The organism is Hydrogenophaga sp., assembly GCF_051858985.1.
Classification (GTDB): domain Bacteria; phylum Pseudomonadota; class Gammaproteobacteria; order Burkholderiales; family Burkholderiaceae_C; genus Hydrogenophaga.
The window spans coordinates 946826-1000919 of sequence record NZ_JBHYGM010000001.1; the positions used below are offsets into that span (position 1 = coordinate 946826).

Annotated in this window: 56 protein-coding genes and 1 pseudogene (2 of these 57 cut by a window edge); 19 read left to right on the top strand and 38 right to left on the bottom strand. The window is 68.2% G+C overall.

From position 1 onward, the window contains the following. The 3 genes in view from ACTIEY_RS04650 to ACTIEY_RS04660 are tightly spaced (at most 22 nt apart) and all read left to right on the top strand, a layout consistent with a single transcriptional unit that may run on beyond the window. Positions 1-41, top strand: partial view of a protein-glutamate methylesterase/protein-glutamine glutaminase gene (locus tag ACTIEY_RS04650; protein ID WP_439517917.1) — the final stretch only. Its footprint begins 1051 nt before the window's first position; the window shows 41 of its 1092 coding nt (coding positions 1052-1092); its start codon lies off the left edge, out of view; the stop codon is at positions 39-41. Positions 42-63: 22 nt separating this feature from the next. Continuing rightward, on the top strand, positions 64-576 hold the full coding sequence (locus ACTIEY_RS04655; protein WP_439517918.1) for a molybdopterin-dependent oxidoreductase: 513 nt from the start codon (positions 64-66) through the stop codon (positions 574-576). Continuing rightward, the gene (locus tag ACTIEY_RS04660) at positions 573-2816 is read left to right on the top strand and encodes an ATP-binding protein (protein ID WP_439517919.1); all 2244 of its coding nucleotides are present in this window, start codon (positions 573-575) and stop codon (positions 2814-2816) included. Before ACTIEY_RS04655 ends, ACTIEY_RS04660 begins: the two co-directional genes overlap by 4 nt. A 19-nt stretch (positions 2817-2835) precedes the next feature. Here ACTIEY_RS04660 and ACTIEY_RS04665 read toward each other — a convergent pair whose 3' ends face one another. Beyond that, the gene (locus ACTIEY_RS04665) at positions 2836-3297 is read right to left on the bottom strand and encodes an ankyrin repeat domain-containing protein (protein ID WP_439517920.1); all 462 of its coding nucleotides are present in this window, start codon (positions 3295-3297) and stop codon (positions 2836-2838) included. Between the two features lie 161 nt (positions 3298-3458). Further along, complete coding sequence (locus ACTIEY_RS04670; protein ID WP_439517921.1) at positions 3459-4112, bottom strand: hypothetical protein; 654 nt, start codon at positions 4110-4112, stop codon at positions 3459-3461. Between the two features lie 196 nt (positions 4113-4308). Here ACTIEY_RS04670 and ACTIEY_RS04675 point away from each other — a divergent pair, with 196 nt between their 5' ends. The 4 genes and pseudogenes from ACTIEY_RS04675 to ACTIEY_RS04690 all read left to right on the top strand — a co-directional run. Further along, on the top strand, positions 4309-5853 hold the full coding sequence (locus tag ACTIEY_RS04675; protein ID WP_439517922.1) for a methyl-accepting chemotaxis protein: 1545 nt from the start codon (positions 4309-4311) through the stop codon (positions 5851-5853). Between the two features lie 147 nt (positions 5854-6000). Next, complete coding sequence (locus ACTIEY_RS04680) at positions 6001-6513, top strand: Csu type fimbrial protein (protein WP_439517923.1); 513 nt, start codon at positions 6001-6003, stop codon at positions 6511-6513. A gap of 16 nt (positions 6514-6529) precedes the next feature. Continuing rightward, positions 6530-7237, top strand: coding sequence for a fimbrial biogenesis chaperone (locus tag ACTIEY_RS04685; protein ID WP_439517924.1), 708 nt, complete (start codon positions 6530-6532; stop codon positions 7235-7237). Between the two features lie 467 nt (positions 7238-7704). Continuing rightward, a pseudogene (locus ACTIEY_RS04690) lies at positions 7705-7887 on the top strand (spore coat protein U domain-containing protein); the annotation flags it as partial. A gap of 12 nt (positions 7888-7899) precedes the next feature. Here the strand turns inward: ACTIEY_RS04690 and ACTIEY_RS04695 are convergent. From ACTIEY_RS04695 to ACTIEY_RS04730, 8 genes are all read right to left on the bottom strand, one after another. After that, positions 7900-8301, bottom strand: a complete 402-nt coding sequence (locus tag ACTIEY_RS04695; protein ID WP_439517925.1) for a hypothetical protein — start codon at positions 8299-8301, stop codon at positions 7900-7902. A gap of 125 nt (positions 8302-8426) precedes the next feature. Next, complete coding sequence (locus ACTIEY_RS04700) at positions 8427-9068, bottom strand: response regulator (RefSeq protein ID WP_439517926.1); 642 nt, start codon at positions 9066-9068, stop codon at positions 8427-8429. A gap of 29 nt (positions 9069-9097) precedes the next feature. Next, positions 9098-11176, bottom strand: a complete 2079-nt coding sequence (locus ACTIEY_RS04705) for a PAS domain S-box protein (protein ID WP_439517927.1) — start codon at positions 11174-11176, stop codon at positions 9098-9100. 33 nt (positions 11177-11209) lie between these two features. Further along, positions 11210-12298 (bottom strand): hypothetical protein, encoded by a 1089-nt coding sequence (locus ACTIEY_RS04710; protein WP_439517928.1) that lies wholly within the window; start codon positions 12296-12298, stop codon positions 11210-11212. 7 nt (positions 12299-12305) lie between these two features. Further along, positions 12306-12755 carry a universal stress protein gene (locus ACTIEY_RS04715; protein WP_439517929.1) on the bottom strand — a complete coding sequence of 150 codons (450 nt, stop codon included), beginning with the start codon at positions 12753-12755 and terminating at the stop codon, positions 12306-12308. Positions 12756-12781: 26 nt separating this feature from the next. Then, positions 12782-13204 carry a response regulator gene (locus ACTIEY_RS04720; RefSeq protein WP_439517930.1) on the bottom strand — a complete coding sequence of 141 codons (423 nt, stop codon included), beginning with the start codon at positions 13202-13204 and terminating at the stop codon, positions 12782-12784. Continuing rightward, a complete protein-coding gene (locus ACTIEY_RS04725; protein ID WP_439517931.1) occupies positions 13201-15081 on the bottom strand; it encodes a sensor histidine kinase in 1881 nt (626 codons plus the stop codon). The genes ACTIEY_RS04720 and ACTIEY_RS04725 overlap by 4 nt, the downstream gene beginning before the upstream one ends. Beyond that, complete coding sequence (locus tag ACTIEY_RS04730; protein WP_439517932.1) at positions 15078-16064, bottom strand: ABC transporter substrate-binding protein; 987 nt, start codon at positions 16062-16064, stop codon at positions 15078-15080. Before ACTIEY_RS04730 ends, ACTIEY_RS04725 begins: the two co-directional genes overlap by 4 nt. Positions 16065-16206: 142 nt before the next feature. Between ACTIEY_RS04730 and ACTIEY_RS04735 the strand changes: the two genes are divergently transcribed. Both ACTIEY_RS04735 and ACTIEY_RS04740 read left to right on the top strand, forming a co-directional pair. Beyond that, entirely contained in the window at positions 16207-16896 is a 690-nt protein-coding gene (locus ACTIEY_RS04735) for an ABC transporter ATP-binding protein (protein WP_439517933.1), read from the top strand. Then, a complete protein-coding gene (locus tag ACTIEY_RS04740) occupies positions 16880-19390 on the top strand; it encodes an ABC transporter permease (RefSeq protein ID WP_439517934.1) in 2511 nt (836 codons plus the stop codon). The genes ACTIEY_RS04735 and ACTIEY_RS04740 overlap by 17 nt, the downstream gene beginning before the upstream one ends. A 17-nt stretch (positions 19391-19407) precedes the next feature. Here the strand turns inward: ACTIEY_RS04740 and ACTIEY_RS04745 are convergent, their stop codons facing one another. Beyond that, a complete protein-coding gene (locus tag ACTIEY_RS04745) occupies positions 19408-19815 on the bottom strand; it encodes a BON domain-containing protein (RefSeq protein WP_439517935.1) in 408 nt (135 codons plus the stop codon). Between the two features lie 249 nt (positions 19816-20064). Between ACTIEY_RS04745 and ACTIEY_RS04750 the strand changes: the two genes are divergently transcribed. From ACTIEY_RS04750 to ACTIEY_RS04760, 3 genes are read left to right on the top strand one after another with little or no spacing between them, the layout of a single operon-like run. Next, a complete protein-coding gene (locus ACTIEY_RS04750; protein ID WP_439517936.1) occupies positions 20065-21075 on the top strand; it encodes an extracellular catalytic domain type 1 short-chain-length polyhydroxyalkanoate depolymerase in 1011 nt (336 codons plus the stop codon). Positions 21076-21086: 11 nt separating this feature from the next. After that, the gene (locus ACTIEY_RS04755) at positions 21087-21905 is read left to right on the top strand and encodes a S1 family peptidase (RefSeq protein ID WP_439517937.1); all 819 of its coding nucleotides are present in this window, start codon (positions 21087-21089) and stop codon (positions 21903-21905) included. Positions 21906-21918: 13 nt separating this feature from the next. Beyond that, positions 21919-22977: a pyridoxal phosphate-dependent aminotransferase gene (locus tag ACTIEY_RS04760; RefSeq protein WP_439517938.1), complete on the top strand. Its 1059-nt coding sequence runs from the start codon at positions 21919-21921 to the stop codon at positions 22975-22977. Between the two features lie 4 nt (positions 22978-22981). On the opposite strand, the gene ACTIEY_RS04765 is transcribed toward ACTIEY_RS04760, so the two are convergent. After that, the gene (locus ACTIEY_RS04765; protein ID WP_439517939.1) at positions 22982-24025 is read right to left on the bottom strand and encodes a TRAP transporter substrate-binding protein; all 1044 of its coding nucleotides are present in this window, start codon (positions 24023-24025) and stop codon (positions 22982-22984) included. Positions 24026-24203: 178 nt separating this feature from the next. Here ACTIEY_RS04765 and cls point away from each other — a divergent pair, with 178 nt between their 5' ends. Then, entirely contained in the window at positions 24204-25607 is a 1404-nt protein-coding gene (gene cls / locus ACTIEY_RS04770) for a cardiolipin synthase (RefSeq protein ID WP_439517940.1), read from the top strand. 9 nt (positions 25608-25616) lie between these two features. On the opposite strand, the gene ACTIEY_RS04775 is transcribed toward cls, so the two are convergent. The 12 genes from ACTIEY_RS04775 to ACTIEY_RS04830 form a co-directional block, all read right to left on the bottom strand. Further along, positions 25617-27239, bottom strand: coding sequence for a type IV secretion system DNA-binding domain-containing protein (locus ACTIEY_RS04775; protein ID WP_439517941.1), 1623 nt, complete (start codon positions 27237-27239; stop codon positions 25617-25619). A gap of 8 nt (positions 27240-27247) precedes the next feature. Beyond that, positions 27248-28267 (bottom strand): P-type DNA transfer ATPase VirB11, encoded by a 1020-nt coding sequence (virB11, locus tag ACTIEY_RS04780; RefSeq protein ID WP_439517942.1) that lies wholly within the window; start codon positions 28265-28267, stop codon positions 27248-27250. Continuing rightward, complete coding sequence (locus ACTIEY_RS04785) at positions 28264-29502, bottom strand: TrbI/VirB10 family protein (RefSeq protein ID WP_439517943.1); 1239 nt, start codon at positions 29500-29502, stop codon at positions 28264-28266. The genes virB11 and ACTIEY_RS04785 overlap by 4 nt, the downstream gene beginning before the upstream one ends. 15 nt (positions 29503-29517) lie before the next feature. After that, positions 29518-30402 (bottom strand): TrbG/VirB9 family P-type conjugative transfer protein, encoded by an 885-nt coding sequence (locus ACTIEY_RS04790; protein ID WP_439517944.1) that lies wholly within the window; start codon positions 30400-30402, stop codon positions 29518-29520. A gap of 44 nt (positions 30403-30446) precedes the next feature. After that, entirely contained in the window at positions 30447-31145 is a 699-nt protein-coding gene (locus ACTIEY_RS04795) for a VirB8/TrbF family protein (RefSeq protein WP_439517945.1), read from the bottom strand. A 54-nt stretch (positions 31146-31199) separates the two neighbouring features. Continuing rightward, positions 31200-32270 (bottom strand): type IV secretion system protein, encoded by a 1071-nt coding sequence (locus tag ACTIEY_RS04800; protein ID WP_439517946.1) that lies wholly within the window; start codon positions 32268-32270, stop codon positions 31200-31202. Then, entirely contained in the window at positions 32267-34717 is a 2451-nt protein-coding gene (locus ACTIEY_RS04805) for a hypothetical protein (protein ID WP_439517947.1), read from the bottom strand. The genes ACTIEY_RS04800 and ACTIEY_RS04805 overlap by 4 nt, the downstream gene beginning before the upstream one ends. Before the next feature lie 11 nt (positions 34718-34728). Further along, positions 34729-35076, bottom strand: a complete 348-nt coding sequence (locus ACTIEY_RS04810) for a type IV secretion system protein VirB3 (protein WP_439517948.1) — start codon at positions 35074-35076, stop codon at positions 34729-34731. A gap of 206 nt (positions 35077-35282) precedes the next feature. Beyond that, a complete protein-coding gene (locus tag ACTIEY_RS04815; RefSeq protein WP_439517949.1) occupies positions 35283-35684 on the bottom strand; it encodes a TrbC/VirB2 family protein in 402 nt (133 codons plus the stop codon). 163 nt (positions 35685-35847) lie between these two features. Next, the gene (locus ACTIEY_RS04820) at positions 35848-36312 is read right to left on the bottom strand and encodes a hypothetical protein (protein ID WP_439517950.1); all 465 of its coding nucleotides are present in this window, start codon (positions 36310-36312) and stop codon (positions 35848-35850) included. A gap of 139 nt (positions 36313-36451) precedes the next feature. Then, on the bottom strand, positions 36452-36901 hold the full coding sequence (locus ACTIEY_RS04825; protein ID WP_439517951.1) for a lytic transglycosylase domain-containing protein: 450 nt from the start codon (positions 36899-36901) through the stop codon (positions 36452-36454). Between the two features lie 25 nt (positions 36902-36926). Beyond that, positions 36927-37076: a hypothetical protein gene (locus ACTIEY_RS04830; RefSeq protein WP_439517952.1), complete on the bottom strand. Its 150-nt coding sequence runs from the start codon at positions 37074-37076 to the stop codon at positions 36927-36929. Positions 37077-37326: 250 nt separating this feature from the next. Here ACTIEY_RS04830 and atpE point away from each other — a divergent pair, with 250 nt between their 5' ends. Next, entirely contained in the window at positions 37327-37566 is a 240-nt protein-coding gene (gene atpE, locus ACTIEY_RS04835) for a F0F1 ATP synthase subunit C (RefSeq protein WP_439517953.1), read from the top strand. Here atpE and ACTIEY_RS04840 read toward each other — a convergent pair. The 5 genes from ACTIEY_RS04840 to ACTIEY_RS04860 all read right to left on the bottom strand — a co-directional run bounded on the left by ACTIEY_RS04840 (position 37561) and on the right by ACTIEY_RS04860 (position 41654). Then, positions 37561-37944, bottom strand: coding sequence for an ankyrin repeat domain-containing protein (locus tag ACTIEY_RS04840; RefSeq protein ID WP_439517954.1), 384 nt, complete (start codon positions 37942-37944; stop codon positions 37561-37563). The genes atpE and ACTIEY_RS04840 overlap by 6 nt on opposite strands. Positions 37945-38077: 133 nt before the next feature. Further along, positions 38078-39373: a TRAP transporter large permease gene (locus ACTIEY_RS04845; protein WP_439517955.1), complete on the bottom strand. Its 1296-nt coding sequence runs from the start codon at positions 39371-39373 to the stop codon at positions 38078-38080. Further along, positions 39374-39847: a TRAP transporter small permease gene (locus ACTIEY_RS04850; RefSeq protein ID WP_439517956.1), complete on the bottom strand. Its 474-nt coding sequence runs from the start codon at positions 39845-39847 to the stop codon at positions 39374-39376. Further along, entirely contained in the window at positions 39844-40821 is a 978-nt protein-coding gene (locus tag ACTIEY_RS04855) for a TRAP transporter substrate-binding protein (protein ID WP_439517957.1), read from the bottom strand. The genes ACTIEY_RS04850 and ACTIEY_RS04855 overlap by 4 nt, the downstream gene beginning before the upstream one ends. Then, on the bottom strand, positions 40818-41654 hold the full coding sequence (locus ACTIEY_RS04860; protein WP_439517958.1) for an SDR family NAD(P)-dependent oxidoreductase: 837 nt from the start codon (positions 41652-41654) through the stop codon (positions 40818-40820). The genes ACTIEY_RS04855 and ACTIEY_RS04860 overlap by 4 nt, the downstream gene beginning before the upstream one ends. A 77-nt stretch (positions 41655-41731) precedes the next feature. On the opposite strand from ACTIEY_RS04860, the gene ACTIEY_RS04865 reads away from it, so the two are divergent. Further along, positions 41732-42553, top strand: coding sequence for a cupin domain-containing protein (locus ACTIEY_RS04865; protein WP_439517959.1), 822 nt, complete (start codon positions 41732-41734; stop codon positions 42551-42553). 1 nt (position 42554) lies between these two features. Here ACTIEY_RS04865 and ACTIEY_RS04870 read toward each other — a convergent pair whose 3' ends face one another. Further along, positions 42555-43082, bottom strand: a complete 528-nt coding sequence (locus ACTIEY_RS04870) for a MarR family winged helix-turn-helix transcriptional regulator (RefSeq protein WP_439517960.1) — start codon at positions 43080-43082, stop codon at positions 42555-42557. Positions 43083-43136: 54 nt separating this feature from the next. Then, the gene (locus tag ACTIEY_RS04875; RefSeq protein WP_439517961.1) at positions 43137-43685 is read right to left on the bottom strand and encodes a ferritin-like domain-containing protein; all 549 of its coding nucleotides are present in this window, start codon (positions 43683-43685) and stop codon (positions 43137-43139) included. Between the two features lie 157 nt (positions 43686-43842). On the opposite strand from ACTIEY_RS04875, the gene ACTIEY_RS04880 reads away from it, so the two are divergent. From ACTIEY_RS04880 to ACTIEY_RS04895, 4 genes are read left to right on the top strand one after another with little or no spacing between them, the layout of a single operon-like run. Next, the gene (locus ACTIEY_RS04880) at positions 43843-44523 is read left to right on the top strand and encodes a glycosyltransferase (RefSeq protein WP_439517962.1); all 681 of its coding nucleotides are present in this window, start codon (positions 43843-43845) and stop codon (positions 44521-44523) included. Next, positions 44520-45560: an acyl-CoA dehydrogenase gene (locus tag ACTIEY_RS04885; protein WP_439517963.1), complete on the top strand. Its 1041-nt coding sequence runs from the start codon at positions 44520-44522 to the stop codon at positions 45558-45560. The genes ACTIEY_RS04880 and ACTIEY_RS04885 overlap by 4 nt, the downstream gene beginning before the upstream one ends. After that, positions 45548-46309, top strand: a complete 762-nt coding sequence (locus ACTIEY_RS04890) for a PIG-L deacetylase family protein (RefSeq protein WP_439517964.1) — start codon at positions 45548-45550, stop codon at positions 46307-46309. Before ACTIEY_RS04885 ends, ACTIEY_RS04890 begins: the two co-directional genes overlap by 13 nt. Positions 46310-46312: 3 nt before the next feature. Further along, on the top strand, positions 46313-46930 hold the full coding sequence (locus tag ACTIEY_RS04895; protein WP_439517965.1) for an SAM-dependent methyltransferase: 618 nt from the start codon (positions 46313-46315) through the stop codon (positions 46928-46930). A gap of 12 nt (positions 46931-46942) precedes the next feature. Here ACTIEY_RS04895 and ACTIEY_RS04900 read toward each other — a convergent pair whose 3' ends face one another. The 7 genes in view from ACTIEY_RS04900 to ACTIEY_RS04930 are tightly spaced (at most 34 nt apart) and all read right to left on the bottom strand, a layout consistent with a single transcriptional unit that may run on beyond the window. Beyond that, positions 46943-47641: an EthD domain-containing protein gene (locus ACTIEY_RS04900; protein WP_439517966.1), complete on the bottom strand. Its 699-nt coding sequence runs from the start codon at positions 47639-47641 to the stop codon at positions 46943-46945. Continuing rightward, positions 47638-48828 carry an NADH:flavin oxidoreductase/NADH oxidase gene (locus ACTIEY_RS04905; protein WP_439517967.1) on the bottom strand — a complete coding sequence of 397 codons (1191 nt, stop codon included), beginning with the start codon at positions 48826-48828 and terminating at the stop codon, positions 47638-47640. Before ACTIEY_RS04905 ends, ACTIEY_RS04900 begins: the two co-directional genes overlap by 4 nt. 11 nt (positions 48829-48839) lie before the next feature. After that, positions 48840-49784, bottom strand: coding sequence for a DMT family transporter (locus tag ACTIEY_RS04910; protein ID WP_439517968.1), 945 nt, complete (start codon positions 49782-49784; stop codon positions 48840-48842). Next, entirely contained in the window at positions 49781-50740 is a 960-nt protein-coding gene (locus ACTIEY_RS04915) for an MBL fold metallo-hydrolase (protein WP_439517969.1), read from the bottom strand. The genes ACTIEY_RS04910 and ACTIEY_RS04915 overlap by 4 nt, the downstream gene beginning before the upstream one ends. Positions 50741-50774: 34 nt before the next feature. Beyond that, positions 50775-51485, bottom strand: coding sequence for an ABC transporter ATP-binding protein (locus ACTIEY_RS04920; RefSeq protein WP_439517970.1), 711 nt, complete (start codon positions 51483-51485; stop codon positions 50775-50777). Then, positions 51479-53272 (bottom strand): branched-chain amino acid ABC transporter ATP-binding protein/permease, encoded by a 1794-nt coding sequence (locus ACTIEY_RS04925; RefSeq protein WP_439517971.1) that lies wholly within the window; start codon positions 53270-53272, stop codon positions 51479-51481. The genes ACTIEY_RS04920 and ACTIEY_RS04925 overlap by 7 nt, the downstream gene beginning before the upstream one ends. Continuing rightward, positions 53269-54094, bottom strand: partial view of a branched-chain amino acid ABC transporter permease gene (locus tag ACTIEY_RS04930; RefSeq protein WP_439517972.1) — the 3' portion only. 98 nt of this gene lie beyond the right edge of the window; the window shows 826 of its 924 coding nt (coding positions 99-924); its start codon lies beyond the right edge, outside the window; the stop codon is at positions 53269-53271. The genes ACTIEY_RS04925 and ACTIEY_RS04930 overlap by 4 nt, the downstream gene beginning before the upstream one ends.

Genomic DNA, 54094 nt, shown 5'->3' on the forward strand with positions numbered 1-54094 from the left:
GTCTTGCGGCGACGCCTTCGGGTGTGCGGCACCGCATCTGAACCCACACCCGCATTCCTGGTCGTGATCATATTCCAACGCCGACTCCTCATCCTCCTGTGCCTGTTCGCGGGCAGCACCCTGGCCGCGCCCGGCGATGCGCTCGCACCGCCCAAGGGCAGAGCCATCCTCAACGTGTCCGGCAAGATCGGCGTGAAGAACCTCGGCGACCGGGCCGCGTTCGACATGGCCATGCTCGAAGCCCTGCCGCAGCACAGCTTCACCACCCGCACCCCCTGGTTCGACAAGCCTGTGAAATTCACCGGACCGCTGCTGGCCGATGTGCTGGCCGCCGTCAAGGCCAGTGGCTCCACGGTGGGTGCGGTGGCGATCAACGACTACCGCATCAGCATCCCGGTGGCCGACGCCCGCAAGTACGAGGTGATCGTGGCCCGCCTGATCGACGGCCAGCCCATGCCGGTGCGCGAGAAGGGTCCGCTGTTCGTGGTCTATCCCTTCGACAGCGCCGCCGAGTTGCGCACCTCCACCTTCTACGAACGCTCGATCTGGCAGCTCAAGGCACTGGACATCCAATGAACACCGCCCCCACCGGCATGGCGCGCTGGCAACCCCGCCAGTGGGCCATGGCCATCGCCGCCCTTCTCCTCGTCACGCTCTCGCCGCTGGGCTGGATCCAGTGGCAGCAGTACCGGTTGCTCGACGACCTCGCGGGCAACCAGGTCGACTCCATCATGTGGCAGGCCTACCAGCTCGAACACGAACTCGGCCGGCTCGAAAAATCGATGGACGGCGCCGTCTCGGGCGGCCCGGACGTGAATCCGGACGAGCTGGCCGAACGGTACGAAATCTTCCTCAGCCGCATCGACCTGCTCACGCAGATACCGCGGCGCGACCTGCTGGAGTCCTCGCCCAGCTACCTGGTGGCGCTCGAACAGATCAGGGCATTCACCCGCATGGCCGATCCGCTGTTTGCCCAGCCCCAGGCACTGACGCAGAACCTGACGGACCTGCGCACGCTGCACCAGGCGATCGAACAGATCCAGCCCAACCTGTCCGAGCTGACGCGCGAAGCCAACCGCTCCGTGGCCCGCTTCGTGGACGAACGCAACCGGCAGCTGCGTGAACAGGGCCTGCTGGTGATGACGCTCGCGGCCCTGCAGGTCGTGGTGATGCTGGTATTCGTGGTGCTGCTGGTGCGGCACATCCGACGCCAGCAGCAGCAATACGAACGGCTGCAGGGCCTGAGCCGCGACCTGGCCAGCGCGCGCGACCAGGCCGAGTCGGCCAACCGCGGCAAGAGCGTGTTCCTGGCCAACATGAGCCACGAGATCCGCACCCCGTTCCAGGGCGTGCTGGGCATGCTCAACCTGCTCGATGACACCCGCCTCACCGGGCAGCAGCGCGACTACGTGCGCACCGCGAGCGACTCGGCCCAGCACCTGCTCGGCCTGCTCAACGACGTGCTCGACGTCTCCACCCTGGAGTCCGGCACCATGCGGCTCTCGCTCGCGCCGGTGAAGCTGCAGGAGCTGGTGCACGACGTGGAGAGCGTCACGCGTGCCACGGCGCGCGACAAGAGTCTGAGCCTGGTGATGAAGATCGCCGACGACGTGCCGCCCTGGGTGCTGGCCGACGCCACGCGCCTGCGCCAGATCCTCTTCAACCTGCTGGGCAACGCGGTGAAGTTCACGCCCACCGGCGAGATCAAGGCTGTTCTCACCCGTTCGCGCGACATGGAGGGCGGCATCGTCATCACCGTGAGCGACACCGGCATCGGCATGGACGAGGAAACCCTGGGCCAGATCTTCACCCGCTTCTACCAGGCCGACAATTCCCTGCGCCGCCGCATCAGCGGCACCGGGCTGGGCCTGGAGATCACGCGCAGCCTCACCCAGATGATGGGCGGGCGCATCGAGGTGAAGAGCGTGCTCAACCAGGGCACCACCTTCACCGTGACGCTGCCGCTGCCCGCGGCCGAGGCCCCGGTCAGCACCTTCGCCGAGCTCACCGAAACCACGGCCCACCGACGCCTGAAGGTGCTGGTGGCCGAAGACCACCCCATCAACCTGAAGTACCTCAACATCCTGCTCGACAAGATGGGCCACGACGCGACCTTCTGCGAGAACGGGCTGCAGGCGCTGACGCTGCTCAAGGAACACACGTTCGACGTGGTGCTGCTGGACTACCACATGCCGGTGCTCGACGGGCTGGCCACCACCGAGGCCATCCGTGCGCTGGAGGGCCCCGCTGCCACGGTGAAGATCATCCTGGTGACGGCCGACGTGGTGAACGACACGCGCAAGCGCGCACAGGAAGTGGGCGTGAACGAGTTCGCCAGCAAGCCGCTGCAGGCGGCAGACCTGCAGCGCGCGCTGCAGCGCTGCGGGCTGCTGGAGCCGCTGACGGCAAGCCCCAGGGCCGCGGGGTCTGCAGCCCCATCAACGCCCGACCTTCGCTCGTCCGCCGCCGGGCTGATCGACAGCGAGGCCTATTCTGAAATCCTCGCCATGATGCCGGCGGACACCATGGACGAACTGCTCGGCACACTGTTCTCACCGCCCGAAGGCACGGTGCACCAGTTGCTCGACGCGCTCGACCGCGGTGAGCCCGCTGCCATGGCCTACAGCGCGCACAAGCTCAAGGGCACCGCCATGCTGCTGGGCTTTCGCGCCATCGTCGACACCGCCGCCGACATCGAGCGCCGTGCCCTGCGCGAAGACGCCGAGATTCCGCGCACGCTGCGCACGCAGTTGCTCGACGACATGCATCGCACGCAGCAGGCACTGGAACAGTTCGCCGCGCCGGCACTGGGTTGAGCGGCCAGGGGCCGGCGAGTCAGAGGTCGGGCCCGCCCCTCTCCCGGCTCCCGACACCCGGCGCGGCGGGCCTCGCGTCCTGCGCGGCCTCAAACACCGCCCGCCAGTCCGCCGCAGGAGCGGGCCGCCCAACCAGTACGTGGACCGCTTCGAGGTGACCACCGGCCTGCGCCAGTTGCAGGGGCGTGCGACCCGACTCGTCCAGGCCATCGGACACCAGGCCCATGGAGATCAAGGCTCGGCACACCGCTGCCTGGCCGTTTTCGGCGGCGACATGCAGCGGCCTCTGACGATACTCATTGGTGCCTGACAGCGCGTAGATCGGCATCGCCCTGATCACATCCACATGACCCAGTCGCGCAGCGACATGGGCCGGGGTATCGCCGTTGTCGTTCTTCATCAGCGGCTCGGAGCCGCTCTCGATCAGAACGCTCACCGTGTGCGCGTCGTTGTTGATGGCAGCGTTGAACAGCGGGTGCATGGTCCGGCCTCTTTCAGGTGTTTGGCGCGGACCGGGACGCCGCGCAGAGCGGCGCAGCATAGGAAAGCCTGCGCCCTTGCGCCGGCTGTTGCCACGAAACAGGCGGCTGCAGCACCGGGCGGGCGCCAGGCCGGAATGGAGCCAACACGGCGGCGCCGACCTCAGACGCGGTGGCTGAAGAGGCTGCCGGTCTCCAGCGGCATGGCGCTGCTGTGGCCCTGGGCGTCGTACGCCTGCACGTCGGGTGAGGTGCTGGCATCTCCGGACGCGGTGGCCGTGTCGCTCACCCAGGCCTGGCCCGCAGCGGCGGGGCGTGCCTGCACAGGCGCGGCCGGCGCCATGATCCGCCGCGAGACCAGCGAGGCAGCCACCTGGGAGAGATCGGGCGCGGTGTCGCTGCGCGACCCCGGTGCCGGCGTCTCGCGGCCCAGGGCGCGGTCCACCACCGCAGCACTTGCCTGCCAGACGTTGGTGAGCACGTCCTTGAGGTGCTCCATGGCCTGCTTTTCGCGCTCGCGCGCCGCGTGGGCTTCCAGATCGGCCTGGCGCTGGGCCGCCTGGGCCTGGTGATCGGTGGCGGCGGGCCGGACGGCCGCGCTGGCATCACCCGCTTCCCTGGCCTGACCCTGGGCCGGGCGCTGGCCTGGCAAGGCAAATGAATGCCCCCGCCCACCCTGGCCGGAACGGGAATCCGTCTGGCTCTCGCTGCCGCCGGCCTGCAGCGCAGGCACGCTGGGCACGGGCGAGACGGGCGCCACAGCGGCCGACGGCGGCGTCGGCCACGAAACGGCAGTCGAGCTGGTCAGGTTGATCACGGCATTCCCTTTCAAGCACGCAACGGGCACAAACAATCCCGGCGTTCTCCCAGGCGTTTCGACCGCCTTTCAGAAAACTTGAGGCCTTTTTCAATCTGGCCTGTTCCAGGTCAAGCATCCAGGTTTCCCTACACAAGTCGGGGGTATTCGCGCCGAAGAGACCAGGTGACACCACACCCACGAAACCGAGGTCCACATGCGCGTCAACACCCCCGTCACCCAACGCGAATACGAATTTCCCGACAACGCCACGCTGATGTCCACCACGGACACGCAAAGCCACATCACCTACGCCAACGCGGCGTTCGTGGCCGTGAGCGGCTTCAGCCTGGAGGAAATCCAGGCCCAGCCGCACAACCTGGTGCGCCATCCCGACATGCCCAAGGAGGCCTTTGCCGACATGTGGGCCACGCTGAAAGGTGGCGAGCCCTGGACGGCGCTGGTGAAGAACCGGCGCAAGAACGGTGACCATTACTGGGTGCGCGCCAATGCCACGCCGGTGATCCGCAACGGCCAGCACCAGGGCTACATGTCGGTGCGCACCAAGGCCACCCGCGAGGAAATTGCCGGCGCGGAAAAGCTGTACGCCGACATGCGCGAAGGCCGCGCCAGCCACCTGCGCCTGCACAAGGGCCTGTTGCTGCGCAAGGGCCTGCTGGGCCTGGGTTCGGTCTTCAAGACCATGGGCGTGCGCAGCCGCATCCGCCTGCCGCTGGCGGGCCTGCTGGCGGTGTTGATCGGTGGCGCCTGGGCGCTGGGCCTGCAGGGCTTGCAATGGGCGTCGTTCGCCGGCCTGTCTGCTGTGGCCGTGGGCCTGGCCGGCTGGTTCCTCGAAGCCCAGATCGCCGGCCCGCTGGAGCAACTGCGCAAGACCGCACTGCGTGTGGCCAGCGGCGACACCCAGACCGTGGCGCACATGGACCGCGTGGACGAGATCGGCATGACGCTGCGCACCATCAGCCAGCTCGGCCTGATGTTCCGCTGGCTCATCGATGACGTGAGCGAACAGGTGCTGACGGTGCAGACCGCGGTGAGCGAGATCGCCCAGGGCAACAACGACCTGAGCCAGCGCACCGAACAGGCCGCGTCCAGCCTGGAGGAAACCGCTGCCTCGATGGAGCAGATGACCGCGACCGTGCGGCAGAACGCCGACACCTCGCGCCAGGCCAACCAGCTCTCGGGCTCGGCCAGCGAAGCCGCCACGCGCGGCGGCCAGGCGGTGGCGCAGGTGGTGGACACCATGGGCCGCATCACCGAGAGCTCGCGCCGCATCAGCGACATCATCGGCGTGATCGACGGCATCGCGTTCCAGACCAACATCCTTGCGCTCAACGCGGCGGTGGAAGCCGCCCGCGCGGGTGAACAGGGCCGGGGCTTCGCGGTGGTGGCGGGCGAGGTGCGCAGCCTGGCGCAACGCAGCGCCGAAGCCGCGAAGGAGATCAAGCAGCTCATCGGCGCCAGCGTGACCACCGTGGAAGCGGGCACCGTGCTGGTGGACGATGCCGGCAAGACGATGGAGGAAATCGTCCAGCAGGTGCGGCGCGTGTCCGACCTCATCAGCGAGATCAGCGCGGCCACCATCGAACAGAGCGGCGGCATCCAGCAGGTGAGCCAGGCCGTGGGCCACCTCGATCAGGTCACGCAGCAGAACTCCGCCCTGGTGGAGCAGGGAGCAGCCGCTTCGCAGAGCCTGCAGCAGCAGACGCAGCGGCTGGTGGAAGCCGTGAGCGTGTTCCGCTAGGGCGCGAGCCCGCCGATGCAGGGTCTTCCCGCAGGCGCCATCCAGCTTTCCCCACACAACCCGCAAACAGGGTGGTCGAAATCAGTTTCAGGCGCCCCGACAGACCCCAGGGAGCGAGGCGCGAACCGACCGTGAGGAACCTGCACCATGAAGACCTTGAACCCCACTCGCCCACGCGCCATCAGGCACCTGCTGTGCATGGCCGCGCTGCTCGCCGGCACCCAGGCCGCCCTGGCACAGACCAGCACCTCCACCTTCGCCGTCACCGCCACCGTGCTGCCCAGCTGCACCGTGGTGGGTGGCGTGCCACTGGCCTTCGGCATCGTCACGCCGGGCGTGCAGCGCGACGGCAGCGTGGCCGTCACCGCCACCTGCACGGTGGGCACGCCCTACACGCTGGCGCTGGACGCCGGCACCGGCTCGGGCGCCACGGTGGCGCTGCGCCGCATGACCAGCGGTGGCAACACGCTGGACTACGCCCTGTACCAGGACGTGGGCCGCACCACGCCGTGGGGCGACGGCACGGCCGGCACCAGCACGCGCAGCAGCACCGGCACCGGCCTGCTGCAGACCTTCACGGTGTATGGCCGCGTGCCGTCCAGCGCGTCGGCAGCCGTGGGGGTGTACGCCGACACCATCACCGTCACCGCCACCTACTGAGTTCCGGCAGTCCGCCATGCTCGCCCGCACCCTGTACATCCTCACGCTGGCCGCGCTGCTGGGCCTGCTGGCCGGCATCGGCAGCGCGCAGGCCTTCCAGGTTCGCCCGGTGCGCGTGGAACTCGGCAGCCGGCTGCCCGCTTCTCAGCTGGTGGTGAGCAACCCGACCGCGCAGACCGTGCTGATCCAGGCCGAAGCCTTCGACTGGACGCAGGACAAGGAACAGGAACACCTGGCACCGAGCACCACCCTGATCGTCAACCCGCCCATCTTCGAGCTGGCGCCTGGCGCCATGCAGGTGGTGCGCGTGGGCCTGCGCCGTGCGGTCGAAGGCGGCGTCCAGAAACACCACCGGGTCTGGCTGTCGCAAGTCGCCACCCCCGGCGCCGACACCGGCAACGGGGTGCAGATGCTGCTGCGCGTGAGCCTGCCGGTGTTCGTCACCGGCTCGGGCGCCGGCGCTCCGCAGGCGGTGTGGCAGCGCCAGGCGGGCGGCGGGATGATCGAACTCGGCAACAGTGGCCAGCGCCACCTGCACGTGCGCGAACTGCGCCTGCAGGCCGAAGGTGAGCAGCCCACCACGCTGGGTCCCTGCTACGCATTGCCCGGTGGGCTGTGCCGCTGGCCGGTCCCGGCCGACTGGCGCCACAAGGCGGTCCACATCGAGGCGGACAGCGATGCTGGCACCCTTCGCAGCCAGTTCGAGGCGAACGCGTCGCAGTAAGGCGCGTCGCCTGAGCGCCGCCGTCCTGCTGGCCTTCTCGGGCGCCGCGTTCGCGGCGCCACAGTTCCGCCTGCTGGATGTCTGGCTCAATGGCCAGTCGATGGACGCCAGCGCGGTCATCGTGGAAGAAGGCGGACGCTTCTTTGCCCCGGCATCGGCCCTGGCGCAATGGCGCCTGAAGCCCACCGACGAGGTTCTCACCATCGAGGGCACGGCGCACCACAGCCTGCAGGCCTGGCGCCCCAGGCTGCACGCGGGCGCCCAGCGCCTGGAACTCACGGCCGGCGTCGAAGCCTTCGACACCCAGGTGCTTCGGCTCCACGGACAGGGCGCCGCGGCGCCCAACGCCGTCCTCGACACCCACCCGGGCCTGACGCTGGACTACACCCTCAACATGGACCGCGTGCAGGGCCAGAGCCAGACCAGCGCCTTCGTCGACCTGCGCGCCTTCGGGCGCCGCGCGCACCGTCACCTGGGGCGACGGGGGCGGCGGCGGTGGCGTGGTGGGTGGCTCGATCAGCAGCGGCTTGCTGGGGCTGGTGTGCGCACCGGGCACGCGAAACCACACCGTGTACGGCCGCATTCCCGCCAGCCAGAACGTGCCGACCGGCAGCTACCAGGACCAGGTGGTCCTGACCATCACCTACTGAAGCGGCAGCCGCTCACTGGTAGCGGGAGGGAGCGGCGGGGCGTTGCAGGCGGCGGGCCCACCAGGCGATCGCCCGCGGCAGTTCCGACCAGTGCCAGACGCCCGGATCGCCCGGGCCTGCCGAAGCACGCCGTTCGTCAAAGCGCATCACGTCCAGATCCTGGTCGTGTTGCAGTCCGCGCGTCAGGGCGCTGCCACTCGCACGATCCAGGCGAGCGTCCACGATCGCCAGCACCGGGCGCGCCTGCCGGACCTGGCGAAGCGCGTCGGCGGGATCGGCGGTCCAGAGCACTTCGGTGTTGCGCGCCATGTGGCGCGCGAGGTCGCGCACGGAGTCGAGGTACTCGCCTCGGGGACACACCAGCAGCACCTGCAGGGGCACGGGTTGGGTCGGCTCGAACATCGACGGCTGCATGAAGTCTCCCTGGGGCGCGCAACGGTTGCGCTGCCATGCAAGCCACTGTGCCCGCCGCCTGGGCGGGCGCCTGCCGGGAATGCTGGATGCGGAGCCGCGGGTTGTTCCTCGATCCGCTGCCGGGCTCAGTGGTCGTCGGCGCTGATCAGGCCTTCGCGGATCGCCAGCCGCACCAGCGCCGGCAGGTCGTTCACGCCCAGCTTGGCCATGAGGCGGCTGCGGTAGGACTCCACCGTCTTGGGCGAGAGGTGCAGCTGCTCGCCGATGGCCGCGCTGGTGTGACCGCGCACCACCAGCAGGATCACCTGCTGCTCGCGCGAGGAGAGGGATTCGATGGTGCCGGGCGATGCCTCGTGCATGAGCCCCTCCACCGCCAGCTCGGCCACGCCCGCGCCCAGGTGCTTGCGGCCCTGCGCCACCGCTTCCACGGCGCTGAGCACTTCGCGCGACGGCGAGCCCTTGAGCACGTAGCCCTGCGCCCCCAGGCGCATCGCCTCGGCCACATGGCGCGGCTGCGCCGACATGGTGAGCATGATCACGCGGGTGGAGAGCTTGCGTTTCTGGATCTGCTCCAGCAGTTCGAACCCCGAGCGCAGGCCCAGGTGCAGGTCCAGCAGGACCAGGGTGGGCACCAGCCGGACGATGTCGGCCAGCGCTTGGGTGGGTTGGTCGGTGTCGCCAACCACACGGTGACCCGCTCCTTCAAGCACGGCGCGCAACCCGTCGCGCATCATGGCGTGGTCATCGACCAGGTAGATGTCACTCATGTCGCGTTCAGGTTAGCGCACCCCAAGGCTCACGAAACTCCGTGCAGACCCGAATTCGACGCCTTGGCCGTTCCCCATTTGAGGGAGATCAGCGTGCCGCCGCCGGCAGCCTTGTGGGCCTCCATCCGAGCGCCGATCGCCAGCGCGCGCTCGCGCATGCCCACGATGCCGAGGTGCCCGGGACGCCCGCCCGCCATCTCGGGGCTCAGGCCCACGCCATCGTCGCTGACCTGCAGGGACAGCCAGCCGGGCGTGCCATCGATCTGGACCACGACCTCGCTGGCCTGGGCGTGCAGCAGGGCATTGGCCAGTGCCTCTCGGGCGATCATGAAGGCGGCGTACTCGACGTCGGCCGGCCAGCGCAGCGACTGCGCACCCGGCGCCACCTCCAGCCGGAGCCGGGTCAGCTCGGCCTCGGCGCTGCGGGCGCGCATCTCGTTGTCCAGCGCGGTGGGCAGCCCCGCTTCGTCCAGCAGGGGCGGGCGCAGGGCCACCAGCGCCTGCCGCACCTCCACGATGGCCTGATCGATCAAGCCACCGAGCTTGCGTTCCCGATCGCGCGCCCGCGGCGAAAGGTGGTCCGCGACGAGGCCCGAGAGGGCATCGAACGACAGCCGGATAGCCCCCAGGGTCTGCCCCAACTGGTCGTGCAGGGTTTGCGCCAGCTTGCGCGTGGTCTGCTTTTCCTGGTCGAGCAGGCGGCGCGCGAGTTCGGAGAGTTCGGACTGGTAGCGCTTGAGGGCCCGCTCGTCGCGCACGCGCTCCGTCACGTCGCGCAGGATGGCGGTGAGCAAGCGACGACCGCGCACCGTGATCTGCGAGATGGACGCCTCCAGCTCGAGCAGTTGGCCATCGGCGCGCACACCGCCCACGCGGCCCACGCCCATCGGCCGCGTGGTCGACTTCGATTCCCCGAATCGCTGCAGGTAGGACAGGTGCAGGCCGCGCTGGCTGGGTGGCAGCAGCACGTCCAGCGGCTGCCCGACCATCTGCTCGGCCGCATGACCGAAGATGTGCGCGGCCGCCGGGTTGAACAGGGTGATGCGCCCTTTGTCGTCGACGCTGATCACCGCGTCGCTGGCGCTGTTGATCACGGCGGCAAGCACTTCGCCCTGTTCGCGCAGGTGCTTCTCGGACTGGCTGAAGGGGTGCGCCAGGCGGCGCGATACGGCGAAGCCGAGCAGCCCGATCAGCAGCGCGGTAGCCCCGCCCCAGGCCACCAGGCTGCGTTCGAGCTGCCGCACAGGGGACAGCGCCGCGTTGAGCGGTTGGGCGGCCACCACCTGCCAGTTCGTGCGCAGCGGCGAATCGGCCGGCTGGATGGGGCGGTGCGCCAGCAAAAGGGTGTCCCCGTTCAGGTCGGCCACCGCCCGCACCTGCCCTGGAGGGCCGACCAGCAGGCTGCGCAGATCGGCCTCCGGGACGTCCGGGCGCTCGCCCATCATCACGCGCCCATCGCCGTCGACGATGGCCAGTTTCAGGAAGCGCCGGCCCTCCACCGGCCCGAGCACCTCCTGGATGAGACCATTGAAATGATGGGCGTCGAGGTGGGCGGCGATCACCCCGCGTTGCCGCCCCTCGCCATCGAAGATCGGCAGCGCAATGTCGGCCAGGTCGGTCGGGACTGGCAGCCCATAGGTGCGCAGCGGTTCGCGCAGGGCCACCGGCGGATGCAGGCTGCCGAACCACGCGCCGTGGCGGCCGTTCGTGAAGACGGGGCGCGTGGCGATGGACACCCCTTCCAGAAGGCCGTCGGTCGCCACCTCCACCACGCCGCTGGCGTCGGTCGCACCAATCCACACGTAGGCGCTGGAGCTGGCCTTGATCCGCTGCAGTTGTGAACGCCAGGCGTCGCGGCGGATGTCGGTGCGGGCCAGCACCCCCAGCAGGTCGACCTCGGCCGTGCGGCGCGCGAGCATTCGCGAGACCTCCACCGCAAGGGCATCGGCGGATTGCTCCACCCGCTGGCTCGCCCTGAGCTTGAGTTCGCCACCCACGATGCGGTCCGCAGTCAGCACCACCAGCGCCAGCAACAGCAACGCCACCCCCGCCGGCAGCAAGGGCAGCACCCAGGTGAGCACGCGGTCAGGTCGATGGATCGTCGGCATGTCGGCTCCTTCGGACGGTGGACAGTATTCTCGCTACAGACCGCCGAATGCCATGGGGTCGCGGTGGCTGCGGGTGACGCGTGCGCGGCGCGAGAGGTAAGTCACCGCGTCCAGGAACCCGACGAGGCGAAAGATGCCGAGCGCCTCGTCGGCCAGACCCACCGTGCGGGGAATGGCCTGTGCCCAGCCTTCAAAGGGGCTGGGGTAGGGCGCGAGTGCGTAGAACTTCTGCTGTGCGGTGCGCCAGTCGCTGGGGCCCGCGCGTTCGAGCATGTAGAGCAGCCAGGCCTCCTGCGGACCCAGCCGGTAGAAGGTGAAGTTGACGTTGGGCGCGTGGCCGGGCGCGCAGGCGTGCCGGGGCCAGCCGTCGGCGCTGTCGGTCGAGCCCGGCCCGTAGAACAGCGCAGCGGCAGGCGCGGCATCGGCCTCGCTGGTCCGTTTCGCGTCCACCATCGACAACCAGTTGCTGTAGATGCGGTAGCCACGCACCTCCAGCCGTTCCTGTGCCTCGCGCACCAGCCCCAGGGTGTCGGGATGGTGTTCCCACACCAGCTCGCCGGCGCTCTGCAGATGCTGTTCGGCCGCCGCCCGGTCGCGAAAGAAGGAGGCCGTCGGTGGCCGCACCCGGAACGCGAGGCGGGCCACGCCGGCATCGAGGGGCTCCGGCGCAGGTGCCGCCTCGCCCAGCGACACGAACACCTGCAGCTCGACACCCGTGTCGAGCCGTCCCCGGGCCACCGGCGCGTGGTCCGATTCATCGTCGCCCCACCGCAGCTCCCCCACGATCTGCGCGTCCCATTGCGCTTCTTCGCGCAGGTGGACGAGCGAACGCACCAGGGTGACTTCCTGCCGGTACACCGGCAGGTCGAAGCCCGCGGACGCCGTGCGCGATTTCAGGTGGTCGATGACGAAGCGGCGCAGCAGCCGTTGCGCCGCGGCCTTGCACTCGGGCCGCTCCTGTGCGCTGTCGTGGGCAAAGTGCCAGTCGTTGGCCATGCCCTGGCGGGCCACCAGCGGGCTGCCGCATTCGGGGCAGTGACAGCCGCAGTCGGCGCCACGCTCCACCTCGCCGATGAAACGCATCGCGCCCGCTGCATCCAGGGCGAGGAAAAGCTTGCCCACTTGCGGATCAGTCCTCTTCCTGCATGCCCTCAGGCACCTTGACCAGCGTGACCGGCACCGGGGAGCGCTGCACCATCTCTTGCGAGACCGACCCCAGCACCGCCGCGCGCAGGCCGCCACCGCGCGCGCTCATGATCACCGCATCGCAGGCGTGGCTCTCCAGGATGTCCGCCAGCAGGTGCGCGGGGTCGCCGCTGGCCACGGCGGTCTCCACCTGCTGGCCGGCCGCGCTCAGCAAGGCCACCGCCGGGCGCACCAGATCGCGGCCCGCTGCGTCGCTCACCTGCTGCAGCACCTGCGGGTCGTGGGCCACCACCAGTTCATACAGGTTCGCTGCCTCCTGCACATTGGCCACCACGAAGCGCGCCTTCAGGCCGGCGCCCACGAGGTGCAGCGCGTGGTGCACCGCCAGCAGCGAGGCTTCGGAACCGTCGACAGGAATGAGGATCTTCAGCATGGGAACTCCGGAATAAATGGGCTTGCTCAATAAGGGCGTTCGTTGAGCTGGCACCAGTGCCGCTCGATGTGTTCGGCCACATGGACGAACTGACTGAAGTTCACCGGCTTCTCGATGTACGCATTGACCCCCAGATCGTAGGCGGTCTTCAGATCGCTGTCTTCGCGCGAGGAGGTGAGCATCAGCACGGGGATGTGGCACACCTGTGCATGGGACTTGAGCCGGTGCAACACCTCCAGCCCGTTGACCCGGGGCATGTTGATGTCGAGCAGGATCACCACCGGCCAGGGCTCGCCCGCCTCCCAGCGCGGGATCCAGGCCAGCGCTTCCTCACCATCGCGCGCCACCTGGATGGGATGGGCCACGCCCCGCTTTTGAAACGCGCGCAGGGTGAGGTCCACGTCCATGGGGTTGTCCTCGACCAGCAGGATCGGTGGCAAGGGCTTCATGCGGGAAACTCCAGGAAGAAGGTGGCTCCCTCGCCGGGCTGGCTCTCGGCGCGCACACGGCCACCCATGCGCTGGACCGCCTTGGCCACCAGCGCCAGGCCCACGCCGGTGCCGGCGTAGTCTTCTGTGCGCTGCAGCCGCTGGAAGATGCCGAAGATGCGGTCGTGGTACTTCATGTCGAAGCCCACGCCGTTGTCGCGCACCCACAGGATGCGCCGGTCCGCTTCGACGCGGGCACCGATCTCGACCACCGGCGGCGTGCGCCCCTGGCTGAACTTGACGGCGTTGCCGACCAGGTTGCGCAACACCACCGCGAGGCCTTCGCGATCGAGTTCGAGCACCATGGGCTCCACCTGCAGGTTCAACTGCGTCCCGGCCGCGCGGATGTCGGCGCCGTGGCCCTCGATCACCAGCTCGATCAGCGGCAGCAGGTCCACCTGCTGCGATTCCATGGGGCGCCGTTCCATGCGGGAGTAGGCCAGCAGGTCGGAGATGAGGGCCCCCATCTGCTGCACCCCCCGGCGGATGCGGCCGATGAACTCGCGTCCTTCGTCATCGAGGCGCTCGCCATGCTCTTCCTGCAGCAACTGGCTGTAGCCGTCGATGCCGCGCAGCGGTGCCTTGAGGTCGTGCGAGACGGTGTACGAGAAGGCCTCGAGTTCTTCGTTGGCCGCGCTGAGCTGCGCGGTGCGCTCGGCCACGCGCAGCTCCAGTTCTGCGTTGTTGCGCTCCAGCGTGGTCTGCGCGTCCTTGAGGGCGGTGATGTCGAGCAGCACGCCGCTGATGCTGCTCAGGCGGCCATCGGCGTCGCGCGTGATCGATGTGCGGTCGTCCACCCAGGCCCACTCGCCGTCGGCCCGGCGCAAGCGGTATTCCTGCCGGTACTCGTCGGTGCGGCTGGCCTGGTGGCGAACGCTCTCGTCGACGATGCGCTGCAGGTCGTCGGGGTGCACGAGGTCGTGGAAGCGCAGGTCCATGAGCAGGAGTTCGTCCGGCTGGTAACCCCATTGCGAGACCGAGCGGCTGAGGTAGCTCATCGGCCGGCCGGGTTCGTTGCGCCATTCGACCACCACCACCGGGGAGCGATCCACCAGCGCGTTGATGTGGCGCAATTGCGCCTGTCCGGCCTGCAGCCGCTCGGCCATGCGATCGGCCTGCGCGCCGATCAACGCCAGCTCGTCGAAACCCTGCAGGCCGGCCCGCACCTGCAGCTGCCCTTCCCCCATGGTGGCCAGCGTGCGCGCCAGGCGCTCGGCGCGGCGGAACCAGATCAGGTGCGCCAGCACCGCGAGCAAGGCGACGAGCAGGGCCATCAGCAGCGCTTCGCGCATCACCTGCTCCCGCAAGCCGGCGTGTCGCTGGGCCAGCGGCTGGCGCAGGTCGGCCACGGTGAGGAGGTGGCCACCGGTGTCGATGGCGGCGTGCCCGAACAGGTAGGGCGCGCCCGGCGGCCTGAAGACCTGCACCGAACTGCCGTCCTCGATCAGGTCATCGAGGCGGCGCAGTGCCACCAGCTGCGGCTGGCGTTCGAGCACCTCGCCCAGAGGCCGCCCGATGTCGGCACGCGACAGCGAGGCCACCACCAGGCCCGCGTCGTCAACCAGGTAGGCGTTGAGCATGCCGCTGTAGACGCCCAGCCCGCCCACGAGGCGCCGCACGAGCAGTGCGTTGGCCAGCCCGGACTGCGCACTGAGGCGACTCTGCTCCACGCCCAGGCGTTCAAGCAGGCGACGGGTTTCGAACTCGGTCACACGCTGGTCGACGTCGCGCCACTGAAAGGCGAAGCCCACGCCAATGGTGGTGAGCGCGAACACCGCGAGCAGCAGCGGCGCGAGCCAGCGGCCCGGGATCGCGGTGAGGCCCGGCCAGCGCCTCATGGCAGCAGCCCGGTGGGCGGCGCGCGTTCGGCCGGCGCGCTGTCGATCAATGCCCGCCAGTCGGGCGGCTGTCGCAGCAGGCCCAGGTTCAGGAGCGTCTCGGCGATCGGCTGGCCCAGGCGCACGAGCCCGGGCACCGGGCCAGCCAGCAGTTGCAGGGATTCATCGGGCGCGAAAAAGCGCAGGCCCTTGAGCACCTCCAGGTAGTCCCGTGCCGAGAGATCGGCGCCGGGTGCCAGCGTGGCGGCGCCGCCGGGCGCATCGAGCCGGAGCACGCTCAGACCAACACCCCAGGCGCCCAGCAGGGCGTCCACCGCCGCCGGGCGCTGATGAAGCACGTCACCGCGCACCACCAGCACGTCCAGGATCTCGTCCGGCATCTGGCTGCTGTCGAAGATGCGGCGGTAGCCCGCGCGACGAATGGCGCCTTCGATGGGCGCGTAGCTCACGGCGGCGCTCACCCGGTCACTTTGCAGTGCCATCAGGTGCTGGGTGGATTCCATCTTCACGACCGACACGTCCTCGCGCGTGAGGCCGGCTTTTTTCAGCAGGCGCTCGAGCACGAGCGTGCCCACGCTGGCGTCTTCCACGGCGATGGCGCGGCCACGCAGGTCGGGCAGGGAGCGAACCTCCGGCGCGGCCAGCACCACGTCGGCGCCGCTGGAGGTGTCGAGCAGGGCCACGATGCGCACGTCGAACCCGCTGTCGGCCAGGCGCAAGGTTTCATCCAGCGTCAGCGCGGCGGCGTCGAGCAGCCCGTTGCGCAGGTGGCGCACCGCCTCGGCGCTGGAGATGAGCTCTACCACCTTGACGGCCTGGGGGTCGGTCAGGCCGCGATCGCGCGCGAGCACCAGGGGGTCGTAACCCACCCAGGTGTTGATGCCCACGGTCAGCGGCGGCTGCGGCGGTTCTCCACAGCCGGCCAGCCCGAGCCAGAGGCAGGCTGCGCCCACCGCCGTCCGGATTCGACCCCACCCTGTCATGTCACTTGCTCCCTTGCCATCGAAACATTCTGTCACCATCAGGGTTTTTCATCGGTGCGGACCTGCCAATCTTGAGCACAGCGGCGCGGCACTGCGTGAACGAATCACTGAACTTTCCTGCCGCCAGCCTCCCTCACACGCCATGATCGAAGTCTCCGGCCTGTCCCTTCACTACCCCCTGGCGCGTGGCCGCGTCGAGGTGCTGCGCTCGGTGGACCTGCGCATTGCAGCGGGCGAGCGCGTCGCCATCACCGGCCCGTCGGGCTCGGGCAAGACCTCGCTGCTGCTGCTGCTGTCCGGGCTGGAGCGACCCACGGCAGGCCGCATCCGCATCGCGAATGCCGAACTCGCCGACCTCGACGCCGACGCCCTGGCCGACCTGCGGCGCGACCAGCTCGGCATCGTGTTCCAGTCGTTCCACCTGCTGCCCAGCCTGAGTGCGCTGGACAATGTGGCGCTGCCCCTGCAGATGGCCGGCCGGCGCGATGCGTTCGAGCGGGCTGCCGCGCTGCTGGGCCGAGTGGGTCTGGGCGACCGGCTGCAACACCATCCGGGCCAGCTATCGGGCGGGGAACAGCAGCGCGTGGCGATCGCGCGCGCCCTGGTGCACCGCCCGCGCCTGCTGCTGGCCGACGAACCCACCGGCAACCTCGATGACCACACCGGCGAAGCCATCCGGACGCTGCTGTTCGAACTCAACCAGGAGACCGGCGCCACCCTGGTGCTGATCACGCACGACCCGGACTTCGCCGCCCGCTGCGACCGCGTGCTGCGCCTGCACGACGGCCAGCTGCACGAAGCCACCGCGCCCACCCATGCGCTTCCTGTTTAGCCTGGCCTGGCGCGATCTGCGCGCCAGCGGCCGCCACCTGTGGATCTTCTGTGCCTGCCTGGTGCTGGGCGTGGCGCTGGTGGCCGCGGGCGGCGGCCTGTACCGCCAGGTCGCCGACGCCCTGCGCAGCGATTACCGCCTCCTGTTTGGTGGCGACCTGGAGGTCGAGCACACGGTGCCGCTGAGCGCGGATGTGCTGGCCTGGATGGGCGAGCGCGGCGAGGTCTCGCGGCTGGTCGAGTTGCGCACCATGCTGCGCGCGGCCGACGGGCGCTCCCAACTCATCGAGCTGCAGAGCGCCGATGCGCGCTACCCGCTCTACGGCACCGTGGAACTTGCGCCCCCGAGCGACCTGGCCACGGCGCTGGGCCAGCGCGACGGCGCCTGGGGCGCAGCGATCGACGGCGCGCTGGCGCAGCGGCTGGGCCTGGGCGTAGGCGATCGCGTGGAGGTGGGCGACCTGAGCCTGGCCGTGCGCGCCATCGTGTTGCGCCAGCCCGACCGTAGCCTGCGCGCCGACTGGAGCGGCGCACCGGTGCTGGTGGCCGACGGTGCCTTGCAGGCCAGCGGTCTGGTGCAACCCTTGAGCCGGGTCGAATACCACTACCGCGTGCGCACGGCCGAGCCGGCCACCGCGTGGCGCGATGCGTTCATCGCCGCCTTCCCGCAGCTCGACGCCGAGGTGAGCACCTTCGACGAGCGCAGCGAGCGCATGGCCGAGGTGCTGGGCCAGATCGGTTCGGGCCTGTTGTTGATCGGTTTCTCGGCCCTGTTCATTGGCGGGCTGGGCGTCTTCAACAGCGTGCAGGCCTACCTGCAGGGGAAGCTCGGCACGCTCGCCACGCTGCGCGCCGTGGGCCTGCGGGACGGCCGGCTGGCCGCGCTGGTGCTGCTGCAGATCCTCATGCTGGCGCTGCTCTCCAGCCTGGCGGGCGTGCTGATCGGCAACGCGCTGGCCCTGGCCGGCACCTGGGCCGCCGCAGAGCGATTGCCGCTGGCGCCGCTGCTGCAGGCCCTGTGGGCGCCCTCGGCGGTGGCGCTGGGCTTTGGCGTGCTCACGGCGCTGGCGTTTGCGCTGCCGGCGCTGGGGCGCGCGCTGTCGGTGTCGCCGGCCGCGCTCTTCCGGGGCATCGACGGCACGCAGCTGCGCACACCGCGCGGCACCTGGCTGCTCACCGGCGCTGCGGCCGCGCTGGTGGCCACGCTGGTGGTGGGCAGCGTGCCCGACGCGCGTTTCGGCGCCGCCTTCGTGCTCGCCACCGTGGCACTGCTCGTGGTGCTCGATGGCCTGACCCGGCTGCTGCGCCGCGCGGCGCGAGCTGCGCTGGCGCGCCAGTCTTTGACGATGCCACTGGAACTCCGACTCGCGCTGGCCGGCCTGCAGCGGCCCGAATCACCGTTGCGCGCGGCCCTGCTCTCGCTGGGCGCGGCGCTCACCCTGCTGGTGGCCTGCACGCTGGTGGTCGCGTCCCTCCTGCGAACCGTCAACGAGACGGTGCCGGACAACGCGCCGGCGCTGGTGTTCTACGACGTGCAGACCGAACAGATTCCGCTGCTGCAGTCCACCCTGCAGGCGCAGAGCGGCCTGCGCCAGCTCACGACGGCACCCCTGGTGCTGGGCCGCGTCTCGGCCGTGAACGGCGAGGTGCTGCGCGAAAGCAGCGATGGCCAGCGCGTGCGCGAAGCGCGCGACGAACAGAAGCTCAGCAACGCCGCCGGCAACATCGACGACGTGGTGCTGCGCGAAGGCGCGTGGTGGACGAGTGGCGAACGCGGCGCGCCGCAATTGGCGATGGAAGACCGGGAGGCCGATCATCTTGGCCTGGAGCTGGGCGACCGCGTGCGCTTCGACATCATGGGTGCGACGGTGGAGGCCGAACTGGTGGCGATCTACAGCCAGCGCCGCATGCAGGCGCGCCTGTGGCTGGAAGCGATCTTCAGCGACGGCGTGCTCGATCCCTACATCACGCGCCACGTGGGCGCCGCGTTCATGGACGCCGCCTCGGCCCAGCGCGCGCAGGACCAGCTGGCGGCCGTGGCGCCCAACATCGCCAGCGTTCGCACCGAATCGCTGCTGGTGGAAACGCGAGCGCTCATGGCCCGCGCCAGCGGGGGGCTGGCACTGGTGGCGGGCGTGTGCCTGGCGGCGAGTCTGCTGGTTCTTGCGAGCGTGGTGGCCAGCAGCCGCGCGCGCCAGGTGTTTGAAGCGACCGTGATGCATGCGGTGGGCGCGCGCCTGTCCAGCCTGCGTCGCGTGCTGTATTGGGAATATCTGTTGCTGGCCCTGCTCACCGCCGGCTTTGCGATGGTGGCGGGCAGCGCGCTGGCCACGGCACTGCTGCGATGGCGGCTGGAGCTGGACCCCACCGGCCTGTACTGGACCGGTGCCCTCACCGCGATGGGTGTGAGCGCGGTCAGCCTGGGGCTGGGCGCGCGCTACCTGCTGGCCCAGATGCGCCTGAACCCCGCCATGCTGCTGCGCGACGGGGCCTAGGCGCGGAGACCGGCTGGTTACTTGACGGTCATGCCGTTCTGCACGCGCTGAACGCCCTCAACCGCCTTGGCCACTTCGACCGCCTTGTCGATCTGCATCTGGTTGTCCACCACGCCGCTGAGCTGCACTTCGCCCATCGTGGTGTTGACCTTGATGTCCATGCCCTTGACGGTGTCATCGGCCAGCAGCGCGGTCTTCACCTTGGTGGTGATCACGGTGTCGTCGACCTTTTCGCCCATGGTGGTGGACGGCTCGGAAGCCGACGTGGCGGGTGCCATGGGGGCGGGCGCCGGGGTGGACGTCATGGGCGGCGCGGCGGGTGGCGCTTCGACCGGGGTCTCGGTCTTGCCGCAGGCCACCAGCGAGGCCAGTGCCAGCGAGACGGCAGAAACGCTGATGAAACGGTGGGTGTTGAATAGCTGCATGCGAATCTCCTGAAGGGGTGTCCACCGGGTTGGTGTCCATGGGGGCACTGTCGCGGTCCCGGCGCGACCTGTCGGTTCGACAGCGCACACAGACCACACTGCTCTGTGCGGCAACCCACAGACCGCGCGGCAAGGCCGCATCCAGACTCGTCCTTCCAGAGTTCAGGGACCTTCCACCATGTCATGCATCACGACGGTCGGCCCGGCCGCTGCGGCATGAGGGCGCGTGGATGGGGAACGGCTGCATGGATGCGGTCGATCAACCGCAGCGTCAAGGCCATGGCACGCGCCACCCAGCCTGCGCGGCGTGCGCTGGCACGCACCGCCGCTCCCGCCACCCCGCGCGTCGCATCGCGCGCAAGATCGGAGCCGGCATCCGGCCGCTTCACCGCCGGCGTGGCGCTGGGTCCGGGGGGCATGCGGCGCTACCGGCTCTTCGTTCCCACGGCGGTACCGGCCGGCGAACCACTGCCGCTGATGGTGATGCTGCACGGTTGCGGGCAGGACGCCGCCGACTTCGCGGCCAGCACCCGCATGAACCTGCTCGCGCGCCGCGAGCGTTTCCTGGTGCTCTATCCCGAGCAGGACCGCATGGCGAGCGCGCAGCGCTGCTGGAACTGGTACGAGACGCGCCAGGGTCGGGCACAGGCCGAAGCGGCGCTGGTGCTCGCGGCCATCGACCAGGTCTGCCTGCTGCACGGCGCGGATCGCAACCGCGTCGCGCTGGTGGGCCTGTCGGCTGGCGCGGGCATGGCGGGCCTGCTGGCCACGCGCCACCTGCACCGTTTTGCGGCGGTCGTCATGCACTCCGGTGTGGCGCCGGGCGTGGCGGACTCCACGGCCACGGCCCTGGCCGCCATGCGAGGCCGGCGCTTGCCAGCGGCGCAGGTGCAGGACGACCAGCGCGACCTGATGCCGTGGCCGCCGCTGCTGGTGATCCAGGGCCAGAACGATCTGGTGGTGCACGCGCGCAATGGCGCGGCGGCCGCGCAGCGCTGGGCCGATGCCGTGGGTGCGCGCGCGGCACCGGCCCGGATCTTGCAACGAGGTCAGCGGTACCCCATGACGGTGACAGACTTCAAGCGAAGCGGTCGCACGCTGGCCACGCTGGTGGCGGTGGACCGCCTCGGGCACGCCTGGAGTGGCGGTGCAGGCCGACTGCCGTATGGCGATGCGAAAGGCCCCGATGCCACGCGCATGGCGTGGGCGTTTGCCTCACGCCAGTTCGCCAGGCCCCGCCCACCGTCCCCTGAACGATGAGACACTGCACCATGAACGCACCGATCCAGACACCGCTGACCACCTCCGAAGACACCGCTCCGGTGGACCCGCTGTTCCTCGCGGCCCCCCGCGTGTCCACCTTCCACGGCACGCAACCACTGACCAACGCCAGTGGCTTCTTCTTCGAGCGCGACGAGCGTCTGTTCCTCGTGACCAGCCGGCATGTGGTGATCGACGAAGACACCCAGCACCTGCCCGACCGGCTGGAGATCGAGCTGCACATCGACGCCACCAACCTGACCCTGTCCACGGGGTTTTCCATGCTGCTCTACGCGGATGGCGCGGCGGTCTGGCGCCAGGGCCGGGACAGCGGCAGCGAGATCGATGTCGCCGTGCTCGAGCTCGACCGCAGTGCCCTGCCCGAGAACGCCGTGATCCGCGCGTTCACACCCGACCACCTGCAGACCGCTTTCAACGAGGTGCACCCCGGCGCATCGCTGCTGGTGGTGGGATTTCCGCTGGGGTTTCACGATGCACTGCACCACCTGCCGGTGCTGCGCCACGCGGTGATCGCATCGCCTTTCGGCATCCGTTTCCAGGGCCAGGGCTTCTTCCTCACCGATGCCCGCACGCACCGGGGAACCAGCGGTGCCGCGGTGGTGATGCGGGATGTCGATCCCAGCCAGGCCACGGCCGCGCTGCCCTGGAAACTGCTGGGCGTGCACTCCTCGCGCATGGACATGGGCGACCGCGATGTGGTGCTCGACGAATCGCTGGGCCTGAACTGCGCCTGGTACGCCGACATCCTGCTCACGCTGACCGAGCCGCGTACCGAAGAGGCCGCCCAAGAAGCCGAAGCGCCCGAGTAAGACAATGCGGGGCATGTCATTGCCCATCCGTCCCGCCGTCCAGGCCAGCCCCGACTACCCGTTCTCGGCCGTCACCGCGCCCGTCAAGCTCGACCAGAACGAGTCCTTCGCCGACTTTCCTGAAGCGCTCAAGGTCATGGCGCTGCAGCGCCTGAGCGAACTGCCCTGGCACCGCTACACCGATCTTCACGCCGAAGCCCTGTGCGAGGCCGTGGCGCGCCACGACGGCTGGAGCGCTTCAGGCACGGTGGTTACCACCGGCAGCAACGTGCTGATTGCCCTGCTGGTGCAACTCGCCGGCATGGGCGCGCGCGTGCTCACGGTCAAGCCCAACTTCGCCCTCTACGCGCTCGACGCGCGCCTCTTGGGCGCTGCGCTCACCGAGGTGCCACTGCGCAGCGACTTCTCCACGGATGTGGACGCCCTCATCGCTGCGCTGGGCGAGGCACCCGGCCGAGGCGTGGTGTTCGTGCCCCGACCGCATGCGCCCACGGGATCGCTGTGCGGACTCGACGAACTGGAGCGCCTGGCGCAGGCCTGCCGGGACGGCTGGCTGCTGGTGATCGACGAGGCCTACCACCCGTTCACCGCACACGATGCCCGCGCGCTGGCCGTGCGGCATCCGCACGTGGTGCTGCTGCGCACGTTCTCCAAGGCCTGGGGGCTGGCCGGACTGCGCCTGGGTTACGCGCTGGCAGGCGACGACGTGGCGCGCCAGTTGCGAAAGCTCGTGCCTCCGTTCGGCGTGTCGGTGCTGCAGACCGTGAGCGCGCTGGTCGCGCTCGAACACCCGGACTACGTGCGGGAGCGGGTCGCACACACCTTGCACGAACGCGAGCGCATGACCACGGCCCTGCAGTCGCACCCCCACTGGCAGGTGTTCCCGTCCCACGCCAACTTCCTGCTGGTGCGCACGCCCGACGCCGCTGCGGCCCACGCCATGTTGCTGGCTGCGGGTGTGCTGGTGCGCCGGCAGGACACCCTGCACGGACTGCAGGGCTGCCTGCGTGTGACCGTGGGCACGGTGGCGGAAAACGACGCGTTCCTGCGCGCGGCCGGCGTCGGCGCCTGAGGCGTCAGGTCTTGGGGCGGTGCTTCTCGATCAGCTCGCGACCGCCAGCCAACAGCTTCTTGCCGTCGAATCCCTTGCGGTTCATGTCTTCGACCCACTGGTCGACGATGGGCGCGCAGAGCTTGATGAACTCTTCCGTTTCTGCCTTGCCCATCACGGTGACCGTGTTGCCGCGGTCCACCACCGCCTTGCGCACCACGGGGTCGTGGTCGGCAATGAGCCGACCGAACATGCCGGAGGTCTCGAGGCCGGCGTTGCGGTCCATCACCTGCTTCAGGTCGGGCGGCAGTGATTCGTAGCGGGCGCGATTCATGACCATGAACTGCGCGCTGTTGTTGAAGCCCGGCATGCCTTTGGCAAATTCGGTGTGGAAGTTGGTGAGTTCGTCGAGCTTGCCGGCGGGCACGGTGTCCCACGGCAGGATGGCGCCGTCGATCACGCCTTTGGAAAGCGCGTCTGGAATCTGCGGCAGGGGCATGCCCACCGGCGTGGCACCCACTGCGCTCAGGATCTGCGTGGACACGCGCGTGGGCCCGCGCATCTTCAGTCCGCGCAGGTCGGCGGCCTTGGTGATGGCGCGGCGCTTGTTGTGAAGGATGTTCAGGCCATGGGTGTGGAAGGCCAGCACTTTCACATCCTTGAACTCATCGGGCGCGTAGGTGGTGAGGTATTCCCAGGCGGCCCTGGAAGAACCCTCGCCGTCGTAGGTGAAGAAAGGCAGTTCGATCACTTCGGAGCGCGGGAAGCGGCCGGGCGTGTAGCCCGCCAGTGACCACACGATATCGACCACGCCATCGCGCGCCTGGTCGTAGAGCTGGGCCGGCGCGCCGCCCATCTGCATGGAGGTGAAGCCCTCGAACTTGATGCGCCCGTTCGATTCCTTCTCGATCTTCCCCATCCACGGCACGATCACGCGGCTCCACACATTGGACGTGGCGGGCACGAAGGTGTGGACGCGCAGGGTGGTGACGTTCTGGGCCAGGGCGGGGATGGCGGGTGCGGCCACGCTCGCCGCAGCCACCTTCATCAGCGTTCTTCTGTCGATCATTCATGTCTCCTGTTGGAGCCGCCACTATGCAGCTGTTAGGTTGAATCGTCAACCAAATTCCGCCGAAAGGTTCAAAGTTATTAATGATTGAAAGGTGCGAAAAGCCCGGATCAATGGCCGGCCAATGCGCTCTGGAAATGCCGCGCAGGTATCCTCTGCCGATTCCTGGAGACCCCGAATGACCCTGCCCTGTCGATGGTGGAAGCCCGTTTGGGGGCCCGTCCTTCTGCTGATCTGCGCGCTGACCCTGTCCGCCTGCAAGAGCCTGCCCCGCGTGGTGCCGGACATGGCCCGGACGTCGGCCACCCCACGGGTTCAACTCGAGGGTGCCCGCGGGCCCCTGTCGGCCGCGCAGAGCAAGGCCGTGCTGGAGCGGTTGCGTGGCAGCGGGCAGGACACCGGCATCTTCGCGCGCCACCTCGCCCTGGAAGAAGCCATCGTCGGCAACCCGCTGACCACCGGCAACAAGGTGGTGCTGCTCGAGGACGGCCCTGCCACCTACCGCGCCATGCTGGCGGCCATCGCCACGGCGAAGGACCACATCCACATGGAGACTTACATCCTGGACGACGATGAGGTCGGCCAGCAGTTCGCCCGTGCGCTGATCGAACGGCAGCGTGCCGGCGCCCAGGTGCACGTGATCCGGGACAGCGTGGGCACCCTGGGCACGCCGGAGGCGTTCTTCAAGCGACTCACCGACGAAGGCATCCGGGTGCTGGAGTTCAACCCGGTCAACCCGTCGAAGGCGCGCAAGGAGTGGGAACTGAACGAACGTGACCACCGCAAGCTGCTGGTGGTGGACGGCCGCGTCGCCTTCCTGGGCGGCATCAACATCAGTGCCGTGTACTCCAGCGGCTCGTCGGGTTCGTTCTCGCGCAGCGCAGACCCCGGCCAGGGCTGGCGCGATGCCCATGTGCAGATCGAGGGCCCGGTGGTGGCGGACTTCCAGAAGCTCTTCATGGACACCTGGGTGGCGCAGAAGGGCGAGCCCATGGCCCCGCGCAACTACTACCCCACGCCGGTGAAAGCAGGCAACGAGGTGGTGCGCGCGATCGGCAGTTCGCCCGAGGAGCCGTTCAGCCAGATCTACGCCACGCTGCTCTCGGCCATTGGCGCGGCCGAGACGAGCGTGTACCTGACCAACGCCTACTTCGCACCGGACCCGCAGCTCCTCACCGCCCTGGAGGACGCCGCAGCCAGAGGGGTCGACGTGCGGCTGATCCTGCCGAGCAAGACCGATTCCTGGCTCATCTTCCACGCCGGGCGCGGCTATTACGAACGCCTGTTGCGAGCGGGCGTGCGGATCTTCGAGCGGCAGGGCGCGATCCTGCACTCCAAGACCGGCCTCATCGACGGCGTGTGGGCCACGGTGGGTTCGACCAACCTGGATTGGCGCAGCTTCCTGCACAACCACGAACTCAACGCGGTGGTGCTGGGCGAGGATTTCGGCAAGCAGATGCAGGCGGTCTTCGACAAGGACCTGGCCGCGTCCACCGAGGTCACGCTCGCGCAATGGCAGCGCCGCACGCTGGACAACCGCATCCTGGAAGGCTTCTCCCGCATCTGGGAGTACTGGCTCTGAACCTGCCGTTCAGGCCGACGGGACGTTCTCGCGCGGCTCGAACGGCACGCCCACCTTGGGGAACAGGTGCGCCGCCAGCGACACCTTGCACAGCGGGTAGTTCCCGGCAAAGGACACGTAGGCCTGGAGGTTGGGCAGGTCCTGGATCTGGCTGGGCAGCAGCACCTTTTCCGTCACGTTGCGGCGCGAGATGGTGCGCGAACTGTTCTTCATCGAATAGCCCACCGAACGCTGCGTCTCCTTGCGCACGAACTCCGATTCGCCCACGCCCTTGCTGAGTTCTTCCGCGGTGGCGGGATCGGTGTGCGGGATGTTGAGGAACAGCAGGTTGCGAAAACAGCTGCGCAGCGTGACGGCCTTTTCCTTGCCGTACAGGTCGTCGAGCTGGGCGGTGGACTGGATGCCGCAGAGAAAACGCGCGCCGTGCTTACGCCCCTTGGTGAGCCCGGCTTCCAGGCTGCTGAGTTTTTCCAGCGAGGCGAGCTCGTCGCACACGAACCAGGTGGGACGCGGTGGGCCGTGCACAGGTGACGACAGGGTGGCGGTGATGACCACATCGAACCAGGTCGAGATGAGTGAGCGCAGCGCATCGGCCATGTCTTCGCGCCAGGTGATGTAGAGGTTGCCCGGCGCGCCTTCAAGCCAGTCGCGCAGCGAAAAGTCGCCCTGCGGCATGTGCTTGTGCGGCCCCAGGTACTTGGTGGCGATGAAGCGCGTGGAGCCCATCGTCTTTTCGGCACCTTCGGAAAACATCGAGGCCGCCGGCGTATCGGCCATGTACTCGGCCAGCGTCTCGATGGGCAGCTCGCAGACGAACTTGATCAGCACGCTGGTCTCACGGCAGCCCTGAAGCCAGAGCTTGTTCATCACTTCCTTGATCAGGAACTGGGCGTACCCGTTCCATTCGCGCATGTCGCCGGTGCCATCGGGCACCACGCTGCGCGCGAACCGCTCGCAGTCGTACGTGGAACGGATCTCGTTGAAGATCGACCAGCCAGGCGTGCGGCGATCGAACGGGTTGAGGACCAGGTCGCCCGGCCGGGCGAAGATCGAGTAGTAGTCGCCATTGGGGTCGACCACCAGCAGCCGGTCGCCACGCCTGGCCGCACCGGACAGGATCTCCTTGATGGCCTGCGACTTGCCCGCGCCCGTGGTGCCTGCCACCAGCATGTGCAGCGGCTCCACCGACACGGGAATGGGCACGCCGCCCACGGTGGCCTGCGGCACCGGGCGCCAGAAGTCCTTCCAGACCTCCGCCGGCGTGGGGCGGGTCTGCGCGAACTGGATGGAGGCGCGCACGCGGATCAGGCGGTTGCGGATCGTCCGTTCGCTGGTCATGCGGCGCAACACATGCACCGACGCGAAGGTGGCGCCGCGCACATGGCGTGCCGGCTTGCTGTGCGGATTGCCCAGCACCCAGACCAGCCAGGCCACCACCAGCGCCAGCCCGGTACCCGTTGCAATGCTGGCCTGCGTGATAGACACCACGTTGGGTGCGATGAAAGCCAGCGAAGCCGCAGCCTTGAGGTCGCGCGCCATGGGTGCCTGGAGGTCGAACGCATGCACCACCCACACCACCCAGACGATGGCGCTTGCCAGCGGCGCGCCCACTACCGCGCCGAGGGCCAGCATCAGCGCCCTCACAGGGCGGTCGCCTCGGGCCCTTGCGGGTCCACCCGGTCGCGTGGCCCGAACCACACCTGCGTAACGCCGCGCGAACCGTTGTCGAAGCGCTTGAACTGCACCACCACGTCGATGACCGACTGGATGTAGGCCAGCAGCGCATGGGTGCTCATGGCCTGGAAGCCTTCGCGGCGCTTGACCATGAAGCACAGGCGCTCGAAGCACAGGCGCGGGCTGTCGGCGTGGATGGTGGAGATGGAACCCGGGTGGCCGGAGTTGATGAGCTCCAGGAAGTCGGCCGCCTCCGAGCCGCGAATCTCGCCCAGCAGGATGCGGTCGGGGCGCAGGCGCATGCTGGCTTCCAGCAGGTCGGTCACGCTGACCTTGGCCACGCCCTGCCCGCCCTTGCTGGCAATGAGCGACAGCTTGTTGTGCTGGGACAGCGCGATCTCCGGCACGTCCTCGATCGTGACCAGCCGTTCGTCCTTGCCCATTTCGTCGGTCAGCGCGCGCAGCGTGGTGGTTTTGCCGGTGGACGTGCCGCCCGAGATGATGATGTTCTTGCGCAGCCGCACCGCCGCGCGAAGGAAACCCACCATGTCGCCGCCATCGAGCAGCGCGCCCAGTTCGGCATCGTCCTCAGCGCCGCCGCTCACGGCCTCGCGCGCGCGCAGGGCACCGCCGCGGTCCAGGTCTTCGAGCGAGAAGCGCTTCTGCGAAGGCATGCGGATCGCGAGGCCGAACATCTCGGGCAGGCAACCCGGTGGCATCACCACCTGCACACGCTGGCCTTCAGGCAACTGGGCCGAGAGCAGCGGCTGCCGGGGGCCCACGGTCTGGTGCGAGTAGGTGGCGATCAGGTCGGCGAGCTGGTTGAGGCGGCGCTGGTCAAACTCCGGGATGGCGTGCGGCACCCAGGTGCCACCCGATTCCACGTACACCTCGCCCGGGCGGTTGACGATGATCTCTTCGATGCCGGCGGTCTCCAGCAGCGGGCGCAGGGGCGTGAGGTAGGAACGGAGCGCCGCCGTGCTCATGGCGCACGGGGTCGCCGGGCTTTCCCCGACACGGCCGAGAGGTCCAGGTCACGGGCCACCAGCACCCGCACGCGGCTGCCTTGCACGACCTGGATCGTCGGCGGGATGTTGGCCTGCGACTTGAGGATGCTCTCCACCGTGGACTGCAGACCCTTCACCGCCTCGCTGCGGGTGCGGTCGACAATGATCAGCCCGCCTGCCGAGTTGCTGGCCCGCTGGTTCGACGCGGCCGCATCCTCGACGGCCACGCCGATCATGGACACCAGGAACGCGGCGCCAAAGCGCTCCAGGTAGTGGTTGTCCACCACGCCCGACATGCCCGAGCGCCCGAGGCCGTCGGTGCCGGGGCTGGCCAGCGAAACGCTGGTGCCATCGGGCAGCAGGGCGCGCTGCCACATCACCATGACGCGCGACTGACCGGCGGAAATGCGCGCGGTCTCGTACTCCCCCACCAGCCGCGACATCTTCGGGATCAGCACACGGCGCCCGGATTCACCGTAGACGTCCTCGTCGACCATCGCGCGCACCTGGCCGGGCAGCGCGGTGTGGATGGGCGTCTCGAGCACCGCGGGGATGCTCTTGCCCTGCAGGATCTTGCGGTCCAGCGAAGCGTCGTCGGGTTCCAGTGCCGTCGGCACGAAGGACGATGCGTCGCGCGCGGCATCGGCGGGCCGATCTGCCAGCGCGGCGTCGACCATCGAGGACTTGGGCTTCAACACGTCCATCACCACGCTGGCGGCGCTGTCGGCCAGCACCGCGTCCACCTTGCCCAGCGCGCCAGAGGTGACCAGCAAAGGCGCCATGCGCCGGCGCCGGGCCGCTTCAGCGGCTTCGTCCGCGGCGGCCGCCCGGCGGTCAGCGGTATTGAGTTGGGCCGGGTCCACCGGCGGCAAGGGCGTGTCCGGTGGCAAGGGCGGCACCGACTGCGCCGTCACCGTCGGCGCAGACGCTGCCACCTGCGTCGGCACAAAGAGGGGTTCGGGCGCGGGCCGGGTCGCGAGGCGCGGCGCTGGCCGCAGGGTTTCGACCTCGGGCACGTCGTTGCCGGAGGCCTTGCGGTCGCTGCCGGTGGCGAAGAGCCCATAGACCAGCACGCCGGCCACACCCAGCGTGAGCAGCCAGATGAGCTTGTTCAGGCGCGGCGGTGCGCGGCGACCGAGTGCGCTGGTCGGCTCCCGCGGTGGCAGAGGCGCGGCTTCCTCTCGTTCAACCGCTTCAGGATCATGGTGTTGCATGGCGCAGTCCGCCCATCAGCGTTCGCGCAAGGCCGTCTCGGGCCGCTGCGGGAAGGCGTCGTTGAACACACACGCGATCTCGGCATTGCCCGCGCTGCGGAAGACCAGCTGGCGCGTGACCTTCTCGATCACCAGCCAGTCGCCTTCGCGGCGGAAATTGGCGAGCGTCTCGTTCTTCTGCGTGTCCACCTCGAACACCGCGGGCACGCTCTCGTGGTTGGCAAAGCGCAGGTAGGTGAACTGGCCATCGTCGAGCACCTGCAGGGGCGCTGCCACGCGCGAACCTTTGTAGGAGTACTTGAAATTCCACTCCGACGGCAGCTTGCTGCGCGAACCCGGTGGCAGGCCCAGCGCCAGGGAGGTGGTGAGCCCGACGGTGGTGCGCGATTCGCGCTCGAAGCGCTCGGCCGTGGCGCGGGTCTGCGCCTCGAGTTGTCGAGCCTCGTCCTGCGGGTAGCGGAAACGCACGCGAAACGTGAGTCGGCCGTCGCTCACGCCGAACGGCTGGAACGCCAGCAGGTTGAACGTGTACGAGCGCCGCGAGGTCTGCACCAGCAGGTTGGTCTCCGCCTTGTCCTCATGGGGCTTGAGGTAGAGCACGTTGTCGCGCGGCACCGCCTGCCAGGCGACGCTGTCGCCCAGGGACACCGTCACGATCTGCTCGTCGGCGCCGAACTCCACCGCCAGCGTGTAGCCGTAGGCACCCTGCAGACGCACCACCGCGTCCGGGTCGTAGGCCACCACGCGGATGCGCTCGTCCGTTCGCACGGGCCGGCTCTCGATGCCCGGCGAAATCACCACGGGCGCCGACGTTGCCTTCGGCTTCTTGCGGGGAGCGGTTTCGTTGGCCTGGGCACTCAGCGCGAGGCAGGCTGCCAGCAGGCATGCAGGGGTCTTCATGTTCTGGTTCATGGGTGGGGTCGCGCTTGGGACGCGCGAGCGTTTCACGGGTTGCGCACGGTGGCGGCATCGCGCCGGTAGTTGGTGACCTGAAAACCGAAGGGGTTGAGCAGGTCGTCGCCGGCCGTGGGCCGGTGGGTGAACTGGAACTCGACGATCGCGGCCCATTCGTAGAAGCCGGTCGACTTGCCGTCGATGAACTCTTCGGTCTGGAACTGCACGTGAGCCACGCCGCTCTTCAAGAGCGAGATCGAATGGATCCGGGGCACGCGCTCCAGCCGCGCCCCCATGGCGCGCTCCTGAACGGTGCCGCCAAACAGCGAGGACAACCGGGATTCCATCGCGGGTGCGGCAAACAATTGAAGCGTCTTCGCGCGCTGGCGGACATCGGCATGGCTCCAGGTCTCGCCGGCGAGCATCCACTGGTTGATGTGGAACTTGCGCACCGCCTCCATGCCGGTCAGGCGCTGCGCGTCCTCCACGTTGTAGCGAACGTGGCGCACGGTCTGCGTGGCGTCGTTGTAGGCGATGGTCACCACCTCCACCTTCTCGCGCGAGAACACCACCGCCATGGCGACGCCGGCCGCGATGGTGACCAGCCAGCTCACTGCGGCGAACAGGTAGGCACGGTTTCGAGACACACGGGCGTTGCGGATCACCTCGGCGTCCCAGCTGGACGCGGCGGCGTAATAGTGCGCTTCCGCAGGCGGGCGTGGGGGGTCGGCGGTCGGGGTCGTGCTCATGGCTTCGTTCGCTGGCTGGGTAACTGGCTTGGCCGGAAGGGTGTGCGCGGGCGGTCAGCGAAGAGCGGCCGCCGCACCCTGCGCGGCCCCCAGCTTGGCTCCCGCTGGGCCGCCCTTGATGAAGCCGCCCACCGCGCCCTTGGCAACACCCACGCCGGCATCGATGCCCTTGTGCATGCCACCGATGACCTGGTGGGCCGCGCCGTCGCCAATGTGGGAAAGCAGCGAGCCGACCATGCCGGAGGCGAACTGCGGGATGCTGGCCACGGCCTTGGCGAGGGCGTAGTAGAGAAGCAGGTAGGCGATGGCGGGGCCGATGACGCTGATCGCGCCTGGGAGTACTGGCCACCCTGAGGGTGGGCCATCGTTGAACACCTCGATGCTGGCGTCGGCCACCATCAGGACCACCATGAGCAACGCAGGCGTCAACACAAAGCCGAGCATGCCCCGGAACCACGCATCGGTGTAGGAACGCGTGTGCTGGAACAGCGCCAGCGCGATGAAGATCGGCGCGACGGCCAGGCAGCTGGTGAGGCCCAGGCGGGACAACAGCATGACCACGAAGACACTCGCAAAGAGAACGATTGTCATCACCAGCTTGATCACGCCAGCGATGTTCTGGATGAGATTGGGAAACATGATCGGTATGGGAACCGATGCGAACCCGGCGAGCGGAAGGTCGAACGTCGTGATGAACTCGAACTTGTCGGGCACCAACACGGTCTGTTCAAACGCGACGGCCATCTGCTCCACAAACGCTTTGTCCAGCAAGGAGGCGCTCAGATTCCACCACCCGGTACCCCAAGCTGCTGGCATGGCGTCTGCGAGCACATCCGCAAGCCCGGTGTAGGTGCTCCAGATCGTGCCGTAGACCCAGTAGCTGAAAAAACTCCAGTTGATCAGCAGTTCGGACACCAGGCCCATCTTGAGGATCAGCCAGCCCACATCGACAGCCGACAGACCCTGGGTGTGACCCTTCATCAAGTTGAAGCCATGCGCAGCGACGAGCAACACCATGCCCGCGCGAAGCGGTGCGGCGACAAAGTCGCGCAGCGCGGAGTAGCCCGGAGAGATCACGTCGACCAGCAATGCCTTGTCGACCGTTTCGAGCACGTAAAAGATCATCCCGCTCTCCCCACCGCTTCAACGCTGCCCGCACCTTGGTACCCCGCCCTGAAATGCGGCAACCACGCTACTGGCGCTTCGCCGTGCTCGGCCATCAGGCGGTCCATGAACGCCACCGTGTTCTTGTTCCCCGAGAGCACGGCGATGTGGTCGTCCATGCCCTGCATGTCGAGCTGGCACACGCTCACGCCCAAGCTGTTCTTCACCAGGAACCAGCCGCGCCCCGGGCGCATGGGCAGGTCGTTGCGGATCATGTCGAACTGCGTGGCATTGAGGCCCAGGTAGCCCCGGTACACGTCTTCCTCGGCCTTGGGATTGGGGAACAGGATGAAGGTCTCGGACTGCTGCTTGAGCGCGGCCGAGATGTGCGACTGCATCACCGTCTCCGGCGTCTGCGTGGCAAACACGAGCAGGCCGTTGTTCTTGCGGATCACGAACTCGAAGTTCTCGATGCGGCGCGCCACGATCTCGTCGTCGAGCAGCCGCCAGCCTTCGTCGGCAAAAATCGCCATCGGCTGGCCGTCCAGCAGCGTCTCCACCACATGGAACAGCCAGGTCAGCACAGCGGGCCGGACCTGTTTGGCATCGAGCACGTAGGTCATGTCGAAGCCGATCACCGGGTTGCTCATGTCCAGCCCGTTGCGCGGGTTGTCGAACACCCAGGCGTGCTGGCCCCGCCCGTAGCGCGGGTGGTCGTACCAGTCGAGCAGGCGCTTTGCCAGCTTGTCCTGCTCGGCGTTGCCGAACATCGGTGCCACATGGCAGAGCTGGCGCAGCTCGGGAGCGAGATCGAACACGCTGGAGACGATCTGGCGGATGCGCTGGCGGTCCTCGGCGTCCACGGGCGCGCCGCCCTCGTCGGTGAGCAGGGCTTCGAACCAGTCCACGAGGAAGCCGCGCGCACCCGGTGAGTCGGCCAGCTGCAACGGGTTCCAGCCGGTCGGGCGCTGGCTCTCGATACGGAAGTACTCGCCACCGATCGCCCGCACGAAGATCTCCATGCCGCGGTCCTTGTCGAGGAAGACCCGCCGCCCGCCCAGCTTCAGGCTTTGCGCGAAGAGGAAGGACGTGGTGAGCGTCTTGCCCTGGCCGGTGGGGCCGAGCACCAGCGTGTTGCCCCGATCGGCCACATGCAGGTTGAAGTGGTAGGCCGTGCCCGACGCCGACGGCAGCACGGTGATGGCAGGCCCCCAGACCGAACTGGGGCGACCGCCCAAATAGTTGTGGCAACTGGCGAACGACGCGAAATTCTTGGTGGAGATCCGAGCACCGCGCGCGATGAAGCGGAAGTTCCCCGGCAACTGCGCGTAGAACGCGGCCTCCAGGTTCACGTCTTCGCGCACGCTGGTGATGCCGTTCTCGGCCAGTTCGGCGTCGATGGTGGCCAGCTTGCCGGCCACCGCAGAGGCGTCTTCGTCCCACACCATCAGGGTGTGGTGGTGCAGGCCGAATCCGGCCTCGCCTTTGGTCTCTTCCATGGCCAGGTCCAGCGCGTGGATCTGCATCTGGCCGGCGTCGCCCGCATTCACCAGGCGGTTGCGCTGCTGCTTGATGGCGGCTTCGCTCCGGGCACGTTCCTCGAACCGGAACGACTGCGTGGCGCAGAACTCGAACGGCAGCGTGAGCAGCCGGTCGTACATGGTGGCCGCGGTTTGAGAGGGGTACTCCTTCACCGAGGCGAGGCCCGCGTAGAGGGTTCGGGCGGCGTGGCGCAGTTCCACCACCTCGTTGCGGAAGACCGTGCGCGCCACCGGCAGGATCTCGGCCACGGGTCGATCAGGCAGGGCGTAGCGCCGGTCCTGCAGGTTGATGAAGAAGCCGTAGAGCCGCATGAGCTCGCTGCAGGGCACGCCACGCTCGTTGGGCACCACGCCCAGCAGGCGAGGCTGGTAGGCCTTGAACACCTCCAGCAGTGCGCGCATGGCGTCGTGCAGCGACTGCAGCGCCTTGCGCTCGTACTGCTCGCGCTCCTGCGCGTCCAGCCGTTCCGAGAGCGAGCGGAACACCTGGTCAAGGCGCTTGGCCACGCCTTCGCCGGGTTTGTGCACCAGCGTGAGGTGGATGTCGTTGGTGTAGAGCTTGCGGCGGGACAGCCGTTCGCACCAGGCTTCGTTCAATTGCGCGGCAAAGCCACCTTCGCTGAACGTGCCCTCGGGCAGCGTGACGCGACGGCGGCGCACCAGGTGGTGGTAGATGGCCAGGTTGGAATTGCTGAAGGTCTTCCAGAGCTGGTTGCGGATGCGCTTGTACAGGTCGAGCTCGTCGGCGTCGGCGGTGTCGAACGGCAGACCGCCCAGGTGCAGCACCTGCAACAGGCTGCCGTCCTGCGTGCGCAGCGTGTTCGCGTTGACGTGAGCCATATAGGGCACGCACCAGCGGGAAGCCTGCGCTTCGAGCCCCACCTTGCGAACGGCGCCGTCGGCCATGCTGCTCAGGCTGCGCCACATGGCCGGGTCCTTCAGCGCTGGCTTGCCCGCGCGGGCATGGGCACGCAGCCGGGGTCGAACGACGTGCCGCCCCAATAGGCCGCGCGGCGACGGCCTTGCGAGAAGTGCGCCAGCTTCGCGGCCCAGAGCTGGAACACGCGCGCATCGCGTTCGCACATGGCATAGCCGAACACATACAGCGCGGGCGCGCACATGAGGCCGTAGACGATGCCCTTCATGCCCCCGAGCCCGAGGAACACGATCATGACGACGAAGGTCATGAACACGGCATACACATCGGTGATGCCGAAGAACATGGGCGGGCGCGTGAGGCCCAGGAAGACGGGGTCGGCCTCACAGGGCAGCGATGCGTGGGACATGAGGTGCGTTCCCTGGATGCGCCGTGGTCAGGCGTTTGCGCTGACCTGCACGAAAGGCGACGGGGCGACAGCCAAGTTCAGGGGCTTGGCGGGACCACAGTCACGTTCGGCGGAAGCGCAGGGGGCGGGGGGAGCGGCGAGTTCGGTGGTGGCGCAGGCTTGCAGAAGCATCGCCGCCGTCAGTCCCGCAATGGTGGCTTTCGCGTTCATGCGAAGCGAACCACAACCGTCGATGGTGCCGCTGCGGTCGAAGACGTTCCAAACAGGCCGTCGATCAAAGTGGCAGCCGAGAAGATGATCCCCACACCAAGCACCACCACAATCGCACGGCTCCACTCCACACGACCAGTCAGTGCTGCAATGCCCATGCCAATGACGGCAATGATGGCCAGGGAACGAGCGATCGTCCCAGTGAGTGTCGTGACCAGGGTTTCCAGTGCTGTGCCAAGCGTGGATCCGCTGAATGCGTCCGTTACCTTATCGTCGGCCGCCATCGCCACATCACTGAACATGAACAAAACCAAGGCCACCAGAAACAAGACCGCCAACCGCTGGGCACTGCATTCAAAACGAACCGAGCCGACACCGTGGCACTGGAAATCCCTCATGAAGCTTTCTCCTGGTTGATGCCCGTTGCATCGCTCGATGCGGGGTGGGCGGGTGGGTTGAACGGGGTGAGGTGAATTTAGAGTTTTGAGGAAACGTATATACAACTTAACCACCAAACACACTCTCGTGCGCATGAAGCGTTTGCTGGCTGGGTTGAACTGCTCAGAGCGAGGGGGAAAAGTCGTGCCCCTGCGCGTCCGCTTCGGTGGCGGGACCCCAGAGGAAGCAGGTCTGGCGGAACTCCAGTGCGGTGTCCACCAGCGAATTCACCAGCGCCTCAAGGCCCTGCCCCTGCAGGCCGCCCAGGCCCACATGGATCACGCCGATCACGTGCCCGTTGACGCCAATGCAATACGCCAGGCCGCGGTTGGCCGACTGGGCGTGGTTCATCTGCAGCAGCACGCGCAACACAGCGGCCTCGCCCACGCGGGGTGGCATGCCCACATCCACATAGATGGACACCGCAGGTGATTCGGGAATGACCTGGTTGAAGGTGATGGCGAGGCGGACCCCTTCGATCTCGATCATGGCGCCCTCCGCAACGGCATCGACATGGGCATCGTCGAGTTTCATGCGCCGGCAGAAGTCGGCGATGACCTCGCGGTGGGTGGCTTCGGGGGATGCCATGGGGTTCAAGCTCCTGCGTTGAATGCGCCTCGTGGCGAGGCGCTGCATGATCGGACGAGCCACGCGTGCGCGGTGCGCCAGGGCATGGAGCGCATGGCCTGAGGCACCAGCCGCCCTGGCGCCACCGCGTTCGCAAGCGTCAGCGCGCCGCGAGCTTGCCCATGCGCCGCAGTTCCCGCTGCACGCGCGCCTGGTACACGCGGTTGAACTGCGGTGTGAGGCTGTGGTACGCGCCCACGGCGTGCCAGGTGTTGCCATGTCGCAGCACCTGCTTCTTCAGGTGCCAGGCCGCCACGTGAATGCCCACGCAGGGTTGCAGCAGGTGCGGCCACTCCAGCCCGTGCTGGCGCAGCTCGGTGAAGTGCACGCTGTTGATCTGCGCGATGCCGACGTCGATGGATCCGTTGGTGTTGCGACGCACCGGGTCGGCGCGCAGGCCGGATTCGACCTGCAGGATGGCGGTGAGCAGGTCCGGGTTCACCCCATGCCGCGTGCTGGCGGCCAGGACGCAGCGGGTCAGCTCACGTTCGTCCACCGGTCCCACCTGGGGCGCCGAGCCCCACGCGAGGCCATGGGCGATGGCCAGCACCAGACCCGGCAGAAGAGGCCGCCCACTAGCCACTGGAAGGGCGGGGTGGCCTGGGCGACAGGAGCTGCGCATAGTGCAGCGCTGGCTGCGATTGCGCCGTCGCCCTGCCCTGCTGCTGTTGCAGTGCCGGCGCGAGCACGCTGGGCAGCGACGCCAGCCGCGCGGTGCGTGCCACGCGTTCAGGCGTTGAAGGGAGTGGAGGGTGTTCGAGCTTTTCCATGGCGTTGGCGCGGAAGGCTAAGCCCTTGCACGGAGGGTGGCCACGCGAAGTTGCGAAGCGGTGCAAGTGCGCCACCAGACACGGCACTCCGGCGATCGACCGGTGTGGCCGGGCTGCATGACCTGCGAGGTCATGGACGCTGGACGCGGCCCTGGCCACACTGGGAACCAGTCAACCACTGCATCACGCAAGAAAGGAAAGTACCATGGACTTCAGCAGCATCCCCCTGGCCGTGGGCCACATGATCGGCCTGGGCGCACTCGGTTCGTGCATCGGCATCGGCATCATGGCCAGCAAGTACCTGGAGGCCTCGGCGCGGCAACCCGAAATGATGGAGGCCATGCAGCCCAAGGTATTCCTGCTCGCCGGCCTGCTCGACGGCGCCTTCATCATCTCGGTGGCGCTCGGCGTCTGGTTCGCCATTGCCGACCCGTTCAATTCATGAGCCCGGCCCGCCGGTCCAGGCCAGCACCTCCACGTGCCCGTGCAGGGCAGCCAGGTCAGCGGGGGTGAGGCCGCGGTGATTGCGCGCATTCATGGGCACACCGGCTTCATGCAACTCGGCCATGACCTCCATGTGGCCGCCGCTGGCCGCGTCGTGCGCAGGCGTGGTGCCGGTGGCATCTGCCACGTCCAGGCGCGCGCCCAGCCGCCGGAGTTCGAGGAGCACCGCCAGGTGTCCGTTGCCGGCCGCGTAGTGGGCCGGCGTCAGGCCGCCCGCGTCGGGCGCGTCGAGCACGCGGCCTTGCTCGTGCAGGCGGCGCAGCGCTGCCACGTTGTCGTGGCGCGCGGCTTCCCAGACATCGGACGTTTGCAAAGGCATGGTGGGTCTCTGAGGGCTTGGGGCAGGACCGTCCAGCGTAGGTCGCCGGCCGCGCCTTTGCAGAAAAGGTGCCGAGCTGCTGGCCGCGCGTTTCGAATCGCAGCGGCCGATTCACGAGGGAACCGGCGCCGCCCTACCCGCCCAGCACTCTCGGCAGCCAGAGCGAGACCATCGGCACATAGGTGACCACCAGCAAGACGCCGATGAGGGCCAGCGTGAAGGGCACCGCCTCCTTGAACACGGCATGCAGTGGCGCGCCCGCGATCTGCGCGGTGAGGAAGGTGATCACGCCCGAGGGTGGCGTGAGCTGCCCGATCATGAGGTTGAGCACCACGATGACGCCCAGGTGCACGAGGTCGATGCCGTAGGCGTTGGCGATCGGCACCAGCACCGGCACCAGCGTGACCAGCGCCACCGCAGGCTCCAGCGCCAGGCCCCAGAGCAGCAGCACCACGTTGATCAGCGCCAGCATGATCCAGGGACTGTCGGTGAGGGTCTTGAGCGTGGTGGCCAGCGTTTCGCCGATGGCCAGGTTGGCGACCAGCCAGGAGAAGATGCCGGAGGCCGCGATGGTCAGCAGGATGATGCCGGAGCTCACCATGCATTCGCAGAAGATGTGCCAGGTCTGTGCCCAGCTGAGCTCACGGTAGAAGAACACGCTGATGACGATGGCGTACAGCACGGCGATGATGCCCGCTTCCGTGGGCGTGACCATGCCGCCCACGATGCCGCCGATGATGATGACGGGCATGGCCAGCGCAGGCAACGCATCGCGCAGGGCCACCAGCACCGCGCGGAGGGAGGTGCGTTCGGAAAACGGCAGGTTGCGGCGGTGGGCCACCCAGCTGGCAGCCGCCAGCAGGTACACCCCCATCAGCAGGCCCGGAATGGCGCCCGCCAGGAAGAGCTGGCCCACCGAGACGTCGCTCACCAGCGCGTAGACCACGAAGGCGATCGACGGCGGGATGATGGGACCCATGGTGGAAGCAGCGGCCACCACGGCGGCGGCGTAGGCGCCCGGATAGCCCTTGTCCTTCATGGCCGGGATCATGGAAGAGCCGATCGCCGAGGCGTCTGCGACGGCCGATCCCGACACACCCGAGAACACCATGCTCGCCAGGATGGCCACGTGCGACAGGCCGCCCTTGATGTGACCGACGGCCGCCGAGGCGAAGTTCAGCAGCCGGCGTGTGATGCCGCCGGTGTTCATGAGTTCGCCGGCCAGGAAGAAGAACGGGATCGCGAGGAACGCGAAGGAGTCCATGCCCTGGATCATGGAAGACGCAACGATGTTCACCGGCACGGCGCCGCCGCTGAAGAAGATGAACACCAGCGCCGCCAGGCCCATGGCGAAGAACACCGGCACGCCGATGAGCGCGAAGCCCATGAAGGCCAGCATGAGCACGCCGAAGAGGATCACCTGTTCCATTCAGGCCACCTCGAGCCCGCGCACTTCCCGCCAGAGCCGGTGCACCAGCGCCAGCGCCATCAGGAAAGCGCCCACCGGCAAGGACCAGTACAGCACGGGCTGAGTCACGGTCAGGGACGTGAACGGAATGCCTTCCATGGCGTCGATCACCAGACGGCTCTGCCAGCCATACACGAGCACGAACACCAGCGAGAGCAGCAGTGCCAGCGTGGTGAGCGCGCGGCGTGCGCGGGCGGACATGCTCAGCCCCAGAAAATCCGCTGAGAGGTGCGAGTTGCGCCGCACGCCGACATAACCGGTGAGCATGGTGGCCCAGATCATGATGAGCACGCTCAGCTCCATGGCCCAGGGCAGCGGCGTGCCGGTGGTTTCGCGCAGCACGATCTGGGTGCCGCCGATGCCCACCAGGCTCAGCAAAGCCAGCCCCAGCAGGGCCAGCACGATGCGATCGAGCAGGCCGAGCAGTCGGGTCATTTCGCGGCCCGGATCTTCTCCACCGTGCCCTTGCTCCAGAGCTGGCCATCGAAGTTCGCCACGATGCCATCGGCCAGCTTGCGGAATGCCGCGAGGTCGGGCTCGACGATTTCCATGCCATTGGCCTTCAGGGTTTCGATGGACCTGGCCGCCCCGTCCCAGGTTTCCTTGCTGGCCCACTTCTCGGTCGCCACGGCTGCATCGGTCATGGCTTTCTGCTGCGCCGGCGTGAGACGTGCCCACTTGTCGGCCGCGATCAGGACGATCAGGCCGGACTGGATGTAGTCGATCTTCATCGCGTACTTCTGCACCTCGTAATACTTGGCGCCGGCGATGGCATCGAAGCCGTTGTCCTGACCATCCACCAGGCCCTGCTTCATGGCGAGGTAGAGCTCGGCGGCCGGCACCGGGGTGGGCGAAGCGCCCCAGCCCTTCATCACTTCCAGGATGGCGGGCGTCTCGGGCACACGCACCTTCAGGCCCTTCATGTCCTCGGGCTTGAGCACCTTGCGATTGGAGGTGGTGAGCTGGCGCGGCGTGCGGTCGGAGACATAGCCCACCAGCTTGAAGCCGGCTTCCTTCTCCACGCCATCGAGCATCTGCCTGAAGGTGTCCGACTGCATGAAGGTCTTGAAGTGCGCGTGATCGCGGAACACGTACGGCGCGAACAGGGCATTGAAGTCCTTGCCGCCCTTGGCCAGCGCCAGCGTGCCGGTGTCGGCCAGCATCATGTCGATCTGCCCCGTGCGCAGACCGGCGTAGTTCTGCGGCAGGCTGCCGAGCTGGCCGGCGCCGAACGACTGGATCTTGAGCTCCGCATTCGTGCGATCGGCCACCTCCTTCGCGAAGCGATCGGCGATGGGTCCCCACACCGGCGGCGGCGCCACATAGGCCATGCGCAAGGCGGGCTGCGCGTGAGCGCTGGAAATGAAGGCCAGGGCAATGCCGGCGATCAGAGGGCGAATCCATTTCATGGCGATGTCTCCGGAGTGGGTGGTGGCGCTGCGCGTGGGACTTGCCGGGCTGCCACATAGTCCCGGTAAGGGGTGCCGTTGGACACCAGCATGCCGCCGTCCACATCGATGGTGCTGCCCGTGATCATGGCGGCGGCGGAAGAAAGCAGGAATGCAATGGTCTGAGCGACGTCGTCGGCCTGGACCCACCGGCCCAGCGGCACGGCCTCGGCCACGGCGGCGATGCGCGCCTCGTCCAGGCTGCGGTAGATCATGGGCGTGAGCGTCGGGCCGGGGCACACCGCATTGACGCGGATGCGGCGGCCGGCCAGCTCGAACGCCATGTGCCGCGTGAAGGCGAGCACCGCGCCCTTGGAAGCGGTATAGGCCGCGTCCCCGGAATAGGACATGCGCTTGCCCGCGATGGAGGCGACGTTCACCACCGATGCGCCTTCGCGCATGAGGGGCGCTGCCGCCTGCAGGCACAGCATGGTGCCGCGAAGGTTGATGTCCATCACGCGGTCCCACGCGGCCACGGGCATGTTCTCCAGCAGGTGGCGCGATTCGACCCCTGCGCAATTCACCAGCCCATCTACATGGTGATGGTCCTGCTGGACGCGCGCGAACGCATCGCGGATCGCGTCTTCCGAGGCCAGGTCGCACGCGAGGTGGAGGACCGACGATGCACCGCTGCCCGAGCCGCCCGCAGGCGCCGCGACATCCAGCGAAACCACCCGGTGTCCGGCCGAGGCCAGCAGCGCCACCGTGGCCGCACCAATGCCGTGACTGCCACCCGTGACCACGTGCACGCCGGGCGTTTTTGAAGAGGTCTCAGGGCTCGAAAGAAAAGACATGACAAGGGGTTTGGTTCCGGCATATAGTAACGTTCGTTACCTTGACGCCATCCCCTCGTTTACCCTAGGACGACACCATGACCGTTGCCGCCGTACCCCTCACCGCCCCTTCCGCCACCGCGCCGGAGCCGGCTTCGGGACGCCGAATCCAGCCCGGCGTCTACGCCTACGATCTCGAAGCGACTCCCTGGCGCGTGACCCCGCGCGGGACGTCGCGCGAGAAGGCGATCCGGCGCGATCCGGAGCGCGGCCTCTTCCTCGGCATGCTGATGTTCGATCCCATGAGCCGCTCGGGGGTGCACCAGCATCGTGGCGTGGCGAGCAGCTATTTCCTCTCCGGCGAGCTCACCGATTTCCAGTGCACCACGCGCGCCGGCGCCGTGGGCATCAACCTCACCGGCGCCACGCACGACGCGGTGTCGTATGGCGGTTGCACGTTGTTCTCACGCCTGGAAGGACCGGTGATCATCGAGCCCGATGGCGCGGCCATCCACCCGCACGCGCAGAAGACCACGGTCACGAACACGCGGCCGTTCACGCCGCCGGACATCACGGTGGTGCTCGATAGCGTGGCGCAGGTGGCCTCGCCTTTTGCCGGTGTGCTGCGCCGTCCGGTGTACGACTACGCGGGCACGGGCAGCAACCACCGGCTGTGCTCGCTGCAGCTCTGGCCGGGCGCCAGGCTCAGCGACCTGCACCACACCGGGCTCACGGATTTCTTCCTGCTCGCCGGCGACCTGAGCGTGGGGGATGTGACGATGGCGGGCCCTTCGGTGGTGGTCATCGAACCGGGCGCGCGCGTGCACCTGAGTTCGCGCTACGGCTGCAGTCTGCTGGCGTGGGCAGAAGGCCCAGCGCACGCGGGCGACGACCCGGCGATGGACCCCTACGGCTTCTGACTCAGCCCATCGGGAGCCGCGCGCGCACCGAGAGCTTGCCCAGCAACTGGTGCAGCGTCTTCACTTCCGCGGCGCTCAGCCCCGCATACACCTGCGTTTCACGCTCGATCGCAGCCACGGCGATTTCCTCGTACACCGCCCAGCCCGCGTCCGTGAGGTTGAGGTGGAAGCTGCGCCGGTCGGCTTCGCTGTTCTCGCGCACCAGGCGGTCTTGCGATTCGAGCTTGCGCACCACACGCGAAACGCTCATCTTGTCCAGGCCGGTGTAGTCCGCCAGCCCCTGCGCGGTGATGCCCGGCTTGTCGGCCAGGGTCAGCAGGATGCGCCAGTCGGTGAGGTTGAGGTCGAAACGCTCACCAAACCGCGCGATGAACGGCTTTGCCGTGAGGTTGGTCAGCACCCAGATCTGGTAGTACGGCGAGGCCTCCGTGACCAGCAGCGCCCGGTGGCCGCGCGGGCGGCTGCCGCGTGAAACCTTCCTGGCGGGTGCGGGGCTGGGCTGGGGGCGGGTGGCTTTGCGCGTGCTCATGACTGGCGGAGTGTAGGTGCTCCGCACCGCTGACCCGCACCGCCCGCCGCCGGCTCAACTGGATTTCGCGGGCACCTGCGTGAGCAGGTCGGCCAGTTCGTCGGCGTGTTCTTCCTCCACCGCCAGGATGGACTCGAACAGGCGGCGCGTGGTGGGATCGTCATCGCCCACGGACTCGATGGCGTGGCGGTAACTGTCGATGGCGATGCGCTCGGCCACCAGGTTCTCGCGAATCATGTCGGTCAGCGTGACGCCCTCCACGTACTCCGCGTGGCTGCGCCTGGTAAGGGTGTCCGGCGAGAAGTCCGGCTCACCGCCGAGTTGCACGATGCGCTCCGCGAGCTGGTCGGCGTGGCCCTGCTCTTCCTTGGAGTGCACCAGGAATTCGGCCGCCGTGGCGTGCGAGTGGATGCCGCTGGCCATGAAGTGGTGGCGCCGGTAGCGCAGCACGCACACCAGTTCGGTGGCGAGTGCATCGTTGAGCAGCTTGATGACACCGTCGAGGTCGGCGCTGTAGCCGGCGGTCACGGCGCCTTCTTCCATGCTCTGGCGCGCGGTCTTGCGCAGTTCGGTGATGTCAAGGGGTGGCAGTGGTGGGGTCATGGTGTTCTCCGGTCGGTGGGGGGCGGGGCGCGTGGTCGACAACGGGAGCATGGGCTCACCGCCCATCCGCGTCGGTGCTGTGGCGAACAGACCCGGGCGAGCCGCACCGATTCAATCGCCCTCCACGTGCCGCTGTGTCCGGCACCTGGAGCGCGCCATGCTGGCCGTCATCGTCCCTGCGAACAACGAAGAAGCCCTCATCGGGATCTGCCTGCAATCGGTGGAGAAAGCCGCCCGCTGGCCTGGCCTGAAGGGCGAGCGCGTGCTGGTGATCGTGGTGCTCGATGCGTGCACCGATGACACGGCCGGCGTGGCGGTGGAGGCCGGCGCGGTGCTCATCTGGGTGGAGTCGCGCAATGTGGGCATGGCGCGTGCGGCCGGTGCGGAGCTGGCGCTCAAGCTGGGTGCACGCTGGCTGGCTTTCACCGATGCGGACACCGTCGTGGCACCGGACTGGCTGCACGTGCAGATGTCGCTGGAGAGCGACGCCGTGTGCGGCACCATCGGCGTGAACGACTGGGGCACTTATGGCGATCCCATGCGCCACCACTTCGATGCCACCTACACCGACGCCGACGGACACCAGCACATCCACGGCGCCAACCTGGGTGTGAGCGCGCAGGCCTACCAGCGTGCCGGTGGTTTCGAACCGCTGGCCAGCAGCGAAGACGTGGCCCTGGTGAGAGCGCTGGAGGCGGTGGGTGCGCGCATCGCGTGGTCTGCTGCTCCGCGGGTGGTGACGAGCACGCGCCGCACCTACCGCGCCCCGGGCGGCTTCGGTGCCGCGCTGGTTCGCGCCGGCGAGGTTCACGTGGCCGGCGCTGGATCGTCAGCATGACGCACGACGCGAAGCGCTGCGCATCGCTCGAATCGCTTCAGGCAGGCCTTGCCGCGCTCGACCGCGCCCAAACCCCGGCCCATGGGTTGCATCGGCTCGTCCAACTTGGGCTCGATCAGTTGCCTCTGCCGGGAAGCGGCGCCACGCTGCAGCGCTGGCAGGCCCTGTGCCTGGTGGCCCAGCACGATCTCTCGCTGGCCAAGCTCTTCGAGGGGCACACCGATGCCCTGGCCGTGATGGCCGAAGCAGGCCCGACGGCCACGCCGGTGCCTGGCGCCACCTGGGGCATGTGGGCCGCTGAGTCACCCGACGGGCGAACCGTGGTGGAACCCGTGGGTGCCGACGGCTTGCGCGTGAACGGTGCCAAATGCTGGTGCTCTGGCGCCGGCCATGTGAGCCACGGCCTGTTGACCGCCTGGTACGCCGACGGCAGTGGCCCGGTGCTGGTTCGATTGCCGATGGACCAGCCCGGGGTGGCCGTGTCGGCCGCGGGCTGGCAGGCCGTGGGCATGGCCGCCAGCGCCAGCATCGACGTGGCCTTCGACGATGCCATGGGCGAGCGCGTCGGTGGCGAAGGCGCCTACCTGGAGAGGCCCGGTTTCTGGCAGGGCGGCGGTGGCATTGCCGCCTGCTGGCAGGGTGGCGCCATGGCGCTGGCGGGCGCGTTGCTGCGCGCGGTCTCCTCGGCACCTGCGACTCCCAGTCCATTCCGGCTGGCTGCCCTGGGCCACGTGGGCACTGCACTGCAGTCCAGCGCCGCGCTGTTGCGCGAGACGGCGCGCTGGATCGACGATCACCCGACGCAGGACGCCAGCGCGCGGGCGCTGTCGGTTCGACTGGCCGTCGAGTCCAGCGCCAGGCTCGTGCTGGACGAAGTGGGCCGGGCGTTGGGCGCCACGCCATTCTGTCGCGATGCGGCGTTTGCACAGATGGCCGCCGACCTTCCCGTCTACCTGCGCCAGAGCCACGCCGAGCGGGACTTCGCCGCGCTGGGCGAAAAACTGGCCTCACCCGGAGCTTCCCCATGGGCGCTTTAGACCTTCCACCCCTGATCCACGGCGACGGCACCGATGAGCTGACCTGGCGGCGCTGGCTGCCAGGGCTGCGGTGCCACGAGCTCTCGATGGGCGAGTGGCTGCCTGCCAGCGCGCGCCTGGTGGTGGTCGCGCCCCATCCCGACGACGAGATACTCGCCAGCGGCGGCCTGATCGCCACCCACCTGGCGCAAGGAGGCGAGGTGCAGGTGGTGGCCGTGACGGACGGTGAAGCCAGCCACGACGAAGCGCCCACCATGACCCGCGAGACCCTGGGCGAACTCCGCCGGCAGGAGCGATTCGAAGGACTTCGTCACCTCGGCCTTTCACAGCCTTCGGTGCTGACGCTGGGCATGGAGGACGGGCGTGTCGGCCTGAAGACCGGCCTGCTGCGCGAGCGGCTGATGTCGCTGTTGAACCGTGACGACGTGGTGGTGAGCACCTGGGAGCACGATGGTCACCCGGACCACGATGCCGTCGGGCAGGTGACCCGCGACGCCTGCGTCACCACCGGCAGTGCCTTCCTGGCGGCACCGGTCTGGATGTGGCACTGGGCCACGCCTGAAGATGTGCGCGTGCCATGGCGCCGCCTGCGCGCCGTGCCCTTGAGCGCCACGGCCAGTTCACAGAAGCTCGCTGCACTCGCGGCCCACCACTCGCAACTTCACCCGCGCAGCGACGCGCTCGGCGCGGTGCTCGGCGAGGCCATCCTGAAACGAGCGGCCTGGCGCAACGAGTACTACTTCGCCTGAGCCATGACCACCGCCCGCCGCCCCGGCCCCGAAGCCTTCGATCGGCTGTTCGAGGGCAACGACGACCCCTGGCAATTCAAGACGCGCTGGTACGAGGCGCGCAAACGTGCACTGACGCTCGCCTGCCTGCCCGACCCGCGTTACGCCAGCGGCTACGAACCCGGTTGTGCCAACGGCGAACTCTCCGCCGATCTGGCCACGCGCTGCGACCGGCTGCTGGTGTCCGACGTGAGCGAGCGGGCCGTGGAACTGGCGCGCGCTCGCCTGGCGCCGTGGCCGCATGCCAAGGCGGTGCAGGCGCACCTGCCCGAGGAGTGGCCCAACGAGTCGTTCGACCTGATCGTCATCAGCGAGCTGGGCTACTTTCTCGATGCGCCAGCTCTGGACCGGCTCGCCGACCACGCCCGGGCCTCATTGAAACCCGGTGGCACCTTGCTGGCCTGCCATTGGCGCCACCCGATCCAGGGGGGCGAACTCGACGGCGACGCGGTGCACGGCAGGCTGGCACAGCGCCTGGGCATGGAGGTTCTGTCGGAAGTGCGGGAAACCGATTTTGTCCTCCACGTGTGGAGCGACGATGGCAGGTCGGTTGCCCAGCGAGAAGGGTTTGCGGCGGCGTGATCGGGCCGGGGTTCAGACGATCCGGTGTTCCTTCACCAGGAATGCCGTGATCTCGGCGATGAAGGTGGTGGCGTGCGCCATGGTGCGCTGCCCCGCCTCCGATGCAAACGCGGCTTCCAGCGTTGAGGTGGATTCGAACCACAGTTCGACGATGCCATCGATCGGCAGCTCGTCGTGTGAGCAGGACCTCCCCTTGACGCGTTCCCGTTCCACCACCACGTTCTGCCGGTAGCCGCTCACCCCCGGCATCTGCTTCACCAGTTCGCCATGCACCCGCCATTCGCGTCGGAAGTCGTCTTCCGACATGCCCTCGGGACGGCGCAGCGTGGACATGCGCTTGAGCAGGCGGGCACGCTGGCCGTCTTCGGGCACCGGTATCACCACGTTCTGCTCGGCCGTGACGACATGGAGCTCGCCGATGAACGCCGCCTCGTCCAACCACAGTGCGGCGGCAAAGCCACCGTCGTTGAAGGCCGCGTGGGCGGGCGTGGCGTCGTCGAGCCACAGTTGCGAGAAGCCGTCGAAGTTCCAGGTGCCGCGTGCAAAGTCGATGCCCCGCTGCTGGCGATCGATCACGTGGTTCTGCCAGTACGCGCGCAGACCGGGCAGGCCGGACCTGACCAGTGGGCCGTGTTGTTCCAGCCAGTACCGCTGGAACGCCTCGGTTTCCAGCGTGGTGGCCTTGTGGAGCAATCCCATGCGGACTTTCATGTGTCTTCCTGTGGGTGGAGGGGGCTGTGCGGTGCGGCCCTGGCCGCGTCCAGGAACTGCTGAAGGGCTGGTGCGCGCTTGGCGAGCCAGACCCCGTGGCGGATGGGCCAGCGTTCGAAGCGAGGGTCCGCGCCCAGGGTCATGGCCGCGTGGTGCGCCCAGTAGGGATCGAGCAGGGCCTCACGGCCGAGCGCGACCAGATCGGCCTTGCCCGATTCCAGAATGGCCTGCGCCTGGTGCGGGTCCACGATCATGCCCACCGCCTGCGTGGTCACTCTGGCTTCGCGGCGGATGCGGTCGGAGAACGGCACCTGGAACCCCAGGCCGCGCGGCACCGGCAGCGCGCGGGTCTCTTCGGTCAGGCCGCCGGACGAACAGTCGATCACATCCACCCCGCAGCCCTTGAGCTCTCGCGCCAGCGCCACGGAATCGTCGAGCGACCAGCCGTCCACTGTTCCATCGACCGCGGAGAGCCGGCAGAACAGCGGCTTGTGGGCAGGCCACACCGCGCGAACGGCGCGGGCGATGTCCAGCGCCAGCCGCATGCGCTTGCGAAGGCTTCCACCCCAGTCGTCCTGACGCTGGTTCGAACTGGGTGACAGGAAGCTGGCCACGAGATAGCCGTGGCCAAAGTGCAGTTCGACCACGTCGAAGCCGGAACGGTCTGCCCGTACCGCAGCCTCCGCGAAGCGCTGCACCACACTTGCGATGCCGCTGGGGTCCAGCACGGCGGGTGCCGACCACCCGGGACCTGCAGGCAACGGGCTCGGACCGACACGCTCCCAGGGTTCCTCATCGCCGGCCATCGTCTCGGGTGGAATGGCCGCACCACCCTCCCACAGGGGCTGGCTGCCGGCCTTGCGCCCGGCGTGCGCGAGCTGCACGCCGATGGCGCTCCCGTTGGCATGGACGAAATCCACCACGGCCTTCAGCGGCTCGATCTGGCTGTCTTTCCACAGGCCCAGATCGGCCGTGCCGATGCGGCCGCGGGGATCGACCGCGGTGCTTTCGGTCAGGATCAGGCCAGCGCCCCCCAGCGCGAACTTGCCGAGGTGAACCAGGTGCCAGGGCGTGGCATGCCCGCGGTCCGCCGCGTGCTGGCACATGGGCGAGATCACGATGCGGTTCGCCAGCTCAAGGCCTCGCAGGTTCAATGGCTGGAACAGCAGGGGGGTGTCTGGGTGCATGGGAGCCCGGCTCAGGGTGCAGGCGTTGGCGCAGCCGAGGCAGGCCGGGTGCCGAGCCAGGTGCCGGCGACCACGGCGAGGAAGCCGACCAGGTGCCACAGCGTGAGCCGTTCACCCAGCAGCAGTGCCGCAAAGAGGATGCCAAACACCGGCACCAGGTACAGGAAAACCGATGTGCGGGCGACGCCGATCCGACCGATGGCGTGGTTCCAGATCACGTTGGCGAGCGCCGTGGCGAACACGCCGGAGAAAAGAATCAATGCCCACTGCCAGGCATCGGGCACCACCGTTGCGCTGGCCTGACTGGTCGTCCACAAGCCGGCGTGCACGGTGAGCAGAAGCGCGCCAATGGCATAGATCGCCCAGCTGATGGTGAGCGTGGAGAGGTGGTTCGCCATGCGCTGGACGATCGTGCCACCGGTCGCAAAGCTGAGCACCGCAGCCACCAGCAGGAGGTCGCCCACACCTGCGCGCGACAGCCCGGCCCCGGGGTGGCTCAGCACCACGGCAGCCACGCCCCCGAATCCGAGCATCACACCGACGATGCGGCCCGGCGTGAGTCGCTCCCGGAACGCGACGGCCGCCAGCAGGGCCGAGAACAGCGGGCTCAAGGCCATGATCAGGGCTCCGTTGGTGGCGGTGGTGCGCAACAGGCCTTCGACGAAAAGTATCTGGTTGGCGTACACCATCAGCACGGCACACAGCACAAGCCCGAGCATCTGCCGCCAGGTGGGGCCTGTCACCCCGGCGCGTTTCCAGAAGAGGATCAGGCTGATGGCGATCACCGCCACCAGCATGCGCACCGCAGCCACCACGATGGGGTCGAGCACTCCTGTGAGCACTTTCACCACCGACACGTTCAGGCCCCAGACCGCCATGGCAACGATCAGGATGGACTGGACCGATGGGCCTGCGCCTTCCCGGGCGCCGACACGGTCGAGCCGCCGCGTGGTCATCCTTCGAGCGTCTTCCACATCTCCACATCGCGCTCGGCCGTCCAGATGCGCGGATCGGCGTACTGCGTCGCTTCGTCGTAGCAACGGGTCACATCGAACGGCATGCAGTGGTCGAAGATCACCCAGTGCCCATACCTGGGCTTCAAGGCCGCAAGCGTGTCCTTGTAGACGGCGTTGAGATCCTTGCCCTGGGCCACGCCCTGCTGCACCTGCGCATACACATCGGCAATGAAGCCGCGGGTGCCCGCCAGGCCAGCGGCCACTTCCTGTGGCGTGGTCAGGGCCGCACCCCGGCCAGGCACCAGGGCTTTGGGCTGCAGGGCCGCCAGCCTGTCCAGCGTCTGTGGCCAGTCCTTGAAGTAGGCGTCCCCGGCGTAGGGGGTGGCATCGAATTCCACCAGGTCGCCGCTGAACAGCGTGCGTTCCTGCGGCAGCCACACCACCGTGTCGCCCTTGGTGTGTCCACGGCCGAGCTGCAACAACTGCACTTCGAGCTTTCCGATCCACACGGTCATCTTGCCGGTGAAGGTCATGGTGGGCCAGGTCAGCCCCGGCGGCACCGTTTCCACGTTCCGGAACAGCCTGGGGAAACGTCCGATCTCGCTGGCCTTGTCCTGTTCGCCGCGCTCGACGATCAGGTCGTAGGTGTCCTGGCTGGCCAGGATGTGATCGGGCTGGTAGGCCGCCGCGCCGAGCACGCGCACCGCGTGGTAGTGCGTGAGCACCACGTACCGGATGGGTTTGTCGGTCACTTCGCGGATGCGACGCACCACGTCGGCCGCCATGGCGGGCGTGGCCTGGGTGTCGGCCACCAGCACCGCGTCGTCGCCGATGACGATGCCGGTGTTGGGGTCGCCTTCGGCCGTGTAGGCCCAGGCATGTTCCGAAATCTGGCTGAAGGTGACCTTCTTTTCTTCCAGGTCGGCCTGGCTGGCGAAGGTCTTGGTGGTGCTCATGGCAGGCTCCTGCTCGGGGGTGTGGGTGAAGCGGTCAGTGCGTGCCCAGGTAGGCGGCCTTGACCTTCGGATCGTTGAGGAGTTCGCGGCCGGAACCTTCGAGCGTGATGAACCCGGTTTCCAGCACGTAGGCGCGGTCTGCCACGCCCAGAGCCTGCTTGGCCATCTGCTCCACCAGCAGGATCGTGAGACCCGAGGCGCGCAGCTCGCGAATGGCGTTGAAGATGTCCTTGATGATCAACGGTGCCAGGCCCAGCGAGGGCTCGTCGAGCAGCAGCAGGCGGGGCTCGCTCATGAGCGCGCGCGCAATCGCCAGCATCTGCTGCTCACCGCCCGACAGCGTGCCGGAGAGCTGGTCCTGACGCTCACGCAAGCGGGGAAAGCGGTTGAACTCGCGTTCGATGGCGGCATCCATCGCCGCCGCGTCCTTCTTGCGCGTGTAGCCGCCCAGCATGAGGTTCTCGCGCACCGTCTGGTCGGCGAACACGCCACGGCCCTCGGGCGACATGGCCACCCCCAGGCCCACACGCTGATGCGCCTTCACGCGCGACACGTCGTTGCCATCGAACAGGATGCGCCCGCCGGAGAGGGGCTCCAGTCCGCAGATGCTTTTGAGCAAGGTGCTTTTTCCGGCACCGTTCGCACCGATGATGGTGACGACCTCGCCCTGGCGCACTTCCAGGCTCACGCCCTTGACGGCTTCGATGGCGCCGTACGACACCTTGACCGATTCGAGATTCAGCATGGTTTGACGGTCCCTTCTGCCAGCTCTGTTTCCGGTTCGTCGACGCCCAGGTAGGCCTCCACCACGCGAGGGTTGCCTTGCACGTCTGCGGGCTTGCCCTCGGCGATCTTGATGCCGTAGTCGAGCACGATCACGTGGTCCGACACCGACATCACCAGGTCCATGTGGTGTTCCACCATGAGGATGGTCACGCCACACTGCCCGATGCGCACCAGCAACTGGCCCAGCTCTGCGGTTTCCTGCGGATTGAGGCCGGCGGCGGGCTCATCGAGCAACAGCAATTGCGGCTCGGTGGCGAGCGCGCGGGCCAGCTCCACACGCCGCTGCAGGCCGTAGGGCAGGCTGCCCGCCTGGTGGTGCGCCAGGTGCAGGATGCCGACCAGCTCGAGCAACTGCAACGCACGTGCCCGGGTGGCGGCTTCCTGCTTCTGTGCGCCGGGCAGGGCCATCAGCGAGGCAAAGAAGCCATTCGTCATGCGGCTGTGCCGGCCCAGCATCACGTTGTCCAGCACCGAGAGATCGGCGAACAGTCGCAAGTTCTGGAAGGTGCGCCCCATGCCCATGCAGCAGATGGCGTGCGGCGCGCGGCCGGAGACCTCCTGCCCCAGGAACCGGATCGATCCTTCGCTGGGATCGATCAGGCCGGTCAACATGTTGATCATGGTGGTCTTGCCGGCGCCGTTGGGGCCGATCAGCGCATGGATGTGCCCGCGCCGGAGCTTGAACGACACATCCTGGGCCGGCTTCACGCCGCCGAAGTTCTTGGTCACGCCTGTCACCTCGAGCAGGTCACCGCTCCCATCGGGGCCGATGCGCGTGGTTCGGGTGGTTGTGCCTGTGGCGTCCGGCGCCTTGCCCGGTCGTCGGAACCACTGGTTGAACAGGCCGGTCACGCCGCCCGGCATCACGTACAGCGCAAAGAGCAGCAGGAAGCCGTAGAGGAAATGCTGCGCCGAAGGCCAGCGCGCCAGCATGGCGTCCACCAGCGTGAGGACGATGGCGCCAACCAGCGGGCCGTAGGTGGACCCCGCACCGCCGAACAGCACCAGCAGCAAGATGAAGATCGAAAGGTGGAAGGTGATGAAGTCGGAGTTGATGTACTGGTTCTGCTGAGCCACCAGCGCGCCCGCCAGGCCGCAGGTAACGGCGGCCACCACGAAGGCAATGACCTTGGCGCGGTAGACGCGCACACCCACCGACGACGAAGCGATCTCATCGGCCTGCAGCGACAGGAGCGCCCGTCCGAATCGGCCCTTGAGCAGGTTGCGCAACAGCAGGTGGGTGACGGCGCAGAGCGCCATGCCCAGCCAGACCCATTGCAAAGAGGTCAGCGGCTGGTCGTTCCAGGTCAGCGGCTTGATGCCGTAGATGCCCTGTGCGCCCCCGAACACATCGGTCCATTCGCCCACGAGTTTTTCCACCACGATGCCGAAGGCCAGCGTGACCATGGCGAGGTAAGGGCCCTTCACGCGCAGCGAGGGCAGTGCAATGAGGACGCCGCAGACACCGGAGATCACCGCTGCCGCCACCAGCGCCAGCCACGGGTTCATGTCGGCGCGGGTGGTGAGCAGCGCAGCGGCGTACGCCCCCGCCGCGAAAAGGCCGGCTTGGCCGAGCGACTTCTGTCCGGCGTAGCCCACCAGCACGTTCATGCCGGCGGCGCAGAGGTAGTACACGCACATCATGAACACGATGCGCAGGTAGTAGTCGTTGCCGAGCAGCGAAGTGATGCCGAACAGCGCGGCCAGGACCACCAGCACGGTCAGCGGATGCAGCGCCCGCCTCATACCTTCTCCACCATCTTCTTGCCGAACAGGCCGGTGGGGCGGAAAGCCAGCACCAGGATCACGAGGGCGAACACCGCCACTTCGCGCCACTGCGCCTGCCAGAGATTCACCATCGATTCGAGCACGCCCAGGGCAAAGCCGCCAATGACACAACCACGCGGGTTGCTCAGGCCGCCGATCATGGCGCCCGAGAAGCCCTTGAGCCCGACCGCCAGGCCCATGTAGAGCGAGGCTTGCGCAATGGGTGCGAGCAGGAAGCCGGAGAGACCGGCCAGGGCCGAACTGACGACAAAGGCGCCGATCATGACTGCGTTGGTGTTGATGCCCATCAGGCTGGCGACGTTGCCATTGCTCGCGACCGCGCGCATGGCTTTGCCGACCATGGTGCGGTTCATCACGAAGTCGAAGCCGATCATGACGACCACGGCTACCACGAGCATGAGAATTTCCTGGGGTCGAACGCCGATGCCCAGCACGCGGATCACGGCGTCGCCGACAGGCCCCGGCACCACCACAGGCTTGGGTCCCCAGATGGCCAGACCAACGCTCTGCAGGATGACGCCGAACCCCAGGGTGCTCATGACCCAGGCCATGCCCGGGCGCCCGGCGAACGGCCGAACGCCGATCACATACAGGAGCCAGCCGAGCAGGCCCATGACGCCAAGAGCCGCCGCCAGGGCCAGCAATTGCGCACTGGCACCCGGCACCGCCTCTCCAAACGTGGTCGAAGTCACCGGCACGCCAATCATCAGGAACAGCGCGCTCATGCCGATGAAGGCACCTGCCGACACGAACTCCCCATGCGAGAAGTTCAGTGTCTTG

Excerpts from the sequence above, each read along its gene's own strand:
- ACTIEY_RS04775 (WP_439517941.1), bottom strand. The coding sequence starts at position 27,239 with ATGCTGGCCCTCGGCGCGGTAGTGGGCGCGCCGCTGGCAAGCGCCATC.
- ACTIEY_RS04925 (WP_439517971.1), bottom strand. The coding sequence starts at position 53,272 with ATGAGGCGGGCGCTGCATCCGCTGACCGTGCTGGTGGTCCTGGCCGCG.
- ACTIEY_RS04660 (WP_439517919.1), top strand. The coding sequence starts at position 573 with ATGAACACCGCCCCCACCGGCATGGCGCGCTGGCAACCCCGCCAGTGG.
- ACTIEY_RS04725 (WP_439517931.1), bottom strand. The coding sequence starts at position 15,081 with ATGAGGCGCTGGCCGGGCCTCACCGCGATCCCGGGCCGCTGGCTCGCG.
- ACTIEY_RS04900 (WP_439517966.1), bottom strand. The coding sequence starts at position 47,641 with ATGAAAGTCCGCATGGGATTGCTCCACAAGGCCACCACGCTGGAAACC.
- ACTIEY_RS04820 (WP_439517950.1), bottom strand. The coding sequence starts at position 36,312 with ATGGCATCCCCCGAAGCCACCCACCGCGAGGTCATCGCCGACTTCTGC.
- ACTIEY_RS04750 (WP_439517936.1), top strand. The coding sequence starts at position 20,065 with ATGCGGTCGATCAACCGCAGCGTCAAGGCCATGGCACGCGCCACCCAG.
- ACTIEY_RS04855 (WP_439517957.1), bottom strand. The coding sequence starts at position 40,821 with ATGAAATGGATTCGCCCTCTGATCGCCGGCATTGCCCTGGCCTTCATT.
- ACTIEY_RS04885 (WP_439517963.1), top strand. The coding sequence starts at position 44,520 with ATGACGCACGACGCGAAGCGCTGCGCATCGCTCGAATCGCTTCAGGCA.
- ACTIEY_RS04740 (WP_439517934.1), top strand. The coding sequence starts at position 16,880 with ATGCGCTTCCTGTTTAGCCTGGCCTGGCGCGATCTGCGCGCCAGCGGC.
- ACTIEY_RS04905 (WP_439517967.1), bottom strand. The coding sequence starts at position 48,828 with ATGCACCCAGACACCCCCCTGCTGTTCCAGCCATTGAACCTGCGAGGC.
- ACTIEY_RS04735 (WP_439517933.1), top strand. The coding sequence starts at position 16,207 with ATGATCGAAGTCTCCGGCCTGTCCCTTCACTACCCCCTGGCGCGTGGC.
- ACTIEY_RS04865 (WP_439517959.1), top strand. The coding sequence starts at position 41,732 with ATGACCGTTGCCGCCGTACCCCTCACCGCCCCTTCCGCCACCGCGCCG.
- ACTIEY_RS04675 (WP_439517922.1), top strand. The coding sequence starts at position 4,309 with ATGCGCGTCAACACCCCCGTCACCCAACGCGAATACGAATTTCCCGAC.
- ACTIEY_RS04845 (WP_439517955.1), bottom strand. The coding sequence starts at position 39,373 with ATGGAACAGGTGATCCTCTTCGGCGTGCTCATGCTGGCCTTCATGGGC.
- ACTIEY_RS04730 (WP_439517932.1), bottom strand. The coding sequence starts at position 16,064 with ATGACAGGGTGGGGTCGAATCCGGACGGCGGTGGGCGCAGCCTGCCTC.
- cls (WP_439517940.1), top strand. The coding sequence starts at position 24,204 with ATGACCCTGCCCTGTCGATGGTGGAAGCCCGTTTGGGGGCCCGTCCTT.
- ACTIEY_RS04685 (WP_439517924.1), top strand. The coding sequence starts at position 6,530 with ATGCTCGCCCGCACCCTGTACATCCTCACGCTGGCCGCGCTGCTGGGC.
- ACTIEY_RS04695 (WP_439517925.1), bottom strand. The coding sequence starts at position 8,301 with ATGCAGCCGTCGATGTTCGAGCCGACCCAACCCGTGCCCCTGCAGGTG.
- ACTIEY_RS04785 (WP_439517943.1), bottom strand. The coding sequence starts at position 29,502 with ATGCAACACCATGATCCTGAAGCGGTTGAACGAGAGGAAGCCGCGCCT.
- ACTIEY_RS04765 (WP_439517939.1), bottom strand. The coding sequence starts at position 24,025 with ATGATCGACAGAAGAACGCTGATGAAGGTGGCTGCGGCGAGCGTGGCC.
- ACTIEY_RS04815 (WP_439517949.1), bottom strand. The coding sequence starts at position 35,684 with ATGAGGGATTTCCAGTGCCACGGTGTCGGCTCGGTTCGTTTTGAATGC.
- ACTIEY_RS04915 (WP_439517969.1), bottom strand. The coding sequence starts at position 50,740 with ATGAGCACCACCAAGACCTTCGCCAGCCAGGCCGACCTGGAAGAAAAG.
- ACTIEY_RS04705 (WP_439517927.1), bottom strand. The coding sequence starts at position 11,176 with ATGCCGACGATCCATCGACCTGACCGCGTGCTCACCTGGGTGCTGCCC.
- ACTIEY_RS04790 (WP_439517944.1), bottom strand. The coding sequence starts at position 30,402 with ATGAAGACCCCTGCATGCCTGCTGGCAGCCTGCCTCGCGCTGAGTGCC.
- ACTIEY_RS04700 (WP_439517926.1), bottom strand. The coding sequence starts at position 9,068 with ATGAGTGACATCTACCTGGTCGATGACCACGCCATGATGCGCGACGGG.
- ACTIEY_RS04895 (WP_439517965.1), top strand. The coding sequence starts at position 46,313 with ATGACCACCGCCCGCCGCCCCGGCCCCGAAGCCTTCGATCGGCTGTTC.
- ACTIEY_RS04805 (WP_439517947.1), bottom strand. The coding sequence starts at position 34,717 with ATGTGGCGCAGCCTGAGCAGCATGGCCGACGGCGCCGTTCGCAAGGTG.
- ACTIEY_RS04880 (WP_439517962.1), top strand. The coding sequence starts at position 43,843 with ATGCTGGCCGTCATCGTCCCTGCGAACAACGAAGAAGCCCTCATCGGG.
- ACTIEY_RS04720 (WP_439517930.1), bottom strand. The coding sequence starts at position 13,204 with ATGAAGCCCTTGCCACCGATCCTGCTGGTCGAGGACAACCCCATGGAC.
- ACTIEY_RS04920 (WP_439517970.1), bottom strand. The coding sequence starts at position 51,485 with ATGCTGAATCTCGAATCGGTCAAGGTGTCGTACGGCGCCATCGAAGCC.
- atpE (WP_439517953.1), top strand. The coding sequence starts at position 37,327 with ATGGACTTCAGCAGCATCCCCCTGGCCGTGGGCCACATGATCGGCCTG.
- ACTIEY_RS04680 (WP_439517923.1), top strand. The coding sequence starts at position 6,001 with ATGAAGACCTTGAACCCCACTCGCCCACGCGCCATCAGGCACCTGCTG.
- ACTIEY_RS04795 (WP_439517945.1), bottom strand. The coding sequence starts at position 31,145 with ATGAGCACGACCCCGACCGCCGACCCCCCACGCCCGCCTGCGGAAGCG.
- ACTIEY_RS04745 (WP_439517935.1), bottom strand. The coding sequence starts at position 19,815 with ATGCAGCTATTCAACACCCACCGTTTCATCAGCGTTTCTGCCGTCTCG.
- ACTIEY_RS04715 (WP_439517929.1), bottom strand. The coding sequence starts at position 12,755 with ATGCTGAAGATCCTCATTCCTGTCGACGGTTCCGAAGCCTCGCTGCTG.
- ACTIEY_RS04760 (WP_439517938.1), top strand. The coding sequence starts at position 21,919 with ATGTCATTGCCCATCCGTCCCGCCGTCCAGGCCAGCCCCGACTACCCG.
- ACTIEY_RS04810 (WP_439517948.1), bottom strand. The coding sequence starts at position 35,076 with ATGTCCCACGCATCGCTGCCCTGTGAGGCCGACCCCGTCTTCCTGGGC.
- ACTIEY_RS04755 (WP_439517937.1), top strand. The coding sequence starts at position 21,087 with ATGAACGCACCGATCCAGACACCGCTGACCACCTCCGAAGACACCGCT.
- ACTIEY_RS04860 (WP_439517958.1), bottom strand. The coding sequence starts at position 41,654 with ATGTCTTTTCTTTCGAGCCCTGAGACCTCTTCAAAAACGCCCGGCGTG.
- ACTIEY_RS04870 (WP_439517960.1), bottom strand. The coding sequence starts at position 43,082 with ATGAGCACGCGCAAAGCCACCCGCCCCCAGCCCAGCCCCGCACCCGCC.
- ACTIEY_RS04890 (WP_439517964.1), top strand. The coding sequence starts at position 45,548 with ATGGGCGCTTTAGACCTTCCACCCCTGATCCACGGCGACGGCACCGAT.
- ACTIEY_RS04840 (WP_439517954.1), bottom strand. The coding sequence starts at position 37,944 with ATGCCTTTGCAAACGTCCGATGTCTGGGAAGCCGCGCGCCACGACAAC.
- ACTIEY_RS04800 (WP_439517946.1), bottom strand. The coding sequence starts at position 32,270 with ATGATCTTTTACGTGCTCGAAACGGTCGACAAGGCATTGCTGGTCGAC.
- virB11 (WP_439517942.1), bottom strand. The coding sequence starts at position 28,267 with ATGAGCACGGCGGCGCTCCGTTCCTACCTCACGCCCCTGCGCCCGCTG.
- ACTIEY_RS04850 (WP_439517956.1), bottom strand. The coding sequence starts at position 39,847 with ATGACCCGACTGCTCGGCCTGCTCGATCGCATCGTGCTGGCCCTGCTG.
- ACTIEY_RS04875 (WP_439517961.1), bottom strand. The coding sequence starts at position 43,685 with ATGACCCCACCACTGCCACCCCTTGACATCACCGAACTGCGCAAGACC.
- ACTIEY_RS04665 (WP_439517920.1), bottom strand. The coding sequence starts at position 3,297 with ATGCACCCGCTGTTCAACGCTGCCATCAACAACGACGCGCACACGGTG.
- ACTIEY_RS04910 (WP_439517968.1), bottom strand. The coding sequence starts at position 49,784 with ATGACCACGCGGCGGCTCGACCGTGTCGGCGCCCGGGAAGGCGCAGGC.